A 57671-nucleotide genomic window follows, 5' to 3' on the forward strand; every position below is an offset into this window, starting at 1 on the left:
ATCAACTATTTTCCCTAATCACAAAAGTTGTGTCCGAAAAAAGGGTGTGCCTTTTTGGATAGCCTCCTTATAAACCTTATGACTTTGTAAACGATGTGGACTTTTTTAGCGATGTGGATTTGCTTTTTAATTCCTTTTCATTATTTTTGGGATTCGAAACACACAAACACTAATTTATCGCCAGATTATGAGAAAAGTCACTTTGTTATTGATGACCTTGGTTGCTATAACCAGTATGGCAACAGGTCAGGTTGACGTGAGTGCGGTCAATAAACCGATCGAGTTGTTGAACGAGGCAAATACGGATATAGAAAATGGAGATTATAAAGATGCTGTTCAAAAATTGATCGCGGCTAATCGGTTGAATCCGAAATTACGAGAGGTTTACTCGTCTTTGAATACAGCTTGTACTCACACGAACCAGATTTCTTTGCTGAAGGAGTTTCTAGTGAAAGGAAAGGGGATATTTGAGGAAGATGACGAACTTTGTTATTATTTGGGGAATATTTATCAGAATCAACAGAATTATGCGGCAGCCATTAAGGAGTATTCTCTGGCAATCCAATACGCTAAGAAAAATGGGGAAGAATACGAGTTGGTGTACGCTTATTATTTGAACCGGGGGAATTGTTATTTGAAGCAGCGTGAATTTGCGAAGGCGATACCGGACTATACTTATTCTCTCAAGCTGAACAAGGATAACGGTGCTATTTATGCGAACCGGGGAATTGCTTATTTCAGTACCGGAAAACGCAAGGAGGCGTGTGCCGATTGGCGGAAAGCTAAATCACTGGGAGTGACGAGTGTGAATGCTTACATTAATCGCTATTGCCGATAGCGATTGTTACAAGTTGCAGGTTTATGGGTTACAGGTTACTTGATTTAACTTGTAACTTGCAGGGCATAGTTCAACTTGTAACTTGTAACAAATAAAGAGGCTTTGGGCCTCTTTATTTGAAAATATCAATCAGTGATGTGAGGTTGCTGGTAAAGAGTTTAACCGAAATGGCGAGGAGAATGATACCTAAGAATTTACGTAATATATAAACCCCGCCTTTCCCGAATACCTTTTCGACCAGCGATACATTTTTTAGTACGAAATAGACGACAATAATGTTTAGGGTTAAGGCGATAATAATATTGATGGTATGATATTCCGCCCGCAAAGCCAATAAAGTCGTTAATGTTCCGGCTCCCACGATCAAGGGAAATACTAGCGGTACAATGGATGCCGTTCCTGATGGACCGTCATTTTTGAAAATAGGGATTCCGAAGATCATTTCTACTGCCAGTACGAAGATCACGAGAGAACCGGCCACGGCAAACGAGGAAATGTCCACGCTGAACAAGTTGAGTAGACCATCCCCAACGAAAAGGAATGCCACGAGAAGAATATAGGATGCCAAAGCGGCTTTTATGGCACTAATTTTGTGTCCTTTATTTTGAATATCATTAATGATAGGCACGGCTCCCGTGATGTCAATTACGGCAAACAGGACCATGAAAGCACTTGCAAGTTCTTGTATACTAATGTCTGAAAAACTCATATCAAAAAGATTGGTTTATTCTTGATTAAAGGTTATTTTTGCCTACAAAGATACAGAAACAAGAGGTGTTATCAAAATGAATCAAAATAGAAAAGTTATGGCGTATACGAAACTAATTGTCGAGAAACAGGATAATATTTGCACGGTTAAAATTAATAACCCGGAGGCGTTGAATGCTTTGAATTCGACGATTTTGAAAGAATTGGATGCAGCCTTTACGGCTATCGGAGAGGATGATAGTGTTGATGTTGTCATTCTGACGGGTGAAGGACGCTCGTTCGTGGCGGGAGCGGATATATCCCAGATGAGTACGTTGAATGCGGTGGAGGGGAAAGCATTTGGAGAGCTGGGTGCGGCAGTTTTCCGCAAAATCGAATTGTTGAACAAGGTGGTTATTGCCGGTGTAAATGGTTTCGCGCTAGGGGGGGGATGTGAGTTAGCCATGGCTTGTGACATCCGTATCGCTTCGGTGAAAGCTAAATTCGGACAACCGGAAGTAGGGTTGGGGATCACCCCGGGATTCTCCGGTACACAACGGTTACCGCGTATCGTGGGATTGGGTAAGGCAAAAGAGCTGATCTACACGGCAGACGTGATTGTCGCCGAGGAGGCCTATCGTATCGGGTTGGTGAACAAGGTGGTGGAACCGGAAGCGCTGATGGATGAATGTATGGCCATGGCGAAGAAGATCGCAGCAAAAGCTCCACTGGCAGTACGTTATGCTAAAGAGGCGATTAACCGGGGAGTGGAGACAGATATTGACACGGGCATTTCCATCGAAAGTGATTTGTTCGGACTTTGTTTTTCAACTGAGGATCAGAAAGAAGGAATGCAGGCATTTCTAGGCAAAAGAGGAGCGGAATTCAAGAAAAGATAAAAGCTGAAAAGCTAGCGTTTGTACGATAATAGAGAATTTGATATTATATATTTGAAGGTTTTAAATTAAGAGGAAATGAAAATTTGCGTTGTAGGTACAGGTACGATGGGTAATGGTATTGCCCAAACCTTTGCTCAAGCCGGGCATGACGTGTTGTTAAAAGGTCGTTCAGAGGCATCTTTAGGTAAAGCTCACAAGGCTATCGAGAAGAGCCTTTCCAAGTTGGTAGAAAAAGGCAAGATGGAAGCTGCCGAGAAGGATGCTATCAATGCCCGCATCAAGGACACGATGGCATACGAGGATTGTAAAGATGCTGATTTGGTGATCGAGGTGGTTGCCGAGGATATGGCAACCAAGAACGAGATATTCAAAACGTTGGATGCGATCTGCAAGCCGGAAGCTATCTTGGCCACGAATACTTCTTCTCTTTCTATCACGGAAATTGCTGCTGCAACGAGTCGTCCGGAGAAAGTGATCGGTATGCATTTCTTTAACCCGGTGCCGATGATGAAATTGGTTGAGGTGATTAAAGGGCAGTTGACTTCTCAGGAGGTTCACGACAAGGTGATGGCAATCGCTGCAGAAGTGGGTAAGACCCCGGTAAGCGTGAACGAGGCTCCCGGTTTCGTGGTAAATAGAATCCTGATCCCGATGGTAAACGAGGGTATTGGAATTTACGCTGACGGTGTTGCTACCAAGGAAGAGATTGACGAGGCCATGAAATTAGGGGCTAACCACCCGATGGGACCTTTGGCATTGGGAGACTTGATCGGTTTGGACGTGTGTCTGGCTATCATGGAAGTGCTGTATAATGAATTCGGTGATTCCAAGTATCGCCCTCACCCGTTATTACGGAAAATGGTTCGTGCCAACTTGTTGGGACGTAAGACCGGAATCGGTTTCTATGATTACCGGAAATAAAAAGTTTATAAAGTTCATAAGAGAGGTGTGTTTTGACATGCCTCTCATTGAAAATCCCTCCTTTTAATGAATTAAATTCCCGTTTATTGATAGACAGACACCTTAGAACACCGCTAGTGATTTTTAGAAGTTATTGTCTGTCTTGTATTATCCCACAGAGAAGAAGTACGTAAATACGCAATAATTTTCAATAGGTATTGGAAAGCCGGAATTATTTGTTTTTCTTTGTTGAGAGAAAATGCGTAAATACGCAATAATTTTATATTAGTTATGGAGATAAAACGAGATATTTACCTTAAGCAGCTTATTGATAGTAAGCATAACGATATGATTAAAATCATAACAGGTATGCGTCGTTGTGGTAAATCATACCTGTTGTTTACTCTTTTCTACAACTATCTGATAGAGGAAGGAGTGGATGAGAATCACATAATACAAGTAGATTTGGAGGATCGACGTAATAAAGCCTTGCGTAATCCGGATGCTCTTTTGGAATATATCGATGGTAAAATGACTGATAGCCAAATGTACTATATTCTTCTTGATGAAGTGCAGCACGTAAACGAGTTTGAGGATGTCCTTAATAGCTATCTAAAAGTAAAAAATGCGGATGTGTATGTAACGGGAAGTAACTCCAAATTTCTGTCTAAAGACGTTATAACCGAGTTTCGTGGAAGAGGAGAAGAAATAAAAGTGTTTCCACTTTGTTTTCGGGAATTTATGTCGGTTTATAATGGTAGCCGGGAGCAGGCTTTAGAGGAATACATGACTTATGGAGGATTACCTCAAATAGTAACCCTATTCGATGAAACAAAAAAAATGGAATATCTGAATAGCCTGTTTGAGAAAGTATATCTCACGGATATTAAGGAACGCTACAAAATTAGGAATGACAGTGATTTGGAAGAGTTGATCGATGTCGTGGCTTCATCGGTAGGAGGATTGATTAATCCAATAAAAATTGAGAATACATTTGCGACGGTCAAGCATAGTAAGATATCATATAACACGATCAAAAATTATCTTGATATTTTACAAGATGTATTTCTTCTGGAAAAGTCGGTTCGTTATGATATTAAGGGGCGTAAGTATATTGATACTCCGGCAAAATACTATTTCTCTGATATTGGTTTACGAAATGCCCGCATTAATTTTCGTCAGCAAGAAGTGACACATTTAATGGAAAATATGGTTTATAACGAGCTTCGTGTTCGTGGTTTGGCTGTAGATGTGGGTGTCGTAGTTCTTAATACTAAAAATGAGCAAGGGATTAGCCAACGCAAACAATTAGAGGTTGATTTCGTATGCAATCAAGGAAGTAAACGGTTCTACATCCAGTCTGCTTTACGGCTGCCTACAAAGGAAAAACGTGAACAGGAACTTCGTTCTTTGAAGAATATAGATGATAGTTTCTTGAAGTTCGTTATAACGGAAGAGCCTATAAAGAAATACCATGATGATAGTGGCATTATCTTTATGAATATCTACGAGTTCTTGATGGATAAGGAGAGTTTGAAAGGATAAAAGTTCTCAAGAAAGAAGGAGAACTTTTGTGTCGACCTGTTTGTATGGTTTGCTTGTTGTAACCAGATCATATTGAAATGAGAGTTATTTACAAAATATTTTGATTCTTATTGTCCTAGTTGTATTATTTGGCGTTTTTGCGGGTGAGAATCGTCTGCTGATGAACGGGATTTGAAGTTGTTAAAATTGAATGTTAGCCCGATCCAGTAAGCATGGGTGGCTTCTTTGCTGTAATTTGCCAGACGATAGGTGTCCGTGTTTGAACGGGCTTGCCATTCGGACGTGTCGAAGACGTCGGAAACGGAGAAACTGACTTGAAGGCGATTATCAAAGAAACCTTGTTTGATTGCCAGATCGAGATGGTAATTCTCTTCAATTTTGAATTGTGGAACCTTTGTTGGTGATTGATAAGAGAAGAGGGCTTGAAATTCGGTATGTTTTTTAGAATTTAAGTTTAATTCCAAGTTGCCCGACCAGGAGAAATCGTCAACATGAAGGTTTATTCCTTGATATTTCCCGTTGGCATGAGCGTGGACGAGGGATATGGAAGGTGTGATTGTCATCCATGAGGTGGGAGATCCGGATAGATTGATGTCCAAGCCGACCTTGTTTTCCATGTTACCATTCGTGTAAGACAGGGTTAACGTGTTGTCTTCCGAAAATAACGTGACAGGGGTGATAAACCTTTTGGTGGAATTGAAATAAAGATTCCCGTTCAGTTGGATCTTTTCCCCGTGTAGAAGATAATTGATTTCAGCCCGGTTCGTGATTTCGGGGCGTAATAGCGGGTTACCTTGCTCGAATGTTTGGTGATCGATCGGGTTTGTAAATGGATTTAGCTGGGTGTAATCCGGGTGTGCGGCCTTTCTCGTAAAATGAAAGGCCAGTTCTTGCTGGTCGGAAGGCGTGTATTGGAGTGTTAGGTGCGGGTAAAAGTAGAATCGATCAAAATTATGTTTGTCTGTGTTTTCCATGAGCTTGGTGCGGGTGATATCGTAATCGGCGAGTATCCCTATTTTATAGAGCCAAAATTCTCCTTGTTGTCGGGAGTAGGAGAGATGTGCCGTGTAGATATATTCACGGTGGTTGAGACCATCATTGGGGGGCAAATTTGATAACCAATTGTCGAGGGTTTCTTCCGTGTCATGAAGATTGTATCGGGTTTTATTCCATCTGGAAAAAAATTGAATTCCGGTTTCGAGTTGCCCTTGGTTTTCGAATGTATAGAGATAATCTATTTGCAGGCGGACGAATTCCGGTTTCTCGTTTCCGGTGGTGGTATAGGTGAGGAGATCATCGATTTGATACGTGCTTGGGCGGGCATCTTTCGTGTGGGAGAAGATCCCGTTTAGCGATAGTTCGTGTTTGTTTGTTTCGTAGATGTGTTTGTAGAATAAGGAACCTTCAATTGTTTTCCGGCTGAATGCTATTCGATGGTGTAGGTCATATTCTTTTGTTTGCGTGCGATTATTTATATCCCGGTTTGTCGTGATCTTGGGGAATTGTAGTTTGAGATTCCATAGGAAAAGGTTACGAGAAGAAGGGCGCATATCTAATTGGATAGCTACGGAATGGCTTAAATGGTGTTGTTCTGTCTCTAATAGTTGAGATGTTTCTGCCGAAAAAGAGCGAAATAACTCACTGCTGATTTCGATGCGATCCGAATGTCCGGAATAATCTAGGAATAGATCCCAATTCTTTTGTGTATATCCTAGGTTTACGTTTCCCGTGAAATTGTTCGTGAAATCATAGTTGAGGGAAACTGAACCGCTCCATGGGTTCTTGGTCTTTTTCTCGTTTTCTTGGGCGTAAATGTCGGCATTCGTGCAAAAGGTAAGAAGGCTGAAGAGTATTTGTGTGATGCGCTTTTTCATATATCTACATGGTTGTTTTATATGTTTGACAAGGGATATATGTGAAAACTTGCGCTTGCTGGGGCGTTTTAAGATTTTTTGTAATTTGTGGTTTCTGGAGAGAAACTCACGAGAAGTAATGGAGATGCTAGGGTGATAATCCCACTTTTTCGATGATGTCTCGAAGCTTAGTCGAAGCTTATTCATTTGGCAATGTATGAGCTACGTGTAAGTTTCGAATGAACTCTGAATGAGGGAGATTATTTGGGTTAGATTACTTCTTTATTTGGGTTGGTTTAGGGTAGGAATAGGGGTGATATGTTGGTAAATATAATTTGAATTTGTTTTTATAGGAATGGTGGTAGTGGAGCTTGATTTAAGGGTGATTTATATATCTTAAAATGATCGTTTAATGCGTTGCAAATATACTAAATTTTCATATAGCGCAAATGGAAGTGAAATATTTTTTTCGATTTAACAATCAGTTGGTTAATGTGTCTGTTGAAAATTGTAAAAATCAATTAGGTGTTAATATCATTAAACGATCGTTTTTTTATAGGAAATGATGTTTATGCGGACAGCTTCTATGCGTTATTGCTGTTTAAGTATAGCGTACAGAACACATGGCAATAAATCAGGACTCGTGGTAGGGTTAGTGCGCGAAGCGCATCCAGTCGGGTCGTAATCTTCGAAATTGCCGGTATAAACACGAGCTTTTGTTAAAAAAACAATCAATGATAACGACTGATAAATTAAACTGGTATGCCGCCTATACCCGTGTAAATCAAGAATTGGTCATTAAAAAGAAATTAGACGAATTAGGAGTAGAAAATTACCTGCCGCAGGAAGAGCGGGTACGCGAAACTCCACTTGGTCGAAAAAAGATCCGGGTTATCCTGATTCACGGGATGATATTTATCCGGACAGATAAAGCGACTAGTTTTTCATTACTAAACGATCATCTGTTGAATATTGTTTACTTGAAAGATCGTGAAGAACGTCGTTCATTGATTATCCCGGATAAACAAATGGAAGATTTCATGTTCTTGTTGGACTTTTCTACTGATGGCGTGGAAGTGCTTAATAAGGACTTGAAAAGAGGTGATCGTGTACGAGTGATCAAAGGGCCTTTGTCGGGTTTGGAAGGAGAATTGGTGCGCTTGAAAGGGCACAAGCGGGTTGTCATTCGATTGGATGGTGTGGCGTCTATTGCCACGTCTTATATACCGAGTTCGTTTTTACAGAAAATAGAGTAATAGGGAATAATGGAAAAGAATTTATTTCGAGGAGTGTACAAGCAGGTGTGTGGATTGGCGTTGAAAGATTGTCCTCCCTCGTCTCTGTCGGGACTCTTGCACGGTTACTTGTCGGTTTATTCGATGGTACGGGTGTACCCATGGTTGGAAGACGAGTATGGTAGTCTTTGGGATATTCACGATCGAATACGAGAGATAGCTCGGGTTATTCAAGAATTGTTGAAGGATAAAGATCTTCCGGTAGATACTCGTGCGGGGTATGTGGTGGATTTGATGGATGCTTACTTATTGTATTCGGATATAAAATTCTTGGATGTGGCGTTGGATGCTGCTTATGAAATTCTTATTCCCAAGGGGAGTGATAAGATTGTATTGCCTTGTCGTACACCGAATATTTGTAGGTTGCTTTGTAGTTGTTATTATTTTACGGGGGAGGAAGAATGTGGATTGTTAGCGGGAAGTCTTGTGACGGAGACTTTGGGATTAAGTCGTATAACAAGTCTAGAGGAATTGGTTGCTTGGTGGAATGCAATTGGTTTTTATGAGAGTGTTGTAGGGAAAATGGAAGCTCCTGTTGAAGAGCAAAGACGTATGACGGAAGAGTGTGTACGTTGGGCAGTTCGTGTACAACAGTGGGAAAATGAAATAACAAAATGTAATTTGGGTGCATTAGAATCATTGATAAACCTATTTTATGTTTTAGCAAAACAAAGGTTTACAGAATACAATTCGTTGTACGGAAAAATGAATATAGAGATTTAATATTCAAGTTTAGCTTGAGAAATAATTATTTTACGTCTTAGTTTGAGTTTCAAGGTTGTTTATAGTATATGCGAATAGTCAAAGGGTACCTTTATGGTATCCTAAATTGATATGAAGCTTTGGGAGGAAATACTACTATTTGAAGAGTAATTCGCTTGTATATAAAATATTACTTGCCTCAATAAATAATTGTAACATGTTTAAAAATAAAGTATTGATGATTACCGGAGGAACTGGTTCTTTTGGTAATGCTGTTTTGAAACATTTTTTAAATTCTGATTTGAGAGAGATTCGTATTTTTTCTCGGGATGAGAAAAAACAAGAGGATATGCGGATTGAATTGAAGAATGATAAATTGAACTTTATAATAGGTAATGTCCGGGATTTTGATAGTATAAATAATGCAATGAGAGGGGTGGATTATGTGTTTCACGCAGCAGCATTAAAGCAAGTACCGTCTTGTGAATTTTATCCGATGCAGGCTATTTGTACAAATTTGTATGGTGCGGAAAACGTTTTGGAGGCAGCGGCGAGAAATAACGTGAAAAAGGTTGTCGTGTTAAGTACGGATAAAGCTGCCTATCCAATTAACGCCATGGGGATGACAAAGGCGTTAATGGAAAAGTTGGCTATTTCTAAAGCACGTGATCAGCGAGTTCAAGATAACGGAGGTGTTATTTGTGCCACGCGTTATGGTAATGTGATGTGTTCCCGAGGTTCGATAATTCCATTGTTTATCAAACAAATTAAAGAAAGAGTTCCAATGACGGTGACTGTACCGGAAATGACTCGTTTTATGATGTCTTTAGATGATGCGGTGAATTTAGTTTTGTATGCTTTTGCACATGCAGAACCGGGAGATCTTTTTGTTCAAAAAGCTCCGGCTGCTACAATTGGTGATCTAGCAATTGCGGTTAGGGAATTATTTCAAGCGGATAACGAGATAAAAATTATAGGGGCACGTCATAGTGAGAAAATGTACGAGACATTATGTACGAAAGAGGAAATGTCCAAAGCTATAGACTTGGATGGTTTTTACCGTGTCCCGGCAGATTTTCGGGATTTAAATTACACAAAATACGTCCAAAAGGATGGTCCGAAACTAATTCATGATGAGTATAATTCGGAAAATACTCATCGGTTGTCTATCGAGGAGTTAAAACGACTATTATTAACTCTTGATTATGTGCAGGAAGAATTAAAAACTTATAGAAAATAAGCATGATACCATTAGTTAAACCGTTTATCCCGGCTAGAGAAGTGTTGATGCCAGAATTGGAAAAGATCCTTTATAGTGGTTATATAGCCGAAGGGGAAGCCGTGTATCAATTTGAAGATAAATTCCGAGGATATTTAAAAAATCCGTTGAGCTTAGCTTTACATTCAGGAACAGATGCTCTTCATTTAGCTTTAATCTTGGCGGGAGTGAAATCCGGAGATGAGGTGATCAGTACTCCAATGACAGCCGAACCGACAAATACTTCGATTGCGATGGTTGGGGGAAAGGTCGTTTGGGGAGATGTTGATCCTCGCAATGGGTTGTTAGATCCGTATGACGTGGAAAAGATGATATCTGAAAGAACAAAAGCGATCGTGCTAGTTCATTACGCCGGAATGGTGTGTGATATGAACGAGTTTTATCGTATTTCTCAAAAGTATGATCTTCCTATTATTGAAGATGCGGCCCATGCATTAGGTAGTAAATATAGAGGACGAATGACTGGATGTAATTCTCCTTATACCATTTTTTCATTGCAAGCAATCAAGCATATGACAACGGTTGATGGTGGTTTTTTATGCTTGCAGAATGTAGAAGAATTTGATAGGGCAAGAAGATTGCGATGGTTTGGGTTAGATAAAAAACGTTCTCGTTTGGAGAATGATATCACGGAAGTGGGGTTCAAATACGCCATGAATAACGTGAATGCGACAATCGGTAATGTACAAATGCGTTATTTGGAAGATGTTATTAATCGTTATATTGTAAACGGGAAATATTATGATCGGGTACTAGCGGGAGTGGATGGAGTGCAATTGGTACAATATTCTCCCGACACGGAAGCTTCTTATTGGTTGTACACGATGAAAGTAAAAGATAGAGAGAATTTTATAAGAATGATGGAAGCTAATGGAGTGATGGCTTCTCCTTTGCATCATCGTAGTGACACGCATAGTATATTTCGAACATCGAAAAGAAATTTACCGAACATGGATAAATGGTACAAGGAGTTCGTTCATATTCCTTGCGGTTGGTGGGTTGGTGACGAAGAAAGAGAAAGAATAGTGGAAACAATAAAGAAAGGTTGGTAATGATACCACTTTATAAGCCTTATATGTCAAAAAACTTGCCGGAGCTGGAATCTATTCTGCATTCTGGTGCGTTGTCCTATGGGAGGTGGGGAAAATCATTCGAGAATAAGTTACGGGATTTTATAGGAATAGAGAACCTGTTAACCACGAATAGTTATGCTTCTGCAATTCAAGTGGCTCTAACGGTATTGGGATTGCATCCGGAAGATGAAGTGATAACTTCACCAATGAGTTGCTTAGCTTCGAATCAACCTTTACAAACATTTGGGTTGAAAATCGTGTGGGCAGATATAGATCCGTTAACGGGAACTTTGGATCCGGAAAGTGTGCGTCAGAAAATAACGGATAAAACTCGTTTGATTTTCCATAATCATTTTTGTGGTTACGTGGGGTATGTTGATGAAGTTAACATGATTGGTATGGAACATGGAATTCCTGTGATAGATGATTGTGTAGAGGCTTTTGGTGGTAAATATAAAGGGAATTATACTGGAAATTTGGGAACGGACGTGACTATTTTTTCTTTTCAAACAGTTCGTTTACCCAATACAATAGACGGAGGGGCGATTGTGTTTAAAGACACAGACCTTTATAAGAAAGCGTTATTGACTCGTGATTTTGGAATTCGAAGGGATATTTTTCGAGATGAAAATAATGAAATCTCTGCTAAATGTGATATTTCCCTTTCTGGTTATGGGGCGACAATGAGCGATATAAATAGTTATATCGGTTGCTGTCAAATGGACGAAATTATGATGTTATTAGAGTGTCAGCAGAGAAATGCAAAAAAATGGGATATTATTATAGAGCAAACGTATCCAAGGTTTTATAGGTTGAATCAAAGGGACCAGATACAACCTAATTATTGGGTATACGGTTTTTTGTGTGATCGTAAAATTGAGGTAATGCTTGACTTTCGAAAACAAGGTTATTACGCTTCTGGGGTACACTTAAATAACAATTGTTATTCTGTATTTGGAAATACGGAAAAATTATGTGGAGTGAATGATTTTATGAAAAAATTTGTGGCCATTCCTTGTGGATGGTGGTTTGAAAATAAATGAAACAAGAATGAAAGTAATATTTTTAGCTTATAGAGATTGGGCGTTGGCTGTATATCCGACGGTAAAGAAGCATCCCAAGGTGTCTGAATGTATCTTGGTTAAGACAACGGCAATGCTGAAACAATTAGATCTGAATGCGTATGATTTAATTGTTTCTTGTGGATGGAGTGAAGAGTTAGGAGAGGATGTCACAAGTAAAATAGAAGCTATAGGAGTCCATTGTGCAGAATTGGATCGATATTCTTATGGAACACCTATTCAATTACAGATAATAGACGGAATTACTCGCTCTAAACATCGAATCTTTAGTTTTACATATGATCGGAATTCATCTCGTGCACATACTCATAATCGCTTGTATTCTCATGAAGTTGATTTAGATTATTCCGGAAATATGGAAGATATATTAGAACAATTGACGGTAACGAGTAAGGTCTTGTTTAATCGTTATTTGGATGATTATCCCGATATAATTTGGAAGCAATGGCCAGCGGAAGATATCGTTCGTCCGAAACGTAAACCTGAAGATAGTGTTTTGTCTAAAGAGGATTTTATACAAATGGATACTGAACAGTTATATAATTTTTTTCGTTGTCTAGAAGATCCTTACCCTAATGGATGTATAGAAGATGAAAAAGGAGTTTTATATATTCAAAAGGTGATGTATAAAAAGAAATAGAATGAAAGATTTGATAATTCTGGGCGCTGGGGGATCTGGTGTTGATATTGTTGGTATTATTGATGCGATTAATCATGTTCAACCAACTTGGAATATTGTTGGTTTTTTGGATGATAATGTGAATTTGCATGGTAAAGTAATTAGTGGGTATCAAGTTTTGGGAGAAATCAATTTGGCAAAAGATTATCCGAATACTCAATATATATCATCTATTGCTAATCCGACAGATCGAGTGATAAGAAGAAAAATTTGGGATAAAATAAAAAAACTTGGATTGCATTTCGCAACACTTGTTCATCCTTCAGTTATCGTATATAAAGATGTTATAATAAAAGAAGGATGTGTGGTAAATGCTTCATGTGTACTTGGATCAAATGTTATATTAGAAGAAAATGTTCATTTGGCATATGCTTGTAATATTGCCCATGAAACAAAAATTTGTGCACACTCGACTTTAGGTACAGGGGTTAACTTATCAAGTGGTATCTTGATTGGAGAAGATTGTTATATTGGAGCGGGTGTATCTGCGACACACGATGTCGTAATTGAAGATGATACTTTAGTTGCTGTGGGATCGGCGGTCGTAGATAATTTGCGTACCAATGGACAACACATGTGGATAGGAGTACCTGCAATAACGATAAAAGAGTATATGAGAAATAAGTTAAAAAAATAATTGTATGGAAGAAAAAGTTTTAGCTATTATTAATTTGATTCGTGAACATAAAGGAATGGAATCCTTAAATGAGATCTCTATAAATTGTTTGTTACGTGATGATTTAGGATTTACTTCTTTTGATTTGGCAGAATTAACTGTTCGTATTGAAGATGAATTTGATATTGATATTTTTGAGGATGGTATTGTATCTACTGTCGGGGATATTTTAAATAAATTGAAGTAATGCTTGAGATGTAGTGTTGATCTAATATTTAAGATTAAAATGCGCATGGGTAATGAAAGGGTATAAAATTCATGAAAGAGGAATCATATAAAAATATTTTTAAAACAACTTTTCTTTTTGGATTCGTACAGGTTTTTAATATCCTTATAAAAGTTATCACGAATAAAATTGTTGCTGTATTGCTTGGCGCAGAGGGTATGGGAATAGTGGGTATATATAATAATACTTTAGAATTTATAAAATCTGGCACTAGTTTAGGAATTTCTCAAAGTGCAGTGAGGGATATATCAGAAGCAAATGCAAAAGATGATAATAAACGTTTTTCATCGACAATTTCTGTAACGAATCGAATTATAATAGTTACAAGTATGCTGGGAGGAATTGTAACACTTCTGCTATCCCCTTGGTTAAGTGAATGGACATTGGGAAATCGAGATTATACGTTTGCTTTTATGCTTCTTTCTATTGTCGTTGTGGCGAGAATTTTGACAGATGGACAGCTTGCTGTTTTGAAAGGAATGAGACAGTTAAGATCTTTGGCAAAAGCAAGTATGCTAGGGGCTGTGGCTGGTCTTGTCGTAGGGGGACCGATGTACTATTTGTATGGATTGCAAGGTGTTGTTCCGTCATTAATCGTTTGTGCTTTAGTGGCATTGTTTTTCTCTAATTATTATGTAAGAAAGATTCGTTATGAGCATGTTGTTTTGACAATAAATGAAGTTATAACAAATGCTTCATCCATGATAAAAATGGGGATAGCATTGGTTTTTGCTTCTTTTCTTGCGAATATAGTCGCTCTTGCTATATCAGCCTACATGAGGGCATATGGAGGTTTACAGGATGTCGGATTTTATAATGCAGGACTTATGATTTTAAATGGTTATTTTGGAATTATAATTACTGCTCTTACTACGGATTATTATCCTCGGATTGCTGCTATTAATAATGATAATATTTTGTTACAAAAAGAATTAAATAAACAGGCTTCAGTCAGTCTTGTACTTTGTTGTCCTTTAGTTGTCCTTTTTCTTTTTTTGTTACCATTCTTTGTCCAAATTTTATATTCAAAAGAGTTTTCTCCCACGGTAGAGTTTATTAGAGTGGCTATTTGGGGTACATTGGTAACTATTTGTTCTAATCAAGTAGATATGATTCTTGTTGCAAAATTTAAAATGAAATTGTTTACAATTATAGCTATTTTATATCGTGTATTACAGTTAGGAATCAGTCTTGTTTTTTATCAATTTTATGGTTTGTTAGGAATGGGTATATCAATGACAGTATTGGGTATTATTCATATGTTAATTATGACAACTGTCGTTTATCAACTATATAAAATTCATTTTGATCGTCTGTTTGTAAAGATTGTTATTGTCGTGTTGGGATTAGCTGTCAGTGCAACTGTTGTTTGTACGTTAGATAATCTTGTGTTGGAATATCTGATAGGAGGTTTGTTAGTATTTTTTTCTTGTATATTTTCTTTATATGTTTCTCGTAAGTATTTTGGGATAGATTTATTCCGGTATTTGAGAAGTAAAATTTGAATAAGAAATGTTATTGTTAAAATTTAGTAAGTATAATTGAATTTATATAATAGGGAATGATAGGGATTATTCTTAGCAATAATCTAAATACTTGTCCATATGTGGATAAATATTTGGATACATTCAATAAAATAGGAATAAATTATGAACTTGTTTTGTGGGATAGAGATGGCTCTCAAAATAAATTTCCAGCTAATTATAGAGTTTTTGATGTACAAAATAATGTTGATGTTCCTAAATGGGAAAAAATATTTGGTTTTTGTAGGTTTGCTTGGTTTGTTTACAATACAATAAGAATCCGAAAATATGAAAAACTTATTTTTCTGACCACTCAAATCGCTGTAATGTGTTATCCCTTGACACATAAAAAATTCAAACGGAAATATATATTTGATTTTAGAGATTTGAGTTTTGAACAAAATAGTTTGTATCGGAAACTTGTAAAAAAGATAATTGATAATTCATATTTCACTTGCATGTCATCTCCTGAATTTGCTAAAGTGTATGGTATAGATAGTTATTTTATGGCCCATAACTTTAGGTATAAGGATCTTGCAATTTCTGCATCAGCAAATTCTTTTACTAGGCGGGGAAACGGTAAAATTACTCTACTTCATATTGGAATAAGTCGTGGTGAGCAGTATAATAATAGGCTTGCCGAGATATTTGGAAATGATGAAAGATTTGAAATATACATTGTGGGAAGAGGAAATGATACGGAATCTTTTGTCCAAATAGTAAGTGGTTATTCAAATATTACAGTAAAAGGAACTTACAACAATGAAGAAAAGGAGTGTTTTATAAATAAAGCTGATATGTTACTTTATTATTATCCGTGCGATTTTAACTGTAATCGAGCACTAGCTAATAAGTATTACGACTGTTTGATATACAAAAAACCTCTTGTGGGAAATATTAATACTTATTCAGGGCACCGTCTTCAAGAGAAAGGATTAGGCATATCTATAAACTTTGATTCAAATACTTGTGCTGATGATATATATAATTATTATGAGAATTTGGATTATAATAAATTCATTAATAATGTTACAAGAGAGTTAGATACTGTATTGGAAGAAGATAAAATTTATTTGAATAAAATTCAAGAATTTGCTAATCAATGAATTCGAATCGCTCGGAAAAAGAGGCTAGCAGACAGTCTAGAATCTTTACCGTATCGGTGTTGTTAATGCCTGCAATCATTATGTATGCAACTCCTATTCCTACGGTATCTGTTGGAGAGTTATGGATTATATTGTTGATAGGCGTTATGATTCCTGATATGATATCAAAGCATAGGAGATTAAGATGTAATTGTTTCTGTTGGTATCTATTATATGCATTCTTTTCAACTCTAGTAATTAGTATAGTATTTTTATGTACGGCATTCTATGATCCTCTTGATATGGGAGAAAGAGTTCTTCGAGATGCATTTTATTTTTCTGTTGTTTTTATTTTTGGGGCAGAATATTTTAACTATACATATGCTTTAAAGATTATAAAGAGAATAGCCATAATCCTTAGTATCTATATGGTGGTTCAATATATCACCTATTCCCTATTAGGAGTTCAATTACCTAATGTAATTCCATTTCTTAAAACTAATATTTCAGGTGGTTATCTAGGCGAAGAGTTATTGGAAAGAATTGGTAGAAGTGCGAGTTATGATGGATATTTGCGTGTAAGTGGTTTTTTTTCAGAACCAGCGGTCTGTGCTCATTTTCTTTCTGTTGCTTTATTATTAGAGTTATTTCCTGCTGTAGGTAAAATAAAGGATTTTACAACCTCTTTTTTGTATACCATTGCCTTAGTTTTAACCTTTTCAGTGAATGCATATGTTGCAATTGTTGTTTGCTGGGGTATCTGGGTGTTATTTAATGGTAAGAATCGTAAGAAAAGCGGTTTGATCACAACTATTCTTGTGTTTTCGATAATGACAGCAGGAATAGTTATGATTGCCTCAAATGATATCACTAAGCGAGTATTTGAAAGGCTATTTTTATTAGGAGATACATCTATTACCGAAGGCTCATCTGTTGTGCGTGTTTTGAGAGGAATGAGTTTTTATTTTGAAATGCCTACATTTTTTCAGATTTTTGGTAGTGGTTTTGGTAATTTCATTCAGTTTAAAGATATTTATGGTATTACCACTATATATGAAACTGCGGATGAATATATGAATACCAATGCGTATATCTTGGTATCTTCGGGTATAATTGGTTTTATTTTATTTGTTGGTTCGTTGTATACTATTGCAAAAAAACGAATTACTGTATCAAAAATGATATTGCTAATTGTGATTATGTTTGGTTTTTCAAGCAGTATATACAGTTCGGCACAATTTGTAATTATGTTATCATTTATATTATATGCACCCAAAAAGGAGGAAATGTTAAATGAAATTAAAAATTGTCACATTACATAGCATATATAATCCTGGGTCAGTATTTCAGGCCTATGCTTTGCAACATTATTTATTGAAAGAGGGGTATGATGTTGAAATAATTGATTATCGTCCCCCTTATGGTACAATTGGTAAAAATAAAATCAAGGGATATTTACGTAAAATATTGTTCTTTAAAAATGAAATAAAAGTTAAAAGGAAATATGAGAAATTTATCAACGATACAATGTTTTTGACGGCCTCAAGCTATCATTCGTTTAACGATCTTGTAAAATTTGATTTTAATGCGGATGTATATATTACTGGGAGCGATCAACTCTGGAATATGGATTATGATTGTGGTAGAGATCTTTCATATTATTTGGAGTTTGTTGATGGAAAAAAGAAGATTTCATATGCAACTAGTATCGGTAAGAAAATAATTCCCAATGATGAACTTAATTTAATTGCGTCTAGAATACAAAATTTTTCAATGATTTCTGTGAGAGAAGAAAGTAATAGTTATGTATTATCTGATAAACTTCAACGAAAGGTTTCATGGGTGTGTGATCCTGTATTTTTGCTTTCTGCTGATGATTACAAAGGAATGACATCAAGACAGATAAAGGGGAAGTATGTTGTGGTTTATTTGTCAGAGAAAAGTGATCTTTTAAATTGTATTGTAAATGATGTAAAAAACAAAACTGAATTTGAAGTAGTTCTGATAGGTGGTAATCGGACTCGATGTGTATGCGATATGCATATAAAAGATTTGGGACCTTATGATTTCCTTTCTCTTATTTTACATGCTGAAATTGTTATTTCAAGTTCTTTTCATGCGACGGCGTTTTCTTTGATATTTAATAAAAAATTTGGGGTAATTTTACCTAAGAAGAATGGAGAGCGTATCGAAAGTATGCTGAATTTATGTCGATTAACCAATCATATAATTTCTAATGAAAGCGATATAGTTGTTATATATGAGAAGATCAATTACTCAGAAATTAACAAAGAGCTCGAAAAATTCATTTCAATATCTAAAAATATATTGCTTCAAGGAATACAAAATTGATAAAGAATAAAAGGCACGATGCTTGAAAATAGTATTATAAATATCGTTAAGTCTTTGGATTGTACTGGATGTGGAGTATGTATAAATGTGTGTCCGAAGCAAGCATTAGAGTATAGTTATGATAAATATAGGTTTGTTGTTCCAGCAATAGATGAGTCTCGATGTATTGATTGTGGAAGATGTAAAAATGTGTGTCCAACTCTTCATATCGAAAAGAAATCACATAAAGCGGTTTATGCTGCGATGGCTGTAGATGAAAGTTTGAGAATGTCAAGTTCGTCTGGTGGTATTTTTGGTGTAATTGCGGCTTACTTAATCAATAATGGTTGGATTGTATACGGATGTACGATGGATTTTGAATTTGTTGTAAAACATATACGTATAGATAAGCTAGAAGAATTACCTCAAATATTGAGGTCAAAGTATGTTCAAAGTAATTTAGGGAATATTTATCACCAGATACTGCATGATTTGAAAGAGGGTAGAAAAGTACTATTTGCAGGAACTCCGTGTCAAGTGTCTGCTGTAAATAATTGTACGCCTAAAATTTATAAAGAAAATATTCTGACTGTTGATATTGTTTGTCATGGAGTTCCTTCTCAAGCCTTTTATAATAGTTACTTGAATTATTTGTCTTTACGAAATGGGAAGATCGAAAAATACACATTTAGGGCTAAACGACAAGTAAATAATGGTATGTCTTGTTTCTTTTCTTATAAAACGAATAGGAGTAACAAGACTTATTTTAGGAATTGGCCAGAGGATACATACAATTATCTCTATATGATGTCCTATATATACCGTGAGAGTTGTTATAATTGTAATTATGCTTCTTCTGATCGACCGGGTGATATTACTTTATGTGATTATTGGGGTTGGGAGAAGTATCATAACGAGTTTCCTATAGGTAGTACCGTTTCTGGTGTGATTTTGAATAGTAATAAAGCAGAAAATGTATTTGATAAAATTAAGGGATCTTTAAAAATGATTTCTACAGATATTTCTAAGATCATGGTTAATAATGGTTGTTTGGTTAGACCCTCTGTAAAACCTTCTCAAAGAGATACTATTCTTGATGTATGGTTAGAAAGCGGTTTTGGTGTTATTGATAAAGCGTATAAAGAAAAAAGTATAAAATGTCGGCTTAAATGTTTATTGATGAGAGCAATCCCTCAAAATATAATGAATCAATTATTTTCTTTTAAAGTGAGAAAAAGCTAGCTAAAAGTATGAAGGATGCTATTTTAACAATCGATGTAGAAGGTCCTCGTGGACATGATCCTGTTTTATACCAAATTTGGGGAAAAACCGTTAATGGGGAATATTATGGAATATCTAAAATAATGGATATATGTGACTCTTTCCAGGTAAAAGGACTGTTTTTTGTAGATATTCCAGAAATTTGGGATTATGGGTATGAAAAAATTAAAGAAGTAATACTGTCGATTCGTAAAAGAGATCACGATGTGGGAGTACATATTCATCCGCATCATATGCCGAATGAAACACGTCACTTTTTATTTGATTATACGAAAGAGGAGCAATATTCTATTATCAAAAAATGTACAGACAAATATTATGAAATAACTGGGGAAGTGCCCAAATCTTTCCGTGCAGGGAAATATGGTGCTAATGTAGATACTCTTGATATAATTAACGAATTAGGATACAAATATGATTTCTCTGAATTTTATTCTCAAAAATGGTGTGGAATAAAACCAGAAGTTGCTTATGTTCTTCCTCAGAAATATAAAAATCTTATCGAATTTCCTGTTACCATTTTTAGAAGTTTTAAATTTAGTTCCATTTATCAACGTTTTGATAAAATTGAAGCAGTCGATTGTCCAAAGGAAATGTGTCATATATTGGATCTGTATGCAAAATCACCGAACAAAGAGGTTATTATACTGTTTTTACATAGTTTTTCTTTTATAAATTTTCTTGAAAATCCGGATAATCCAACGATAAATAAACGAGCGATAGAACATTTTAAAACAATTCTGAAATATGTAGATGAGTCAAAACATTTAAGATTTATAGCAGAGAAGGATCTTGAGTATGTAGATGTTCCACAGAGAGACACTAAAGAAAATATCGTAACGACAAAAGGATTTATACGTCAATTTAAGTACTTTTTAATAAGAGCATGGAGTATTCGTAAAAGTAATAATAAAGTTAAACTTGCCATATCAATATTGTATGGGGTAATTACATTGTTTGTTATATTCCTTATTGTAGCTCTAGTTTGTTGATTTTTTATTTGATTATTATGCAGATTAGTAATAGCTATATTGATCTTCCAGAAAAAATTAAATTAAGCTTGCAAAATGCTAATATTTTTTTTTCGGAATCATATGAGAGAAATTCTATAGAGCGTGGTCAGCATTTGTTGTACTTGTGGTCTGAATATCATGTGTTAGTGGCAAGGATAAAACAAAAGTTTTTTCTTAAAGCTGCTGTTTTGGAGAGTGAACCGTTTGTCCTTAAAGAAGGAGAAGATGAAAAAGATTTTCTGAATGTTGCAATGATGGGATTAAAGAATCAGGGAATACAATGGGCTGTTGTTGCAAATACAGCACGGTTCCAAACATACCCATCAAGTTGTTATGTGGTTCCGTGTGGTAATCATATCGTAGATCTAACTCTTTCGGAAGAAGAGTTGTGGGCAAAAGTGAATAGTAAACATCGAAATAGTATTCGAAGAGGTGAAAAAGTGGGGATTGAGATAATAAGTGGAGGTATAGAATTGGTTAAAGATTTCGCTCCACTTGCGAATATGACTTATTCTAGGAGTGGTAAATCAGATGCAGGAGAAAGCTATTATCAAAGCTTGATGAAAAATTTGGAAAATAATGCAATAATTATGCTTGCCTGTAAGGATAAAGAACTTCAATCTGCGGGAATGTTTTATTATAATAATGAGATGGCATATTATCTACATGGGGCATCTATCGCTCGGCCAGAACCGGGAGCGACCAATTTCCTATTGTGGAAGGCAATGCTTCATTTTAAAAATCTAGGAGTAAAAAGCTATAGTTTTGTGGGATATCATTATAATCCTGAACCGGGGAGTAAATTGGATGGGATACAAAGATTTAAAGAGCGATTTGGAGGAGAACTGGAAAAGAGTTACAACTTTAGATGTGAATTTAATAAATTGGCTTACAAGGTATTTTGTTTCGTGATGCAATTGAAAGCTAGAAAGTTGTTTGAGAAATATCAAGATCCAATAGATAAGCAAATACATAATTATGCTGATTTGAATAAAGGATAAATAATATGAAGATTGCAGGTGTATCAATGACTTATAATGATGACTATAAGTTAAAAAAATGGAAAGAACACTATTTAACATATAAAGAACAATTAGAACTGTTTATTATAGTTGATAATTGTTCGGATGATAGATATTTTCAAGAACTAAAAGTGACGTTTCCTGATGCAGTTATATTGAGAAGAAAAGATAATGGAGGATGTACGGCTGCTTATAACGATGGTATCAAATACGCTTTAGAGCATACAGATGTAGAAGCTATTGCCATATTGGGCAATGATATAAAGGTGACCGGGAAGTGTTTACCTGCTATGTATGATTATTTGTTTAGTGATGAAAATCTAGGTATTGTATCTACTGCAATTTTAGATAAAGATTCAAATATTATATCTAACTATGGCCATATTGTACGGGGATTTAATGTTACGTATTGTAATAAAGGTGAAAATATTAATAAAATTGCGATAAAGCAAAAATATACAGATTTAGTGTCTGGGGGGTTCACAATGGCAAAACGTGAATTTTACGTTAAAACTGGCCTGCAGGATGACAACCTTTTTATGTATTGCGATGAGTTAGATACAATGTATAAGGCAAGGAGGTTTGGCTTTAAAATGGGAGTTATCGCTAATGAGTATGCTTGGCATTGGCATATTAATAATCCTGTAATTGCTAGGCGTTCTTCATTAAGTAGATATTTGATTTGTCGTAATCGTATTTATTTAGCTAAAAAATATGAAAGTATTGGTGTCGTTTTAAAATGCGCTACAAGAGGATTATTTCTTGTACCATTGATATATGCCTTTAGATTTACTAAATATTGGAAATATGCAGAACTTTGTGATGCGTGGTATAGTTTTTTGGGTACAATGCATGGGATATTTGGTATAATGAACAAATTACGTCTGGATATATGAAAAGAAATTTTTTTTATTATGAAGTACCTGAGGATGTTCGTGATGTGGGGTGGTCGGAAATACAATCATGTTTTACGCAGCGGCTTTATTACGCTTCAATGGGGCGCTTTGGCATATATCATATTTTGAAAAGTATAGATGACGGTAAATTGTTAAATAAACAAGTAATGTTACCTGTATATGCATGTAATTCGATTACTTGGGCTGTTTTGAAGGCTGGATTCATTCCTGTTTACTGCGATATTGATGTTGAGGATTTAAATCCAGATGTAAATTCAATAAAAGAAGTTTATTACCGTACAAGCTCTAAAGTTTTATTATGTCCTAGTCTTTATGGAAATCCTGCTAATTTGATAGATTTGGAAGAGTTTTGTAAAGAAAATGAAATAATTCTAATTGACGATGCTGCACAGGCGTTTGGCGCTCGTTTAGAAAATAGGGTGGTTGGTGGTTTTGGTGATGCTGGTTTGTTTTCCTTTTCTGCAGGAAAACCAACATTTGGTCATATGGGATGTTATTTTTGGACGAAGGCAATTATCTCGCAAAATTTAAATAAAACAAGGCATAGAGTTTATCATTGGTTGAGTTTTGTAAATTTCTTTTTTAATAGATATGCTGATTATAATTTTAAAAAGCTATATAGAATAGCAGTCCTAAATTATATTCAAATATTTTTATTTAAAATACTAGATTTGTCGTGTGATGGAATTTCTCAATATGAACGTAAAATTTTACATCGTATAGCTATTTCTAATTTTAAGGGAATTTCAGAACGTAGTGAGGTTATGAGTGCTGTTGATAAATTATTATTAACCTCTAGTCAATTTCGGTTAATAAAATCCATAAGAGGGATCGGAAATAACAACAAAATAGTTTTAATTGCAGATTCTGTTGAATCACGAGATAGATTTATTGCATTTTTTCACTCGCAAAATTTATGGTGTACAAGAGGGTATAAATTATTAGACGAAATTGGCTACTATCCAACTGCAAAAGCTCTATATAATCGTGTTATAGAAATTCCAATAGTAATGGATAAAGAACGGAATCAGCGTACGGTAGCGTGTCTTAATACATTTCTAAATTCAAATAATTAGGTTTTAATATGAAATCAGTAATGTTAGTTTTTGGGACGCGTCCTGAAGCAATCAAAATGTGTCCGTTGGTTAAGGAGTTTCAGAGATATCCAAATGAGTTTAGAGCGATAGTTTGTGTAACAGGACAACATCGTGAGATGTTGGATCAAGTACTGACTTTATTTGAAATAACACCTGATTATGATCTTAACATAATGAAACAAGGGCAAGATTTATATGATGTTACTGCGAGGGTACTTATTGGTATGAGGGATATATTGAAAGAGGCTCTGCCAGATATTGTTCTTGTTCATGGAGATACAACAACAAGTATGGCTTCAGCTCTAGCAGCATTTTATCAACAAATTCCTGTTGGTCATATTGAAGCAGGCTTACGTACACATGACATATACAGTCCTTGGCCGGAAGAGATGAATCGACAAATTACAGGTCGAGTGGCTAAGTACAATTTTGCTCCTACATTTTTGAGTGAGAGAAATCTTTTGGTGGAAAATATTAAAAAAGAGAGTATTGTAATTACAGGTAATACTGTTATTGATGCCCTTTATATGGTAATAGACAAAATCAAGAATAATTTGGATTTAGAAAATAAATTGAAATTGATTCTTAAAAATTCTGGTTATGATGTCAATCGTTTGCGTGATGGTAAAAAACTCGTGTTAATTACTGGTCACCGACGTGAAAATTTTGGAGATGGTTTTATAAGCATGTGTAATGCAATTAAGGATTTGACCCAAAAATATCCAAATGTAGATTTTGTTTATCCAATGCATTTAAATCCTAATGTTCGTAAACCGATTCATGAAGTGTTTGGAGAAGATTTATTGAATTTGAGTAATATGTTTTTCATTGAACCATTAGAATATTTTTCTTTTGTTTATTTGATGGAAAAATCAACGATAGTTTTAACCGATAGTGGCGGAATTCAGGAGGAAGCCCCAAGCTTAGGTAAGCCCGTATTGGTTATGCGTGATACAACAGAACGTCCAGAAGCGTTGGAGGCTGGGACTGTGAAACTTGTCGGCACTAATTATGATAATATTGTATGTGAGATTTCTGGTTTGTTGGATAATAAATTTTATTATAATAAGATGAGTCGGGCTATAAATCCTTATGGAGATGGAAAAGCTTGTGAAAGAATAGTATCACGTCTTAAATTAGAATAAATGATTCTCATATAGAGCATCTTAATATTGTAATAATATGGATTTTGTGTTGTATAAGGGAACTTGGAAGAAATCAGTTCCTCCTCATAAAAGTTTGTATGAAAGCTTGTTTTTGTGTAAACAAATGTTAAAAATTGGGGGGGTATTATTGATAAATACTTTTGATTTTGATACAAATGTAGAATTACCTTATTATTATGTGATAAAAGATTCTTTTGGTGGAATTGAAGAATTATCGACAAAAGTAAGAAACCAAATTCGTAAATCTTTTAAAACATATGATATAAAACGCATCTCTTCGGACGAAATGTTAAGAGTGGGATATCCTGTTTTTTTAGCGGCACTTAAAAGTTATAAAGTTAAGGCAAAAATAATTTCAGAGTTAGATTTTGTAGATAGCATTAAAAAAGGAAGTTTAAAAGGAAATATTGATTATTGGGCTGTTTATGATAAAAAAACAGGACAAGTTGTTGCTGTTGCTATAAATACATTGCATGGAGATTGTTGTGAATATAATACGATGAAAGCAGATCCTCAATATTTGAATTCAACTTATCCGTATTATGGATTGATTTTTGAGATGAATCGTTACTATTTAGATGAATTGAAGTTGTTATATGTGAATGATGGTGCAAAATCAATAACGAATCATTCTAATATTCAAACTTTCTTAATTGATAAATTTAATTTTCGTAAAGCTTATTGTCGAGTGCAAATAGTATATCAATGGTGGTTTAAGCTTATGGTTGTTTTACTTTATCCTTTTCGATCATTAATTCCAGTATTGAAGATAAGGGCAATATTGAATATAGAAGAAATACGTAGGAAGATGGACTATCTATGAAGATGAAAGTTATATTGTATGTGAATGTAATAAAAATATTTGGATGAAATTATTGTTAGTATCTAGCCATAAGTTTTAAAATAATTTATTATAGAAGAATTAGAAATAATTTGGCTACAACCAAAAAGATCCTTTTTTATTTATTAAAAGAAAATTGGAGAATTTTGATAGGTATTGCTAAGAATGGTGCTGTCATCCATTTGAATATAATTTGTGGTTGTTTTTGACGAGGCCTTTGGCTTTGCTTAAGGCAATGTATTACTCTTTTTTGAATAAGTATTAATTTATAATTGTCATGAATATAGCTATTGTGGGTACAGGTTACGTGGGACTTGTATCAGGAACGTGTTTTGCTGAGATGGGGGTAAATGTTACTTGCGTGGATGTTAATCAAGAAAAGATTAATTCTTTATTGCGAGGCCAAATTCCAATATATGAACCGGGTTTAGAATTTTTAGTAGAGCGGAATGTAAAGGCTAATAGATTGTATTTTACGACGGATTTAACTTCAATTTTGCATGAGGTTGAAATTGTATTTTGTGCAGTAGGCACTCCTCCTGATGAAGATGGAAGAGCTGATTTACGTTACGTGTTGGAAGTTGCTAAAACGATAGGGCAAAATATCAACAGATATTTGGTTGTAGTGACGAAAAGTACGGTGCCTGTAGGAACTGCGAAAAAGGTGAAGAAAATAATTCAAGAGGAGCTAGATAAGCGTGGAGTTGACATTGAATTTGATGTTGCTTCTAATCCTGAGTTTCTGAAGGAAGGTAATGCGATAGATGATTTTATGAAACCGGATAGAGTTGTTATAGGTGTTGATACAGAACGATCTAAAGAGGTGATGACTCGTTTGTATAAACCGATGATGTTGAATAATTTTCGGGTGATTTTCATGGATATACCTTCTGCTGAAATGACGAAATATGCGGCAAATTCAATGCTTGCTACTCGAATTAGTTTTATGAATGATATTGCTAATTTGTGTGAATTGGTCGGAGCTGATGTGAATATGGTTCGTCAGGGAATAGGAACGGATAGTCGTATTGGGAGTAAGTTCTTGTATCCGGGGTGTGGTTATGGTGGTTCCTGTTTTCCGAAAGATGTGAAAGCATTAATACAAACAGCAACAGAAAATGGATATAATATGCGGGTTTTGAATGCAGTAGAAGCAGTAAATGAATCCCAAAAGAATGTTCTTTTCGAGAAATTCAAAAAATATTTTAATGGTGAGGTTGAAGGTAAAAAAGTCGCAATTTGGGGATTATCGTTTAAACCGGAAACGGATGATATGAGAGAGGCTCCTGCGTTAGTGTTGATTGATAGCTTGTTGTGTGCTGGGTGTACGATTACCGTCTATGATCCTGTGGCCATGGGTGAATGTAGAAGACGGGTTGGAGAAAAAGTATTATACGCTAAAAATATGTATGACACGGTAGTGGATGCTGATGCAATTTTTCATGTAACGGAATGGAAAGAGTTTAGAATGCCGAGTTGGCAGGTGATTAAACGTTCAATGAGAGAGAGACCTGTACTGATAGATGGGCGTAACGTGTTTGATGAAAAAGAACTGGGTGGTATTGCTTATTTAAGAATAGGTTAAGGTAATATTCGAGAAGAATGGGAGAGTTAGTTTCAATCATAACTCCTGTATATAATTGTGCTAAATTTATTGCAGAGACAATAAATTCCGTGATTGCCCAAACCTATATTAATTGGGAATTAATTATTGTTGATGATTGTTCAACGGACGATACGGAAAATATAGTGAGGTCGTTTCAAGATCAACGTATTCATTATTATCAAAATGTGGTAAATAGTGGTGCGGCAGTATCAAGAAATCGGGCTTTGCGTGAGGCTAAAGGGAGATGGATCGCTTTTCTAGATAGTGATGATTTATGGTTGCCGAATAAACTTGATAGACAGATTAAGTTTATGATGGATAATCATATTAGTTTTTCTTACACGAATTTAGGGGTGATTGATGAAGCATCAAACTCTTTGAATCGAGTTGTAACAGGACCAAAACATATCACGAAATTTGGTATGTTTAATTATTGTTGGATAGGATGTTTAACTGTTATGTATGACATGTCTGTTGTGGGGCTTATTCAAATCGCAGATATAAAAAAAAATAATGATTATGCCATGTGGCTTAAAGTGATACAGAAGGCAGATTGTTATTTATTAAATGAAAATTTGGCGAGTTATAGAGTTCGTACTGGTTCTATTAGCCGTTTAAAGAAAACCAGTTTAATCCAATGGCACTATAAATTATTCCGGGAGGTAGAGAAGGAACCAGTAACAGTGGCAGTTTTTAACACTATTCGTAATTTAATATTCGGAGTGATGAAAAAATGGTATTACGAGAAAAATGTATGAAATATTAAATGATTTATGGAAAAATTATTATCAATAATCAATACCGTGCTTGAAAATCGCGGTAAAAACACAGTAAAATTTATTTCTGAGGAATCTTCTTTGAAGAGTGATATCGGGTTTGATTCTCTTGATCTGGCAGAACTTACTGTTAGAATTGAGGCTGAATATGATATTGATATTTTTGGAGAGGGTGTTGTCTCGACTATTGGAGAAATAATGGAAAAATTAAAGTAATGGATGATGTTTTCTATATAGATGTAAAAGACGGTGTAAATATTTCTTATCATCAGTTGATAGAGGATGTTAGGAATACATCTGTTTACAATCCTTATTGTAAAGAGGAAAGTTATTATGAGGTGTTTAAGAATATAGTAACTTCACTTGTTATAGGAGAGGAAATAATCTTGTTGGATGCAGATTTCACGGATGTAGAGGTGAGAAAATTAGTGGGAGATGTTGATATAAAGGCTGCGACTCGTCCGGTTGTAATTGGAAATGAAATCCATGAAGGTAATTTTGAAGAAGTTATTTTATCAAATAGGGAGAAATGGCGAATGACTCTTTTTACTTCGGGGACAACAGGCTTGCCTAAGAGTGTATCACATTCGTTTGCTTCTATTACAAGGCAAGTAAAGAAAAGTGAAAGGCATATTAATGATATTTGGGGATTTGCGTTTAATCCAACTCATATGGCGGGGCTTCAAGTATTTTTTCAAGCCTTGTTAAATAGAAATAGTATTATTCGACTGTTTGGCCTTGATACTAGGGAAATTATTCATGAAATTAAAAGATATAATATCACAAATATTTCGGCAACTCCAACTTTTTATCGTTTGCTTTTACCTCCTAAAGATACGTGTGAATCAGTTACCCGTTTAACTTCTGGGGGAGAAAAGTTTGATGAACATACTCTTCATCAGTTAATCGGTCTTTTTCCTAATGCTAAGTTGACGAATGTATATGCTTCTACAGAAGCGGGAACGCTATTTGCTTCTGCGGGAAATGAATTTGTAATTAAAGAAGAAATGAAAAATTTGGTCCGTGTGGAGAATGGAGAGCTTTTAATTCATAGTTCTCTCTTGGGGAAGTCTTCTCTTGTGGATGTTGATGGTGACTGGTATCACACGGGTGATATTATTGAAATTGTTCATGACATACCTCTTACCTTCCATTTTCTTTCAAGAAAGAATGAGATGATCAATGTTGGGGGATATAAGGTAAATCCCCATGAACTAGAGGAATGTATTCGAGAATGTCAAGGAGTGATAGATGTTTATGTTTATGCGAAAGATAGTAAAATTTTAGGAAAGATCGTTTGTTGTGATGTTGTAAGGGAGAATGAGAATATTACAGAAAAAATGATTAGAGAACAACTTCGGCAGAAACTCCAAGAATTTAAAATTCCGCGAATTTTTAAATTCGTGGAACAACTCAATGTTACAAGGACAGGTAAAATATCACGAAAGTTATGAGTAATAAAAATTTTTTAGTGACGGGTGTTTCAAGAGGCTTGGGAGTCCAAATTGTAAGAAGTCTTTTGGGTGAAAAAAATGTGGTCGTTTATGGTATTAGTAGAAATAAATCAGAAGAATTATCTCAACTTATGGAGCAGTTCCCTGATAGGTTAAAATGGTTAGGGTATGATTTAAGTAATACTGAAGATGTGAGATCTATTTTTAAAAATTTTATTGGTTTTGACGTCCCTTTACACGGATTTGTTAATAATGCTGCTATCGCTTATGATGATATAATTACAAACTTGAACTATAATAAGCTAGAGCAAATGTATAAAGTTAACGTGTTTACACCCATGCTAATGACAAAATATGTCATAAGACATTTTTTACTTCATCAAGTTCAAGGAAGTATTGTGCATATGTCATCGATAAGCGTACACACTGGTTACAAAGGGTTAGCCATGTATGCTTCAACAAAGGGTGCTTTAGAAGCATTTTCTAAAGATACAGCGCGTGAATGGGGAGAAAAGGGAGTTAGATCTAATGCTCTTGTTGCAGGTTTTATGGAGACAAATATGAGTTCAACACTTACAGTAGAACAAAAAGATCGAATTTATAAGAGGACATCCTTGAAAAAGGCTACCACGATCACGTCTGTAGCTGATACAATAAAATTTTTGCTCTCGGATTCAGCAGAATCTATAACTGGTCAAAATATTCATGTTGATTCTGGTACTATATAAATTATGGTAATTAAAGTTTGCAAGACGACAGAATGGAGTGATCGAGATTGGGAAACTTATGTCATTGGTTATAATGAAGTATTCGGAACGGATGAAACGATAGCTGATTTTAAGAATAAATATTTTTCTGTTTGTAAAGGATATAGTTTGCATTCGTTATTAGTTTCTGATGAAGGGGATGTGGTTGGTGGTATTACAATAATTCCCTGCAATTATCGTTGTCATCAGGGATTTTTTCTTAACGGATTGGCTGTTGATGTTTTTATCCGGGAGTCTTTCAGAATAGATCCTTTGATGTTGAGAAAGTTATATAAACAACTTGTAGGGACACTTAAAGAGGAAGGTATTGAGGTGGTAACAGCGGTTCCTAATGCAACAGCATATCCTTATTGGAAGAATATTGTGAAATGGAAAGATATAGGTGAAATAAGTTATTGGGTAATACCTATCAAAATTAATAAAATTTTAAATTTAAAATTTTGTGGATGGTTGTTTGAGGGATTAACTCGGATTTATTTGTTTTGTGTTCTTTGTTTGTCTTATTGGGTGTCTTTAGGGAAGAGTAAAGCGAAAGATTATGCTTACGAGATAGATAAAGATGATAGGTATATTCAGAATAAATTTCATGGGACTAAGTATGCTAATTTTTCAGTGCAAGATATATTTTATTCTTATAGAATAGTGAATGAAGAGGGGATAAAGACTGCTTATATCATAGAAGCTACTCAAGAAGGGAAACGTTCGATAAAAGCTTTTTTGAAGGTAATAAAAGTAATACTACAACAAAATGTTGATTTAATAATTTATGTGGGAAAGATGGGATTGTTTCAACTTCTTTTTATTAAAGTACCTAAAAGATTGGAGCCTAAAAAATTGCCTCTCATGTGTGATGTGTTGATTCCTAATGACAAATTCTCTGATATATATGATATAAATAATTGGGATTTTGGATTACTAAATTATGATGTTCGATAGTTTAAGAGGTATGAAGAAAGTATTAGTAATTTCAGCTCATCCTGATGATGAAGTCTTAGGGATGGGGGGGACTATTGCTAAATTAACTTCAACAGGGTGTGAAGTACAACTTCTCATTGTTACAGATGGTAGTTCTTCTCAGTATCGCAATTCAGATGATTTAATGGCTATTATTAGTCATAAGAAAGAAGAAACCAGGAAATCGTCTGATATTTTGGGTATAAAATCTATTAGGTATGGAGGTTTACCAGATATGAGGCTTGATTGTACTCCACACGTTGAGATTAATAAGATTATAGAGAGTTCTGTTGATGAGTTTCAACCGGATACTATTTTTACTCATTTTTGGGGAGATGTAAATATTGATCATCAAAATGTATATAAATCAACTCTTGTTGCTGTTCGTCCTGTTTTAGGACAAGTCGTTAAGGAACTTTATTGTTATAGTGTTCCATCTTCAACGGAATGGACTCCAAACAAAAGTGAAACAATGTTCATGCCTAATGTTTTTGTAGATATAGAAATGTGCATGAAAAGAAAGTATGAAGCATTTAGTATGTATACGACAGAACTTAGGGAGTATCCTCATCCACGTTCTGTCCAGTATTTGAAAGAAGTGGATAGGGCTGCTGGTTTACGTGTAGGTTTATTTGCTGCCGAAGAATTTGTGCTACTTAGAATGATAAATTAATTATGTTCCTTTATCGTGTTGTAAAGAGAGTATTTGATGTATTATTTGCAGTCTTATTTTTGCTTGTTTTTTCTCCAATTTTTGTAATAACAATAATTGTAATTAAGATTGTTAGCCCGGGGCCAGTTTTTTATAAAGCTAGGAGAGTTGGTCTGCATGGTAATGTATTCACTTGTTATAAATTTCGCTCGATGTGTGTTGATAGTGGTGAGGTGAAACTGACGACCTTACAAAATGATAATAGAATATTTCCTTTTGGTTATTTTATCAGGAAAGCTAAGATAGATGAAATGCCTCAGGTATTTAATATTTTATTAGGACAGATGACGATTGTTGGCCCTCGACCAGAGGATGTCGCAAATGTTAGAAATTTATATCATGGTGAGTATAAGCGAATTTTGGATATTAAACCAGGACTTACTAGTCCTGCTAGTCTTTATGATTATACTCATGGAGAGCAATATGAAGATGAAAAATTGTATGAAACTGAATTTCTTCCACAAAAGTTGGCATTGGAATTATATTATGTGAAAAATCGAGGTTTGTTATATGATATGCTGCTAATACTGAAAACTGCATTCGTTATTGTTATGACGCTTTTTGGAAAACAATACTTCAAAAAACCTAAAGAGTTGGATATGATTGAAATGAGTATAAAATAATAAATTAAGATGAAATCGAGAATATGGCTTTCTTTAGCTCATATGAGCGGGCGAGAGCAGGAATTTATACAAGAGGCGTTTGATACGAACTGGGTGGTTCCCTTGGGGCCAAATGTAAATGCTTTTGAAAAATCTCTTAGAGATTTTTTAATTGGAGATGGAGGGTTGCAAATTGAAAATGAGGGAATGCGAATCGTGGCGTTGAGTGCGGGGACTGCGGCATTACATTTGGGGTTGATATTACTAGGGGTACAACCGGGAGATGAGGTAATTTGCCAGTCGTTCACGTTTGCGGCATCAGCGAACCCGATTGCTTACTTGGAAGCGACTCCGGTTTTTGTGGATAGTGAGAAGGAGACATGGAATATGGACCCGGTGTTGTTGGAGGAGGCGATCAAAGATCGGTTGGAAAAGACGGGAAAGTTACCGAAGGCGATTATTCCGGTACATTTGTACGGGATGCCAGGGAAAATGGACGAGGTGATGGAGGTGGCGAATTGTTACGGAATCCCCGTGTTAGAGGATTCGGCAGAAGCCTTGGGTTCTGAGTACAAGGGGAGGAAATGTGGAACGTTCGGAGAATACGGGGTACTGTCATTTAATGGTAACAAGATGATCACTACGTCGGGAGGTGGGGCATTGATATGTCCCAATGAGGAGAAAGCGAAACGGGCATTATTTTACGCAACCCAAGCAAGGGAACAAGCCCCGCATTACCAGCACGAGAAGATCGGTTATAATTACCGGATGAGTAATATCTGTGCGGGAATCGGGAGGGGACAGATGTTCGTGCTGGATGAGCACGTTACTCGGAGACGGGCGATTCATGACTTGTACGTGAAGTTACTAGCCGGAGTGAAGGGTGTGAAGGTGATGTGCCAGCCGGAAGGGGAGGGTTTTAACTCGAATTACTGGCTGACGTGTATCACTGTGGAACCGGAAGAGGCGGGTTTCACGAGAGAAGATGTCAGGTTAGCATTGGATGAGGAGAATATAGAGAGTCGGCCGTTGTGGAAGCCGATGCACTTGCAACCCGTGTTCAAAGATGCCCCGTATTACGGAAATGGGACAAGTGAACGTTTGTTCGAGATCGGGTTGTGCTTGCCGTCGGGTCCGACGTTGACAGATGAGGACGTGGAGAGAGTTACGAAAGTTGTGAAACAGCTTTCTGATTTTAGATTTTAAATATTAGATTGAAAGATTGAGAGCTTGATGATTTTTGGGTGAATGGTTGAGAGATTTGAGGAGGTATGATGATGTGATTTCCTGATTCCGATTTTTAAATTAAGAATATGTCCCGGGTAATAACGCCCGGGATTTTTTATTATTTTAAATTTAAAAACTATGACAGAATTGTTAAAGACGAGGTTCTTTGCATTATTGGCAGGAGAATCACAGGAGGAAATTACGAAAGAAAGTTTAGAGGAAGAATTAGGAAAATTTGTTGAAGAGGTTGCGGGGCTATGCGACACGGGAGAGGATTATTTGTCGACGTGCCGTGCGTTGAATTACACGAAGACTCGATTGCAGGCATTATTAGAGATGTACAAGGACTGTGATGGGGTGGGGGAAAAAAGGGGCGTGTCGGTTATGCTTTATCGGGCGAGGATTGCAAGTGGTTGAGGACGAATGGCTGCTTTTTCACGAGAAGATGGATAATCCGGAGAGGTTCCTGAAAAATAAGGAGAAGAAGGCGTTGGTGTACTGGAAGACGGAAAATGTGCTGACAAAAGTGATGGAACTATTGATTGGTTTCGAGGCTCTTGAAGAATTTTATTCTCCGACTGGAAAGTTACTGGAGTTTTGCGAGTTGGTGGCCATTGCAGAGCAGGTTTTGGGGATCCAGATCAAAAATTATCGGCAGTTGAAAAGCAGGGTATTGAAACGGTATAAGGAGGAGACGGTTTTGGATCAATTGGAGAGGTTGATTGAGAAATTGAGGGCACAGGCTTACAAGTAGATTAAAATTTAGAGTTTAGAATCTAGAGTGAAAAGTTGGTAAGATTTTAGGGTAGTAGGAGTTTAAAACACTTTTGCTACCCTTTTTTGTTGTCTTGAAAGTGGGGAATGAGTACTTTTTTGAATGCTGGTAATCATGGGGTTGGGATTATTTTGTTTGACGGAACCGTGGCGTATAACAAGCGGGGAGTTGAAGAGTTGTAATATTGCATTCGGAAATCAGCGAGAGTTGATGAGATAAAAATAGTATTCATTTAAAAAAAGAGTTATGGCTTTAGTTCGTAATGAATTTGGAATAAGGGGGCGAGTCGGAAATGTCGTTTTCTGCAAGCTGAACGGGAAGTCTTATATGAGGAGTTTGCCCGATAGAATTGATCCTAATACACCGAAACAGCAGGAAGTGAGATCCCGTTTCCGGGTGGCCGTGCGTTTCTACAAGAAGATAAAGGAGACTCCCTTGAAGGGTATTCTGGATCTTTCGGCTGACAAGATCTGTAGTAGTGGGTATGCGCTTTTTATGAAAAAGAATTTGAAGGCGTTTCGGGCAAACGGGAAGATCGGTGATTTTTCGCAATTGCATTTTTCTGCCGGGAAACGACAACAGGCGTATAATCTGCAGGGGAGAATGGATGATCAAGGAATCGTCACGCTGGATTGGGAGAATGACGAGGAGGCGTACAATTTTGAGGCGACAGATCGTTTGAATGTTATCGTGCTTCCGTCGAATCGTTCATTTAGCCCGAAGTTGTTGGAGGGATTGGAGGTATTGCGGGTGGCAGAAAAGGCGACTTTCCCGTTAGAGCGTGGTAAGGGGATGAAGATACATTTGTATTGTTTTTTCGAGTCCCCGGATGGGAAACGATTCTCGAATTCGCAGTACATTAAATTGTGAACGGGGAATGAAACCGATAAGTGGAATCGTTAATTCGATCAGCGAGTTGATTGGTCAATTAACACTCCCGGCGAGGGAGAAAAAAGAGCTGGAAACCGGGTTGTTGAAATTGATGCAGGAACTGGAACGGGAATTAGCACAGGCGAGAGCGGTCACGGTACAGGAGGAAGTGAGGGGGAATTGGTTGCAACGATCGTGGCGGCCGCTGGTGATGTTGACATTTGCCAGTGTTATTTTGATCGGGACTTTTACCAGTTTACCGATTCTGGATGAAACTTCCCGGTTCTGGGATTTATTGGAGATCGGGTTGGGCGGGTACGTGGTGGGGAGAAGTGGGGAAAAAATCATGCAGGCATTCGCACGAAAGCCACGCTAATTTTAGATTTGATGATTGTAGATCCTATCGATTAAGTGATTTAATGATTTTCGATTAAGTGATTTTAATCACCCAATCATCGAATCGGCAATCACGGAATCTTTTTCATTCTAAACTCTAAATTTTAAACTTTAAATTTTTTGTTATGGAGGTATTTTCAAGTTCTAATTCACCATTTTCAATTGTAAACCATCGTTTGGTGGGTGGTGGAGTAATTCATGTCGTGTGTGAGAAGAATAGGCGAGGATTGGGAGAGCCGGATATGATTATTTTACATTACACGGGAAGTACTAGTGCCATGTCTTCGGCAAAATTCTTGGTAAGGCCGGACGTGAAAGCGTCAGCGCACGTGGTGATCGGGCGGGATGGGCAGGTGATACAACTGGTGCCGTTTAATATCGAGGCTTGGCACGCGGGGAAGAGTAGTTACGGGGGAAGGTGCGAGCTGAATCATTATTCCATTGGGATCGAGCTGGATAATTTAGGGCAGTTGCGACTGGAAGGGGGAAAGTTCGTGGCGGAGTGTGGTCGGGAAGTTCCCGTGAAGGACGTGTACACGGAAGATTCGGGTGAAATGCCGACATATTGGCATGATTACACGGACGTGCAGATGCAGGTGTTGAACGAGGTGTGTGGTTTGCTGGTGGATGCTTATCCTATCGGGGACATCGTGGGACATTCTGATGTGACATCGAGAAAGGTGGATCCGGGACCGGCATTGAGGGTGGCGGACTGGATTCGGTATTATTGATTTTAGATTTTAAATTTTAGATTGGAACTCCCTCCCCCCTTCGGGGTACTCCCTCTATAAACAGAGGGAGAGTTGGATTACTCGTTGTTTTGGGGAAGCTTTTCATTCTAAATGTTATATTTTAAATTCCATTCTTCGTGTAGGGCCCATGCGGGGAGTGCGGGATTATTTTAAATTTTCTGATTTATTCATTTTTAAATTTTAATGTTATGGCAAAATTTAATTCTTATTTATTAGGCAAGGTAAAGAAGTCCGTTGGTAACGTGACGATGTGTTACACGAACAAGCAGAATATCGCGAAGGCGAAGATCTTTTCAAGGAAGGATAACCCAACACCGGAGATGCTTGATCAACGGGCGAAGATGAAGGTGTTGGTTCAGTTGTCTCGGAGATTGATTCCGGTGATTCGGAAAGGTTTCGTGGGCATGGGAAATGGTACGACTTCGAATGCTTTCGTGAAAGCGAATCAGGCAGCAGTGGAAGTGGACGAGAAACACGTGGCAACCATCGTGTTTGATCGGTTAAAAATGGCTACCGGGTTGTTGTACACGCCTAAGGTAACTGTAACGTACGCCTCGGAGAGTAAGATGTATTCTTTCGAACAGGAGATGCAAGAAGAAGAGGAGGGGTATGCGTTGGCGGATGACAAGGTGTATGGCGTGTTGTTGGAAACCGTGTTGAATCGTGCCAAGATTGTTCCGTTGAGAGATCGGGGAGAGAATGGTAACACGAGTTACGCGCTTCCCGAGGATTGGGATGAGGCTAACGTGAAGGTGTATTGTTTCGCAACCTTGAAGAACGGGAGTGCGGCATCGGACAGTCGTTATTTGACGGTATGATAAGCGTGTACTTTTTTACCGGAATATTTTTCACGCTGGGATTTAATGCTTTCCTCTCACAGGTAGCTGATGATTTCGTGACAGGGGTGTTGAGTATCGTGGGAGGAGTGATTAGCTCGGTCGTGGTGGCTTGGTGTAAGAATCGATGGGAGCGGAAACGTTCCGGACGATAAGGGAAAGGGGTGGCTTCGGCTGCCCCTTTAGTTTGTAAAGTGAGGGAGGAGAGTTTTCATCATGATGAAAACTTTGATCTAATTTGCTTGAAGTTTTCATTATAATGAAAACTTTTTCGTATTTTTGGAAGAGTTTTAATTATAATGAAAATGGAGAATATAAAATATAGAGAACATTATTTGAGGAAAATAGAGCCCTTTATGGGAACGTCTTTGATCAAAGTTATAACCGGACAACGTCGAGTTGGGAAAAGTTATATTTTATTTCAACTAATAGAATTGATCCGGAAAAAGGAATCCGAGGCAAATATTATTTATATAAATCTGGAAGATATCGCTTTTGATTTTATAAAATCTGCAAAGGAGCTATATGCTTACGTGATGAGTAAATGCTTAAAAGAGAGTAAGAATTATATATTTATTGATGAGGTGCAGGAGGTTCGTGAATTCGAGAAAGCTCTACGTTCACTGGTTTTGGATGAAAATAACGATATATACGTGACGGGGAGTAATGCAAAAATGTTGTCCGGAGAATTAGCTACTTATTTGGGGGGACGGTATATTGAGTTCACGATATATAGTTTGTCATATCCTGAGTTTTTACAATTTCATGGACTTGAAAATTCGGATGAAAGTTTTAGATTATATACTAGGTATGGAGGATTGCCCTATTTGATGCATTTGAAATTAGAAGATGGAATTGTTTTTGAATATTTAAAGAGTATATATTCCACGATTATTTATCGGGATGTGGTTAGCCGATATGCTTTACGGAATACTGATTTCTTAGAGAGGTTACTTCTGTTTCTTGCAGATAATGTGGGAAGTATATTTTCAGCCAAAGGGATAAGTGATTATTTGAAATCGCAACGAGTCACGCTGGGGGTGAATCAGATCCTGACTTATATCGAGCATTTTACAAATGCTTTTATTATTTCTTGTGTTGATCGGTATGATATTGTGGGGAAGCGTATTTTTGAGGTAGGAAATAAGTATTATTTTGAAAATCTGGGAATTCGAAATGTTATAGCAGGTTTTAAACTCCAAGATCAAGGGAAAGTATTAGAAAATATTGTTTATAATCATTTGCTTTATCAAGGGTATAAGGTTTCCGTGGGAGTATTGGAGAAACAAGAAGTTGATTTTATTGGTGAGCGGGAGGGAGAAAAGGTGTATGTACAGGTTGCGTTACAATTAAATGATGAAGCAACTATCCAACGGGAATTTGGCAATCTTTTAAAAATAGAAGATAATTATCCCAAGTTTGTCGTCTCACAAGATTTATTTCATGGAAATACTTATGAGGGAATACAATATTTGGGGATTTGTGATTTTTTAATGAATGTTAGGTAAAAAAAGAGACTGAATAATCAGTCTCTTTTTTCGTATTATCTTTTCAACTTTTCAGTTAAAAGCGGAACGATCTTGCGAACATCGCCGACGATACCCAAATCTGCCACGTTGAAGATCGGGGCAAATTTGTCTTTGTTGATTGCGATGATGTATTCGGATTCTTCCATACCGGCCAAGTGCTGGATTGCTCCGGAGATACCCATGGCGAAGTACAAGTCGGGACGTACGGTTTTACCGGTTTGCCCTACCTGACGTTCGTGTCCCAATACTCCGGCATCAACCATGGCACGGGAGGCGGATACTTCAGCTCCGATGGTGTTTGCCATTGCACGCAACATATCGAATCCTTCTGCATTACCCACTCCACGACCTCCGGAGATCAATACATGAGCTTCGGTGATGTCAACCAAGTTCTTGGTTTGTTTGACTGTTTCAAGAACACGTACACGGAATTTAGATTTATCGAAGTTGATTTTTACATCTTCGATCGTTCCTTGCCGATTCTCGTCACGTTGTCCCATGCGCATTACGCCCGGACGAACGGTTGACATTTGGGGACGGTGTTCCTTGCAGATGATGGTTGCCATCAAGTTTCCACCGAATGCCGGACGGGTCATTAACAAATCCCGTTCTTCGGAAATTTCCAATCCGGTACAGTCTGCAGTCAATCCGGTTTCTACACGGGCAGACAAGCGCGGGCCGAGGTCACGACCGATGGTAGTTGCCCCGATCAGCACGATGCTTGGTTTGTTGTCACGGATGATCTGGTAAATAGCCTGTGCGTAAGGTTCGGTAACGTAGGTTGCCAATTCCGGAGCATCTACACGTAACACGGTGTCAGCCCCGTAAGCAATACATTCCTGAGCTTGCGTCGTCAGGTCATGTCCCAATAACATGGCATATACTTTCTCATTTAAAGCATCAGCTAATTCTCTGGCTTTACCTAACAATTCCAGACCCACGTTTTGGATAACGCCTTCTCTTTGTTCAACGAAGACGTAAACGTTTTTATATTGTGCCTTATCCATTTCTAATTTTAGATTTAATGATTTTAGATTTAAGATTAAAATAATCCTAATCTATCCTCTTCATTAGATAATAAATTTTTCTTTCAATTTGCTGATAATAATGTCTACAGCTTCTGCAGGGTCTACTTCGTAGATTTGTCCGGCAGCTTTTACACCCTTGGTGAATGATTTGAATACACGGGTCGGTGATCCGTTCAATCCGATCTTCTGATCATCCACGGTGATGTCGTTGTAGGTCCATGTTTCGATGGGGTGGTTGTAAGCCTCAACGATTCCTCTTACAGACATGTAACGGGGTTTTACTCCGGATGCCAATGCGGTGAACACGCAAGGAGTGTCTACTTGTACCATCTGGTAACCGTCTTCCATGGATTTCTTCACCGTGAAAGTCTTGTTCCCGTCGAAAGTCAAGCTTTCCACGTAAGTTACTTGCGGTAAATCCAGGTGTTCAGCGATCTGCGGGCCAACCTGTGCGGTATCCCCGTCGATAGCCTGACGTCCGGTGATCACTAAGTCGAATTCCAGAGATCTCAAGGCTGCGGCAATAGTATTAGAAGTGGCCAATGTATCGGCTCCACCGAATTTGCGGTCGCTTAACAGGATGGCACGATCCACTCCCATGGCGTATGCCTCTCTTAGGATAGCTTCTGCCTGAGGCGGTCCCATGGTGATCACGGTCACGTGTGCTCCATATTGATCTTTTAATTGAAGGGCAAATTCAAGTCCTCCCTTGTCATCGGGATTCATAATACTGGGTACACCGTCTCTGATAAGGGTTCCTGTAACGGGGTCCAGTTTGATTTCCGTGGTATCCGGAACTTGTTTAATACAAACAACGATCTTCATGTCAACTGTCTTTTACTTTAATAAATTTGCTGCAATCACCATTCTCTGAACTTCTGACGTACCCTCGTAGATTTCAGTAATCTTGGCATCTCTCATCATTCTTTCAACGGGATATTCACGGGTATATCCATATCCTCCGTGGAACTGTACGGCTTTGGTCGTTACTTCCATGGCCGTCTCTGCCGCGAATAGTTTAGCCATAGCTGCATCTGCGGAATAAGGCACTTTCTGGTCTTTTTTGTAGGCAGCTTGTCTTACTAATAAGCGGGATGCTTCCACTTTGGTCTGCAGGTCAGCCAATTGGAATTGAGTGTTCTGGAATTGACCGAGGGATTTTCCGAATTGTTTACGCTCTTTCACGTATTTCACGGTTTCGTCCATGGCTCCTTGGGCGATACCCAATGCTTGAGAAGCGATTCCGATACGTCCGCCGTCAAGTGTTTTCATGGCAATACCAAAACCTTTACCTTCTTGTCCGAGTAAGTTCTCGGCAGGAACGATACAGTTTTCCATGATCAGCTCGCAAGTAGCCGAACCGCGGATACCCATTTTCTTCTCTTTTTTACCGATAGAGAATCCCGGGAAATCTTTTTCCACGATAAAGGCGGAAATTCCTTTGGTCCCTTTGGATTTATCGGTCATCGCCATGATGATATACACGTGTGCATAGCCGGCATTGGTGATGAAGATTTTAGATCCGTTAAGCACGTAATGATCTCCCTCTTTCACCGCGAAAGTCTGTTGTGCGGATGCGTCTGTTCCGGCGTTCGGTTCTGTCAGACCGAATGCTCCGATCCATTCACCGGAAGTCAACTTGGGAAGATACTTGGCTTTTTGTTCGGGCGTACCGTGTTCCATGATCGGCGCGCAACACAAAGAGGTGTGTGCGGATACGATTACTCCGGTCGTGGCACATACACGGGATAACTCCTCTACCGCCATCGTGTAAAGGATGTTGTTACCACCGGCACCGCCGTATTCAACCGGGAATGGGATACCCATAATACCAAGTTTTGCCATTTTTTGAACGGTTTCCATCGGGAATCTTTCTGATTCGTCCACTTCCGCCGCCAGAGGTTTTACCTCTTTCTCTGCAAACTCTCTTATCATTTGTAAGAAGAGTTGGTCTTGTTTTGATAGACTGAAATCCATTATTATAAATGTTTTTAATTGATCGAAGCTAGTTTTTAATTCTAAATCAACATTTCTTCAGAATTAAGGCCGTCCCCATGCCCCCTCCGATACAGAGGGATGCAAGACCTAATTTTGCTTCATTGTTTATCATTTCATGTACTAATGATACAACGATGCGGTTTCCTGATGCCCCGATGGGATGTCCCAGTGCAATTGCACCACCGTTGATGTTCGTACGTTCATTTATCCATTCTCTCGTAACGCCGTGTTGTGCCATGAGTTCGTGAATGACTCCCAGTGATTGTGCCGCGAAAGCCTCGTTTAACTCGATCACGTCGATGTCGGATAGTTTGATTCCGGCGTTCTTGAGCGCATTGGCAATGGCTGGCACGGGGCCCATACCCATGATGGCCGGGTCCACACCGCCTTGTCCGACACCAATGATCTCGCATAGAGGGGTTAAGTTGTATTGTTTTACAGCTTCTTTCGATGCGATCAGTACGAATGATGCCCCGTCGTTGATTCCCGAAGCATTACCGGCCGTGACGGAACCCTCTTTTTTGAAAGCGGGACGTAAGGTCGATAATTTCTCTAGGGAGGTCGTCCGGTTCGGGAATTCATCCGTGTCGAACACGTGAGTCTCTTTCTTCACCTTGTACTCTATAGGCACGATTTCTGACTTGAATTTACCATTATCGATAGCCGCAATAGCACGTTGTTGCGATTCGATTGCAAATTCATCCTGTTCTTCCCGGCTGATCGCGTATTTTTCCGCGATGTTTTCAGCCGTTATGCCCATGTGGTATCCTTCGAAGGCGTCCGTCAGACCATCATACACCATGTGGTCCACTACTGTCACGTCGCCCATCTTGTGCCCGTCACGTACACGTGCCGGGAGGATATAGCCCGCATTGGACATGGATTCGGTTCCTCCTGCAATGATCAGGTTCGCCAGCCCCGATTTGATAGCGGTTACACCATTGAGCACGGCTTTCATACCGCTCCCGCATATCATGTTGATTCCGTAAGCCGGAACTTCTTGTGGGATCCCCCCTTTGATGGATGCCTGACGGGCTACACCTTGACCCTGTCCGGCGGATAGTACGTTGCCGACGATCACTTCATCAATATTGGCGGGATTGACTCCGGTTTCCGCGATAATGTTTTTTATTACGGCGGCACCCAAGTCTGCTGCTGTCATTGAAAGAGTTGTTCCTAAAAATTTGCCGATCGCTGTTCTTTTTGCTGCTACGATATAGGTTTTTGTCATTGAGGCATTGCTTTTAAGTTTTTGGAAATTATTAATTCACAGCCTGTAGCTGCTTTGATGTCATCTAAAGTAAATTCAGGGTTTAATTCTACCAGTTCGATTCCGGCAGGGGTAATGTTCATAACACCCATTTCGGTGATAATCATGTCAACTTCCCCGGCAGCGGTTAACGGCAGTGTGCATTCTTTCAAAATCTTGTGATTCCCTTTTGCCGTGTGTTCCATGGCAAGGATCACTTTTTTAGCACCTACCAAAAGGTCCATGGCTCCACCCATACCCGGGGCTTTTTTACCGGGGATGATCCAGTTTGCCAAGTTTCCTTTCTCGTCTACCTGTAAAGCACCAAGAATGGTGACATCCACGTGTCCACCGCGGATAAGTCCGAAAGAGGTTGCGCTGTCAAAGCTGCAGGCGCCTTCGATTGCCGTGATGTAGCCACCACCGGCATCCGTCAATTCCGGATTTTCTTTACCTTCTTCCGGTTTCGGACCCATACCTAATAATCCGTTTTCGGATTGTAGGATCACGTGTACGTTTTTGGGCAAGTAGTTCGGTACCATCGTTGGCAGTCCGATTCCCAAGTTTACCACGTCGCCGTCTTTTAATTCGAGAGCTACCCGTTTTGCGATAACTTCTCTTACTTGATCTTTATCCATACCGTTTTCAATTTAAAATGCTATTTATTTTTTCTTCTAACAAATTCTTGTGCAACAAATGACGCCACGTCATCCGCATAGGTGTTCATGCCGAAACCTGCATCGTAACCCAGCTCTTTTGCCAATTCGTGGGAGATACGAGGACCACCGCAAGCTAAGATTACTTTATCTCGCAAGCCTTCTGCCTCCAGCATTTCCACGAGTTCGATCAAGTTCTTGATGTGAACATCTTTTTGGGTAACGGTCTGGGATACCAGAAGAGCATCGGCTTTCAGCTCGATAGCTTTGGCAATAAACTCTTCATTGGGAACTTGGCTTCCCAAGTTGTGAGCCTCGATCATGTCGTAACGTTCCAGTCCGTAGTGTCCGGCAAATCCTTTCATGTTCATGATGGCGTCGATTCCCACGGTGTGAGCGTCGGTTCCGGTACTTGCTCCCACAACAACTAAAGGACGTCCGATATTTTCACGGATGAACTCGTCCGTTTCGTGCATATCCCATTTCGTTCCTTCTACTTTCGGCACATGAATACTCGTGAAGTCCACGGTGTGCGTGCAGCTACCGTAACAGTTGAAGAAGGTGTAGCCCTCGGTCAACTCTTTGTGGAACACTACTTGCGGGTTCTCGAAACCCATTTTTTTCAACAATTGTTTTGCGGCTTCGATAGCCTCATCCCCGGCAGGTACGGGCAACGTGAAACTCAACTGAGTTTTCCCGTCGTTCATCGTGTCCCCGTAAGGTTTTATTTTTTTCAGATCCAGCGTCTGGTCGAAATCATTTTTTTCGGTAGAATATAATCCTCCACTCATAATGAATTGAAAATTGAAAATGCAAAATTGAAAATTATCAATCGCATTGGTTTAAATTTTATTTTTATTCACTCTCTTGAAACTTGGAACTAAAAATGACAAGTCGTCATTTTCAATTCTCAATTTTCAATTTTCAATTGCCTTTCAGCATTAACTCGATAAACGGGTTATAGTAGTTGGCGCCTTTGGCTGCAACTCCGTCAAGTCCTTTACCACCATTCTTCGGACGTTTCACGTCACCGAAGATTCCTTTTTCCAAAGCGGTGAAAAGACCTTCACGTTCAATGTTTTCAAGTAATGCGATAGCGTTATTCAATACTTCCTTGGCACGATTCTGGATGATACCGTCCTTTTTGAACTCTACCTCGTCACCGATATTCTTCATGTTACTGAAGATATACTTGGCGTTCTCGATAGAAAGGTAACGGTCGGACATGAACGGTGTGTGGATAGCTTCTGTCGGCATACCCAATAATTGGATTCCTTGTGAAGTCCAGATTCCGATCATGTTGAAAAGTGCATCCTGAATGTGTCCGCGGAAAATATTTCCCGTCATGAATTTGGTTGGAGGCATATATTTTAAAGTGGCTTTCGGGAAAATCTCACGGGTCATTTGAGCCTGAGACAATTCCAGTAAGAATCCGTTTTCAAGAGACGGGTCCATTTCGAAAGCGTGTCCTAATCCCATTTGTTCTTCTTTCAATCCGGCGATCAAGGCTAATTGCTCGTTAATCAAGTCGGATGCCAGTACGGTGTGTGCCTGTTCCACGGCATCAGCGGTGGTTAGGTAGTTGTCCTCTCCGGTATTGATGATCACCCCGGCGAATCCGTTGATTACCCTTGACATGAACTGGTCAACCAGTGTACGCTGCATATTGATATCCCGGAATAGGATCCCGTAAAGAGCGTCGTTCAACATCACATCCAAGCCTTCCAGCGCTCCCATAGCCGCAATTTCCGGCATACATAAACCTGAACAATAGTTACATAAGCGGATGTAACGGCCTACTTCTTCGCTTACTTCATCCAAAGCCTTACGCATGATGCGGAAGTTTTCTTGTGTAGCGAAGGTTCCCCCGAATCCTTCCGTGGTAGCTCCATAAGGCACGTAATCCAACAAACTCTGCCCTGTTGTACGGATTACGGCAATGATGTCAGCCCCCTGACGTGCGGCAGCCTGTGCCTGTACCACGTCTTCGTAGATGTTTCCGGTAGCCACGATCACGTAGAGATAAGGTTTCGGACCTTCTCCGATCGTGTTCAAGTAGTTTTCTTTCTTGGCACGGCGATCACTGATCCGTTTGATACTTGCGTCAACGTGTGGTTTAAGTGCGGCTTTAATCTTGTCTGTCGGGTGAACGGGTAGCGTGGTGATGTCCAGAGTCCCCTCTGCAACTTTCTCTGCTATTTGTTGCGGGTTCATACCGGTTTCCACGATTGCGTTTCCGAGGAAGAATAGAATTCCTTCACCTAACACGCCTTTGTCTTTGATCTCGTCTACCAGCACGTTGGGTAGGGGCACGGTGTTAGCGTCAACCCCGTCAATACCGAGCAAACGGCATAACGTACGCTCAACGGCAACGGTAGAGTATTGTTCCACGAATTTTTGTACATCGTCGGCTATCTTCCGGGCCACGTCCTTTGCGTGTGCCACTTTGGTGAAATCAAGCCCTAGTTTACTGTTCTGCATATCTTTGTTCTGTTATTAATTTCTGTTCTTCTCTTCGTCATCCAAAAACTCCTCTGCTTTGTCCAACAATTCTTCGTCAACGCCCAGAATACGGGCGATGCGCATGGCTTCTTGCGGAACGGAGTCGTGAGTATCTTCGATTAGCGAGTAATCGATGAACTCGTTTATATTGTTGATGGTCAATAGACCTTTCACGTGTTCTTTTACAAATCCTTTTACCCGCATTTTTTTACAACGGGCTTTGATCCCGCTGTAATGGCTAGTAATCAAGGAACGGGCCCCTTTATCCGTTAGGAAGTCGAGCATGGCATTCACGATCGCCTTTCCTTCCGTGGGGTTGGTGGTTCTTGCCAGTTCATCAATTAAGATCAAGGCGTTTTTACCTGCTTTCACGTCTTGAACGATGGCATTTACCCGTAGCATTTCCGAGGCATACGAGGACAGTCCGTTTAATTCGGATTGCTCGTCCCCGATGCAAAGGAGAACTTCGTCAACCAAGGCAATCTCGGCTTGTTCTGCCGGAACGTAAAAACCGAATTGGAATAGTGTTTGTGCCAGTGCCACGGTTTTCAGGATAACGCTTTTCCCAGCCATATTGGCTCCGGTAATCAAACAGGCGCCTTGCTCGATGTCAATGTCAATGGCTTGGAATTTCTTGCCTTCTTGCCAAAGTACCTCTTTTACTTGTGGATTGAATATTTTTATATAACGAGTTGTGCCGGTGGAAATTTCCGGTTTGCACAACTGCATATCAATGGTCTGTTGGGCTTTTGCCAACAGGATATCTAAAGTTGCCGTGTTTGCCAAGGCTTCGTTAATTTCTTTTTTATAGGGATGAATCTGTTCGGATAGCTTTTCCCGGATTTGGTCTTCTAATTCCGTATGCTCGAATTGAAGTTGATCCAGTACTCGTTCTTCTGTTTTTTCATCCATTTTGAGCGTCTTCATTTTTGCCCGCAGGGCTGCCAGTTCCGGGGAATAGGCATCATACACGTAAAAATGAGGAATACGCATCTTTTCGGGATCTAGAATGTTTACTACCGGTTCCAAGTCCGGGAGTGAAACAACCGTGATATTTGCTGATAGGAGCAATTCCCGCATCTCCACGACCAGCAAAGAAAAAGCTTTTAATTCAAATAGTTCAATGTCATCCAGTATCTGTGATTCCGTCACCCGGTTCGCTGTTCCCCGGATGTCCTTCACTTGCATCAGTTTGACTTTGATCTTGGTAATGGTGTCTGTTAGTTCGGAGATTTGTAGAATGTTGCGCATGACCTCGGTTTTGTCCAATTCTTGGGCAATTGCTTCCGGGGTACGCAAATAAGGTAATGTGTTCAAGATCCGTTTCGCCAGACCGGATTGAATTTCCAGTTTGTCGATCATGAATCTGAACCCGTTAATTTCTTCTATGGCACTTCTTAAAAACACCGCTACTAATTTTAGATTTAATGATTTATGATTTTAGATTCCAGCCGCACGGGCCATCGCTTCTAAATTCATTTTCAATTTTCAACTTTCAATTTTCAATTCTTTTGACGTCATAAACAGGAATTCCCAAGCTCTCTTGCATGGCTACTCTCAGTTCGTCGGAATCCAGACAATATCCTTCCGGAGATTGGGGATTGATGCAAACGGCCAGTAGTTTACTTTTTTGCAATACCTTCATGGTGCCGCCTTTTTTAAGGAAGGCGTAGTATGTTTCCATGGAGGCGAACATTTTGGTGAAATCACGGATGATCAGTGTGATCTCCTTGATTTGCTTCTGCTGCCGTAGGAATTGCAATAATTTGTCACTGATGGCGCCCGCCACGTATAACGTGTTCCCGTACTTGAAAACTTCGTCTTTGTTATTTTCAAGCATAAATACGGAAGGTATGTTCAGATCGTGAACTTTCCCGTTTTCGTCAATGGACCACATTCCTTGCTCGATGTCGATCAATTGCCGGATAATTTCCGGCTCTGCTTTCTCCAAGCAAATGAGGTCATACACGTATTTTGTTTTTCTAACCAGTTGAGGAATATTACAGGATACCGCGGCTCCCGTGGCTAACACCATGGCTTCCGTCACAGCCGGAGAGCTGAGACTGAGTCGGGAGAGAGCCCCGTCGACGATGGTGGTATCCACGTCAAAACGTTTCATCCCTTGGATGAGGGTTTTCAATGATCCCGTGTCGGCAGGCCCTGATAACAAGGCTTTCCCCGAACTGACAGCTCTGGCGGTTACCAGACGTCCTAACGAGGTTTGTTGTGTGCTGACATCCATGATCTCTGCCACCAGACGTTTCGACCGGTAATGCATCTCTGACGTGATGAATATCATGTCTTCAAAGATTTCAATTTCCGGTTTGGGCGTTTGGCAAACCTGATCCCTGTTTTCCCCGTCGATGCCTATTGAGGTAAGGGCGAAACGCTTTCCCGTATTCTTCACTTTCCGAAGAATATAGTTCAGACATTCCGTTTTTCCGGCATTTTTTGCCAGACCCACGATTGCTATACTATTGTATTTTAGAATCTCCTCGATAAACATTGGTTATTGATGATTTATTGATTAAGTGATTCTGTGATTTCCAGAGAAGAGACTAAATCACTTAATCGGAAATCACGGAATCACTTAATTATTTTATTCGTGATGATTTCTCTCGTTACGAGCCAAATGTTTCGGTTCGATGGAGAGCATATCGCCATTTAACAGAGCGGCAACACCTTCTTTGCGAGCTTGCTCACATTCTGGGCAGTGACACTCTTCCTTGTAATCTGTCGGTTCCGTGTAGGTTGTGATAACACCTTCGTAGTTTCTCAATACAACCCGGTTCGGAGATTGAGAGATCACGTAGTTCGGCATTACCGGAGTCTTACCACCACCACCGGGTGCGTCAACCACGAACGTGGGAACTGCGTATCCGGAAGTGTGGCCGCGTAAGTTCTCGATGATCTCGATACCTTTGGAAACCGGAGTACGGAAGTGTTCGATACCCATGGAAAGGTCACATTGATAGATGTAGTACGGACGAACACGCATTTTTACCAATCCGTGCATCAATTTCTTCATCACGTAGGTACAATCGTTGATACCTCTCAGTAACACGGTCTGGTTTCCTAACGGAATACCTGCATCAGCTAAGCGAGCGCAAGCGGCAGCTGATTCTTCCGTGATTTCGCTCGGGTGGTTGAAGTGGGTATTTAACCAGATCGGGTGATATTTTTTCAGCATATTCACTAACTCCGGGGTAATTCTTTGCGGGCATACTACCGGGGTACGGCTACCGATACGGATGATTTCCACGTGAGGAATAGCTCTCAAACGGCTGATAATGTATTCCAAACGATCGTCGCTTACCAACAATGCGTCACCACCGGACAACAGCACGTCTCTTACTTGCGGAGTCTTGGCGATGTACTCGATACATCTGTCAATACGTTCGGTCGGGGAGGCACTGTCTTTTTGTCCTGCAAAACGTCTGCGGGTACAGTGACGGCAGTACATGGAACATTGGTCCGTGATCAAGAACAACACTCGGTCCGGATAACGGTGAGTCAATCCCGGTACGGGAGAATCGCTGTCTTCGTGTAACGGGTCTTCCAAGTCTGCGCTGGCTTTGTGTAACTCCAATGCAGAAGGAACGGCTTGTTTACGTATCGGACAATGCGGGTCGTTCTTGTCGATTAAACTTAAATAATATGGGGTGATCGCCATTCTCAGCATTTGTAATGCTTTACGAATACCCTCTTCTTCGCTGGGATCCAGATCAAGATATTTTTTTAATTGATCCACAGTCTCAATTCTGTTTTTCACTTGCCATTTCCAGTCGTTCCATTGTTCATCTGTTACTTCCGGAAAAAATTCTTTTCGTCTGCTTTCAGCCATCTCAGTTTATTTATTTTAGATTTTATGATTTTAAATTTTAAATTGCCAAAGCGCTTTTTAAATTTTAGATTTTAGATTCCAGCTGTGCGGGGCTACGCTTTAATACCCCCTCTAACTCCCCCTTACACAGGGGGAGATACGCTGCATTGCTACATTGTGGCGTCTTCTTGCGTTCGTTTCTCCCCCTGTGTAAGGGGGAGCCAGAGGGGGTAGTTCTTTCATCCTAAATTCTAAACTTTAAACTCTAAATTTCATTAAAACTTTTATCTTTTAATTTTTATCTTTTATCTATAAAATCGCAATGCGATTTTATTTCACATACAATCTATTAAATAGTTCCCGAATCTCCTCAGACTCCCGAATGATACTCAGTGTAAGTTCGGCGTGTCCTTTGGCGTATCCGTTCCCCACGATTAAATTTATATCTTTTCCTACTCCTTCAGCTCCCAATGCCGCTTTCGTGAAGCTGGTTGCCATGGAGAAGAAATAAACGCATCCTTGTCCTTTTGTGACGAGAATCGAGGTCATTTCTGTCGATGGAACGTTTACATTGTTAATCGTTACCTCACAACCTCTTTCCCCTGCAATGGCAGTCACTTTTTTATACACGTCCATCACTTTTGTTGCGTCGGCAACAATAACGTGAGTGGCGAGATTCATATCTTTAATTCTTCGGGCGTTCTCTTCCGAGTATTCCACCACGATGACCTTTCCGTAAGGTCCAACGTTTTTCATGGCCTGGTAGCAACAAAGTACTCCAGACTTTCCTCCCCCTCCGATGATACATACCGTATCTCCTTCTTTTACCAGACGGGCCACTTGAGCCGGGGCCCCAGCCACGTCCAACACGGCTAATGCCAATTTTTCCGGAATATCATTCGGTAGCACGGCATATAAGCCGCTTTCAAACAGGATCGCTTGCGCGTCCACGTCGACCTGATCTGATGCCGGGTCAAGATGCTTGATCTTGTTTATTTTTAATGGGGTCAGGGATAAGGAAACCAGTGTGGCAATTTTATCTCCGACCTTCAGTGATTTGTCCGGGAAATTAGGCCCGATCTCTTTCACCGTTCCGATGAGCATACCACCCGATCCGGTAACAGGATTTTGCATTTTACCTCTCTCTGCCACGATAGAAAGAATCATCTCTTTCATTTTGTCCGCCTCCCCGTTACAAGCGCTTTTAATCTGCGTGTAACTGGCCGAATCAATGTTTAATGTTTGTACATCAATCAGCAATTCGTTGTCATAAATGCTCATCGTGTTATCCAGCTTTAATGCCGGTTGCGGAAGTGTTCCTTCCGGAGTAATTACCCTGTGTGTTCCGTATCTACAACCCTTGTCCATCAAATGATTTTAAATTTTAGATTTTAAATTTAATGATTTATGAAGATGTTTCAAAAACTCCCTCCCGTCTCCGCCGTACTCCCTCAATAAACAGAGGGAGAGCTGGTAAATCTTCTTGAAACCGGGTAGTCATTTAACTCCTCCTCTGTTTATAGAGGAGGTGGCAGCTTTGTTGACGGAGGAGTTTCTGAGACATCTTCATAAATACTTATTAAGCGTAAAGTTCAGTAAAGATCTTTCTCAAAGCTTCGCTTTCTCTCAGTTCTTGAAGAGTGATCTCTGCGTGTCCTTTCGTGTAACCGTTGCCAACGATCATGGTCACGTCGCTACCAACACCTTCTGCTCCAAGAGCTGCTTTCGTGAAGCTAGTTGCCATAGAGAAGAAGTAAACAACTCCCGTGTTTTTCGTACAAAGGATAGAAGTCATTTCCGTATCGGTGATGTTCACGTTGTTGATCGTAACGTCGCACATTTCGCCATTGGTCAACTCCTCGATTTTCTCCATTACCGGAACTGGCTGAGTTGCATCAGCAGAGAATACATAGTCGCAGAAACCAAGTTTCTGTAAACGTTCGGTACTCTTCTGGCTGTGGCACAAACCGATTACTTTACCAGTAACGCCTGCACGTTTTTTAGCCTCGTAGCAGCACAACATACCTGATTTTCCACCAGCACCAATGATTAACACGGTATCGCCCGGTTTAACCAATTTTGCGGTTTGAGCGGGAGCTCCGGCTACGTCCAATGCAGACAAGGCCAAGTTTTCAGGAAGATCAGCCGGGATCTTAGCGTAGATACCACTCTCGAAAAGGATAGCCTTACCGTCGATGTCTACTTGGTCGATGTCCGGGCGAATATCTTTGATTTTGTCAATGCGAAGTGGGGTTAAAGAAAGAGAAACCAAAGTTGCGATCTTATCACCTTCTTTCAAATCGATTTTGCCTTTCAATGCATCACCGATTTTCTCCACCGTACCTAACAACATACCGCCTGATCCGGTTACCGGGTTACGATGTTTTCCTTGTTTTGCAACAATGTCCATCATGATTTCAGCGATCTTTGCTTTATCACCACCAGCTTGTTGCTCGATCTGGGTGAAACTAGCTGAGTCGATATTTAAAGTCTGAACGTCGATCAAGATTTCGTTGTCGTAGATCTCGTCCATGTTGTTGTCAATCTTGTTGGCGGGTTGTGGTAATACTCCCTTTGGTTCGATTACACGGTGGGTTCCGTATTTATTTCCTTTCTTTTGCATAGTATAATTAAATTTGAAAATTTATAAATCGATTATTTTAAAGGTTTTAATCCCAAAATTTCTCTTGCTTCTGCGGAGGTGGCGATAGGACGACCTAATTCTTTGGCGATACGAACCACTTTGGCAACTAATTCACCATTGGATTTAGCCAACACGCCTCTTTCCAAATAAAGATTGTCTTCAAAACCTACTCTCACATTACCCCCCATTGCGATAGCGGGAGCTGCAAGCGTGAAAGCATGACGACCGATTCCGGTTGCAGTCCACGTAGAACCTGCGGGAATTGCGTTTACAAGCCAGCAAAGGTTCGGTACCGTGGCAGGAGTACATCCGGGAACACCGAGAACGAAATTGAATTGCATCGGGGCTCCGGGAACTTGACCTTTTTTAGCCATGGTTAATACGGTGTCAAGATGTCCCATTTCGAAACATTCGTATTCCGGTTTGATGTTGTTTTCCAACATTCTCTTTCCGAAGTCTCTCATCATCGGCATGGTATTCTCGAAAACCTCGTCTCCGAAGTTACAGGTACCACAATCCAAGGTGGCCATCTCGGGGAACAGTTCTGTCGGCTGAAGACGTTCTTCAGCGGTCATTCCCACGGCTCCTCCGGTGGAGGGAATCAAGATAACGTCCGGGCATACCTTATAAATAGCGTCGATACACTCTTTGAAGCGTGCTTTGCTTTGGGTTGGGGTTCCGTCATCTTCACGAACGTGAAGGTGAACAATAGCTGCGCCTGCGTCTACAGCGGATTTCGCTTCTCTCACGATCTCTTCTACTGTATAAGGAACGGCGGGATTTTGTTCTTTGGTAACTTCGGCCCCGCAAATGGCTGCTGTGATAATTAATTTCTCCATAATAATAATTTAGATTATTTCTTTCTCTGGTCTTCTTTTTTCACCACGCAGGTTCCGCTTGCACGGCAAACAACGATCGGTTCTTCCAGTACGTCTGCTGCTGAAGCCGAAATGTCAGGTCTGGATGCGATTACTTTCTTTGCCTCGAAAACCATTTTCCGAGAAGAATTTCCTACTTTCACGATCTCTCCGGTAGCCTCGATATAATCTCCAGCATAAACAGGTGCCAAAAACTCCACGTTGTCGTATGCCACGAACAACCCTTCGTCACCGTCATGCATGATTAATAATTCCGTGGCCACGTCTCCGAATAAATGTACCATGTGAGCCCCGTCAACCAAATTACCACCGTAATGAGCGTCTTTTGCACTCATTCTTAATCTTATCATTGATTTTTCCATTTCCTTTAATTTTAGATTTTAAATTGAGAACCCATTTTCAATTTTCAATTATGAAGTCCACCATGATTGACGGAGTCTTCACGTTCTCTGCGGCGATTTCACCGACTTCAACCAGTTCGTTAATTTCGGCAATTACCAAATCAGCGGCAGAAGCCATTAACGGGTTGAAGTTTTGAGATGTTCCCCGGTAAACCAGATTTCCTGCTTTATCTCCAAGGCTGGCGCCAACCAACGCAATATCGGCTCTCAACGGTTTTTCCAACAAGTAGTCTTTGCCATCCACGTTGACGATCTGTTTTCCTTCGGCCACGATGGTACCCATTCCGGTTTGAGTCAGGATTCCTCCCAGCCCGCAACCGCCGGCACGTACACGCTCTGCCAATGAACCTTGCGGGCAGAATTCGATTTCAAGTTCTCCGCTATTCATTTGTTCGCTCGTGTGCGGGTTCGTCCCGATGTGTGACACGAAAAGTTTCTTTACTTGTTTGTTGGCAATCAATTGACCTACTCCTTTGTCCGGGTAAGCCGTGTCATTACAGATCAACGTCAGGTTCTTAACGCCTGATTTCGCTAACGCATCAACGATTTTGTTAGGGGTTCCGTTTGCGAGGAATCCGCCTACCATGATGGTCATACCATCTTTTACTTTTGATACAGCCTCTTCGATAGAAATAAATTTACTCATAGGAAGCATTTTTATATTGTTTCAGTTAAATATTTAACACATTCGCATTGATTTGTCAAATTTATATCATTTGGGGCAATAAATGAAATATTTTCAACATAAAAACGGAAATAATTCTTTATTGAGAATCATTTTACGTAGTCGAAAATAAATATCTGTCACCGCCTCTGAATTTGCGGTATTAAATTATAAAATTTTAAGATAAAAACCAACGGCTTGGTCGAAAAAATATGATTATTTCTCTGAGAATCAATTTTAAAGAGAGCGTGAAGGGACTAATTGGGTTTATTGTTCCCTTGCTGTCTGTATTCGCTTGGAGAGCAACCTACGAATCTTTTAAACAGGCAGAAAAATGTTTGGGTATTGGGAAAGCCTAAGGCGAGAGCAATTTCTGAAATTGTTTTATTCGAGCTTGTTACGAGGTATTTTGCCATGTCTATTTTTTTCAGACGCACGTATTCCCGGAGTGTTTTTCCGGTTTCTACCCGTACGAGATCGTTGAGATAGGCAAGAGATTGGGGAATGCGGTCATGGACGTACTCGATCGAGCGTAATTCGGTTTTTGTCGCGTATTCTGCCTGTAGATATTGTTCCAAAAGTTGATTGAAATACGCCAAAATATCATTATTTATATTGCAACGGGTGATGAATTGGCGTTCGTAAAATCGCAGGCAGTAATCTAGGAGTAATTCAAGATGCACGGCTAACAACCGGAGGCTGAACCGGTCGATGTCTCGTTGCAATTCTTTTTGAAAATTGCTCATGCATACTAATACGATCTGTTTTTCTCGTTCGGATAAATGAAGGGATTCGTTTTCTTGGTAGGAAAAGAACGAGTATTCGGATTTCTTACAGACGAGTGAAGTTTCGTTGAAAACTTTGGGGTGGAATGCGATGCCTAAAATGCTGGTCTGTTCCGGAGCGTCATGTTGGGTGATGTCAATAGTTTGTCCGGGTGCTTTGAATACTAACGTGCAGGATTGGAAATCATGACACCTGCGCCCGTATCTGAAATCTCCACATTGTACTTGTTTGAAGTATAGAGCGTAGAAATCGCCGGAAATAGAGAGTTGACCGAGGCGTGTGGCTTCGGCTAGGTCAATAACGCTTAGGAGCGGGTGTAATGTCTTTTGCCCGATTAGCGTGTTTAGCTGACAGATGGTCTCTATTTTTTGCGTGTGGTTAGCCATGATGATATGATTCGTAAAGTCGGTAAAATTCTGCTTGTCGCTAGATAAACTCCTCCGGCCTTCGGCCACCTCCTCTATAAACAGAGGAGGAGCTGGTAACTCTTCCCGAAGACGGTGAGTATTCCAACTCTCCCTCTGTTTATAGAGGGAGTACCCCGAAGGGGGGAGGGAGTTTAAAATGATTCTTTATTTTATCACATCAATCTCTTTCAACCATTTTTCTACTTGCGGGCGGGCTGAACTTGCCGATCCGCCACTGGTGATGAATCCTTTTTTATTCGTGGCCTTGCTCGTGTTTTTCACGAAATCTTTAAAGCAATTTTGTTCGCCACCTCCACCGTGCGTGCAGAACGGGATCACGATTTTACCTTCTAGCTTATAGCTCTCTAGGAATGTCAAGATTGGCATGGGCATCGTTCCCCACCAGTTCGGGAAACCGATAAAGATAATATCATACTCTTCCATGTTCTTCACTTTCTCTTTTAATTCGGGGCGGGCGTTGTCATTTTTTTCTTTTTTGGCGACTTCCGTGCAAGCGTGATAATCTGCCGGGTACGGTTTTGCTGTCTGAATTTCGAATAAATCTCCGCCTGTCAGCTCTTTGATATGATTCGCTATCGCTTTGGTGTTTCCGCTACGTGAAAAATAAGCGACCAGTACTTTCTTTCCGTTAGAAGTCTTTTGTGCTTCTACCTTCATGCTAAATGTTGCCATAACTGTTGCAATTATTAAAAAATACATTGTTTTCATCCTGATATATTATAAAGTTGTTCATTTTTTTATGTGATACAAATATATACGGTACGGTGAGGAATGCGTGTAGACAAATTACAGATATGTGTACCATTTTTACTGATTTTGAATATCCGGTGAAAAAACTTAAACGAGAATTGTTATTTTTGTTTCAAACAAAAGCCTTGAAAATTATGGGTGAAATATTGAAAATGAATACGATTCATGATTATCATGAATTTTTAGGAGTAAAGACTTTGCATCCTTTGGTGAGCGTGATTGACCTGTCGGAAGTACCTCCTATTCGGATGGCTCGTAAAAATTTGGGTTTTTACACGGTCTTTCTGAAAGATGTCAAGTGCGGGGATCTTCGTTATGGTCGCAAAATGTACGATTATCAAGAAGGTACTTTAGTTTTTATCGGTCCCGGACAAATCGTGGGGGATGACGATAACGGGACGAGAGTACAGGCGAAAGGATGGGCGTTACTTTTTCATCCCGATTTGTTACTGGGGACATCACTGGGGCGCAAGATGAAGGACTATTCCTTTTTCTCTTACGAGGCAAACGAGGCCCTTCACATGTCAGATCGGGAACGGGAGATCGTGATTCAATGTTTTCAAGGAATACGGGAAGAATTGGAACATGCTATTGATAA

Annotated in this window: 60 protein-coding genes (1 of these 60 running past the window's edge); 41 read left to right on the forward strand and 19 right to left on the reverse strand. The window is 39.1% G+C overall.

Annotated elements, in window-relative coordinates; genetic code table 11:
* The first annotated feature begins 187 nt into the window (after positions 1-187).
* Positions 188-838 carry a tetratricopeptide repeat protein gene (locus tag QVC79_RS06480; RefSeq protein ID WP_087420682.1) on the forward strand — a complete coding sequence of 217 codons (651 nt, stop codon included), beginning with the start codon at positions 188-190 and terminating at the stop codon, positions 836-838.
* Positions 839-950: 112 nt separating this feature from the next.
* On the opposite strand, the gene QVC79_RS06485 is transcribed toward QVC79_RS06480, so the two are convergent.
* Complete coding sequence (locus tag QVC79_RS06485) at positions 951-1547, reverse strand: MarC family protein (RefSeq protein ID WP_087420684.1); 597 nt, start codon at positions 1545-1547, stop codon at positions 951-953.
* 97 nt (positions 1548-1644) lie between these two features.
* Here QVC79_RS06485 and QVC79_RS06490 point away from each other — a divergent pair, with 97 nt between their 5' ends.
* The 3 genes from QVC79_RS06490 (at position 1645) to QVC79_RS06500 (ending at position 4869) form a co-directional block, all read left to right on the forward strand.
* Entirely contained in the window at positions 1645-2424 is a 780-nt protein-coding gene (locus QVC79_RS06490; RefSeq protein ID WP_270592001.1) for a short-chain-enoyl-CoA hydratase, read from the forward strand.
* A 75-nt stretch (positions 2425-2499) separates the two neighbouring features.
* Complete coding sequence (locus QVC79_RS06495; protein WP_027201871.1) at positions 2500-3345, forward strand: 3-hydroxybutyryl-CoA dehydrogenase; 846 nt, start codon at positions 2500-2502, stop codon at positions 3343-3345.
* 270 nt (positions 3346-3615) lie between these two features.
* Positions 3616-4869 carry an ATP-binding protein gene (locus tag QVC79_RS06500; protein WP_270592003.1) on the forward strand — a complete coding sequence of 418 codons (1254 nt, stop codon included), beginning with the start codon at positions 3616-3618 and terminating at the stop codon, positions 4867-4869.
* Between the two features lie 107 nt (positions 4870-4976).
* Here the strand turns inward: QVC79_RS06500 and QVC79_RS06505 are convergent, their stop codons facing one another.
* Complete coding sequence (locus QVC79_RS06505; RefSeq protein ID WP_270592006.1) at positions 4977-6743, reverse strand: outer membrane beta-barrel family protein; 1767 nt, start codon at positions 6741-6743, stop codon at positions 4977-4979.
* Positions 6744-7456: 713 nt separating this feature from the next.
* Between QVC79_RS06505 and QVC79_RS06510 the strand changes: the two genes are divergently transcribed.
* From QVC79_RS06510 to QVC79_RS06685, 36 genes are all read left to right on the forward strand, one after another.
* The gene (locus QVC79_RS06510) at positions 7457-7978 is read left to right on the forward strand and encodes a UpxY family transcription antiterminator (RefSeq protein WP_270592011.1); all 522 of its coding nucleotides are present in this window, start codon (positions 7457-7459) and stop codon (positions 7976-7978) included.
* A 9-nt stretch (positions 7979-7987) separates the two neighbouring features.
* Positions 7988-8740, forward strand: coding sequence for a hypothetical protein (locus QVC79_RS06515; RefSeq protein WP_270592014.1), 753 nt, complete (start codon positions 7988-7990; stop codon positions 8738-8740).
* 196 nt (positions 8741-8936) lie between these two features.
* Positions 8937-9959 carry a polysaccharide biosynthesis protein gene (locus QVC79_RS06520; protein WP_270592015.1) on the forward strand — a complete coding sequence of 341 codons (1023 nt, stop codon included), beginning with the start codon at positions 8937-8939 and terminating at the stop codon, positions 9957-9959.
* 2 nt (positions 9960-9961) lie between these two features.
* Complete coding sequence (locus QVC79_RS06525) at positions 9962-11050, forward strand: DegT/DnrJ/EryC1/StrS family aminotransferase (RefSeq protein WP_270592017.1); 1089 nt, start codon at positions 9962-9964, stop codon at positions 11048-11050.
* Between the two features lie 23 nt (positions 11051-11073).
* Positions 11074-12114 carry an aminotransferase class V-fold PLP-dependent enzyme gene (locus QVC79_RS06530; RefSeq protein ID WP_353844569.1) on the forward strand — a complete coding sequence of 347 codons (1041 nt, stop codon included), beginning with the start codon at positions 11074-11076 and terminating at the stop codon, positions 12112-12114.
* A 7-nt stretch (positions 12115-12121) separates the two neighbouring features.
* A complete protein-coding gene (locus tag QVC79_RS06535; protein WP_270592020.1) occupies positions 12122-12793 on the forward strand; it encodes a hypothetical protein in 672 nt (223 codons plus the stop codon).
* A 1-nt stretch (position 12794) separates the two neighbouring features.
* A complete protein-coding gene (locus QVC79_RS06540; RefSeq protein WP_270592022.1) occupies positions 12795-13469 on the forward strand; it encodes a PglD-related sugar-binding protein in 675 nt (224 codons plus the stop codon).
* 4 nt (positions 13470-13473) lie between these two features.
* Complete coding sequence (locus QVC79_RS06545; protein ID WP_270592025.1) at positions 13474-13695, forward strand: phosphopantetheine-binding protein; 222 nt, start codon at positions 13474-13476, stop codon at positions 13693-13695.
* A 71-nt stretch (positions 13696-13766) separates the two neighbouring features.
* Complete coding sequence (locus tag QVC79_RS06550) at positions 13767-15239, forward strand: oligosaccharide flippase family protein (RefSeq protein ID WP_270592026.1); 1473 nt, start codon at positions 13767-13769, stop codon at positions 15237-15239.
* A 56-nt stretch (positions 15240-15295) separates the two neighbouring features.
* Positions 15296-16363 carry a glycosyltransferase family protein gene (locus tag QVC79_RS06555; RefSeq protein ID WP_287642458.1) on the forward strand — a complete coding sequence of 356 codons (1068 nt, stop codon included), beginning with the start codon at positions 15296-15298 and terminating at the stop codon, positions 16361-16363.
* 281 nt (positions 16364-16644) lie between these two features.
* Positions 16645-17664, forward strand: coding sequence for an O-antigen ligase family protein (locus tag QVC79_RS06560; RefSeq protein WP_287642459.1), 1020 nt, complete (start codon positions 16645-16647; stop codon positions 17662-17664).
* A complete protein-coding gene (locus tag QVC79_RS06565; RefSeq protein ID WP_270592029.1) occupies positions 17636-18694 on the forward strand; it encodes a polysaccharide pyruvyl transferase family protein in 1059 nt (352 codons plus the stop codon). Before QVC79_RS06560 ends, QVC79_RS06565 begins: the two co-directional genes overlap by 29 nt.
* Before the next feature lie 18 nt (positions 18695-18712).
* Positions 18713-19915 (forward strand): Coenzyme F420 hydrogenase/dehydrogenase, beta subunit C-terminal domain, encoded by a 1203-nt coding sequence (locus QVC79_RS06570; RefSeq protein WP_270592030.1) that lies wholly within the window; start codon positions 18713-18715, stop codon positions 19913-19915.
* An 8-nt stretch (positions 19916-19923) separates the two neighbouring features.
* Positions 19924-20946, forward strand: coding sequence for a polysaccharide deacetylase family protein (locus QVC79_RS06575; protein WP_270592031.1), 1023 nt, complete (start codon positions 19924-19926; stop codon positions 20944-20946).
* A gap of 17 nt (positions 20947-20963) precedes the next feature.
* Positions 20964-21968, forward strand: a complete 1005-nt coding sequence (locus QVC79_RS06580) for a lipid II:glycine glycyltransferase FemX (protein WP_270592033.1) — start codon at positions 20964-20966, stop codon at positions 21966-21968.
* A 5-nt stretch (positions 21969-21973) separates the two neighbouring features.
* Positions 21974-22885 (forward strand): glycosyltransferase family 2 protein, encoded by a 912-nt coding sequence (locus QVC79_RS06585; protein WP_270592034.1) that lies wholly within the window; start codon positions 21974-21976, stop codon positions 22883-22885.
* The gene (locus QVC79_RS06590) at positions 22882-23982 is read left to right on the forward strand and encodes a DegT/DnrJ/EryC1/StrS family aminotransferase (protein WP_270592036.1); all 1101 of its coding nucleotides are present in this window, start codon (positions 22882-22884) and stop codon (positions 23980-23982) included. The genes QVC79_RS06585 and QVC79_RS06590 overlap by 4 nt, the downstream gene beginning before the upstream one ends.
* A gap of 8 nt (positions 23983-23990) precedes the next feature.
* Positions 23991-25148 (forward strand): non-hydrolyzing UDP-N-acetylglucosamine 2-epimerase, encoded by a 1158-nt coding sequence (gene wecB, locus QVC79_RS06595; protein ID WP_270592039.1) that lies wholly within the window; start codon positions 23991-23993, stop codon positions 25146-25148.
* 37 nt (positions 25149-25185) lie between these two features.
* The gene (locus QVC79_RS06600; RefSeq protein ID WP_287642460.1) at positions 25186-25992 is read left to right on the forward strand and encodes a hypothetical protein; all 807 of its coding nucleotides are present in this window, start codon (positions 25186-25188) and stop codon (positions 25990-25992) included.
* Positions 25993-26287: 295 nt separating this feature from the next.
* Positions 26288-27595 (forward strand): UDP-glucose dehydrogenase family protein, encoded by a 1308-nt coding sequence (locus QVC79_RS06605; RefSeq protein ID WP_270592041.1) that lies wholly within the window; start codon positions 26288-26290, stop codon positions 27593-27595.
* Between the two features lie 17 nt (positions 27596-27612).
* Positions 27613-28374, forward strand: a complete 762-nt coding sequence (locus tag QVC79_RS06610; RefSeq protein ID WP_270592044.1) for a glycosyltransferase family 2 protein — start codon at positions 27613-27615, stop codon at positions 28372-28374.
* Between the two features lie 15 nt (positions 28375-28389).
* Positions 28390-28608, forward strand: a complete 219-nt coding sequence (locus tag QVC79_RS06615) for an acyl carrier protein (RefSeq protein ID WP_124317970.1) — start codon at positions 28390-28392, stop codon at positions 28606-28608.
* Positions 28608-29846 carry an ANL family adenylate-forming protein gene (locus QVC79_RS06620; RefSeq protein ID WP_124317971.1) on the forward strand — a complete coding sequence of 413 codons (1239 nt, stop codon included), beginning with the start codon at positions 28608-28610 and terminating at the stop codon, positions 29844-29846. The genes QVC79_RS06615 and QVC79_RS06620 overlap by 1 nt, the downstream gene beginning before the upstream one ends.
* Complete coding sequence (locus QVC79_RS06625) at positions 29843-30574, forward strand: SDR family NAD(P)-dependent oxidoreductase (RefSeq protein WP_124317972.1); 732 nt, start codon at positions 29843-29845, stop codon at positions 30572-30574. Before QVC79_RS06620 ends, QVC79_RS06625 begins: the two co-directional genes overlap by 4 nt.
* A 3-nt stretch (positions 30575-30577) precedes the next feature.
* Positions 30578-31549, forward strand: a complete 972-nt coding sequence (locus QVC79_RS06630; RefSeq protein WP_270592048.1) for a hypothetical protein — start codon at positions 30578-30580, stop codon at positions 31547-31549.
* A 10-nt stretch (positions 31550-31559) separates the two neighbouring features.
* Positions 31560-32240 carry a PIG-L deacetylase family protein gene (locus tag QVC79_RS06635; RefSeq protein WP_270592051.1) on the forward strand — a complete coding sequence of 227 codons (681 nt, stop codon included), beginning with the start codon at positions 31560-31562 and terminating at the stop codon, positions 32238-32240.
* A 2-nt stretch (positions 32241-32242) separates the two neighbouring features.
* Positions 32243-32902, forward strand: coding sequence for a sugar transferase (locus QVC79_RS06640; protein WP_270592053.1), 660 nt, complete (start codon positions 32243-32245; stop codon positions 32900-32902).
* A gap of 9 nt (positions 32903-32911) precedes the next feature.
* The gene (locus tag QVC79_RS06645; protein WP_270592054.1) at positions 32912-34087 is read left to right on the forward strand and encodes a DegT/DnrJ/EryC1/StrS family aminotransferase; all 1176 of its coding nucleotides are present in this window, start codon (positions 32912-32914) and stop codon (positions 34085-34087) included.
* A gap of 159 nt (positions 34088-34246) precedes the next feature.
* A complete protein-coding gene (locus tag QVC79_RS06650) occupies positions 34247-34525 on the forward strand; it encodes a hypothetical protein (protein WP_124317944.1) in 279 nt (92 codons plus the stop codon).
* Complete coding sequence (locus QVC79_RS06655; protein WP_270592060.1) at positions 34461-34862, forward strand: hypothetical protein; 402 nt, start codon at positions 34461-34463, stop codon at positions 34860-34862. Before QVC79_RS06650 ends, QVC79_RS06655 begins: the two co-directional genes overlap by 65 nt.
* Before the next feature lie 267 nt (positions 34863-35129).
* Complete coding sequence (locus QVC79_RS06660) at positions 35130-35753, forward strand: DUF6266 family protein (RefSeq protein ID WP_270592063.1); 624 nt, start codon at positions 35130-35132, stop codon at positions 35751-35753.
* A 7-nt stretch (positions 35754-35760) separates the two neighbouring features.
* Entirely contained in the window at positions 35761-36129 is a 369-nt protein-coding gene (locus QVC79_RS06665) for a 3TM-type holin (RefSeq protein WP_270592065.1), read from the forward strand.
* Positions 36130-36274: 145 nt separating this feature from the next.
* Complete coding sequence (locus tag QVC79_RS06670) at positions 36275-36880, forward strand: N-acetylmuramoyl-L-alanine amidase (RefSeq protein WP_270592067.1); 606 nt, start codon at positions 36275-36277, stop codon at positions 36878-36880.
* Positions 36881-37089: 209 nt separating this feature from the next.
* A complete protein-coding gene (locus QVC79_RS06675) occupies positions 37090-37719 on the forward strand; it encodes a hypothetical protein (RefSeq protein ID WP_270592071.1) in 630 nt (209 codons plus the stop codon).
* Positions 37716-37892 carry a hypothetical protein gene (locus QVC79_RS06680; RefSeq protein ID WP_164720113.1) on the forward strand — a complete coding sequence of 59 codons (177 nt, stop codon included), beginning with the start codon at positions 37716-37718 and terminating at the stop codon, positions 37890-37892. Before QVC79_RS06675 ends, QVC79_RS06680 begins: the two co-directional genes overlap by 4 nt.
* 150 nt (positions 37893-38042) lie before the next feature.
* Complete coding sequence (locus QVC79_RS06685) at positions 38043-39245, forward strand: ATP-binding protein (RefSeq protein ID WP_416336067.1); 1203 nt, start codon at positions 38043-38045, stop codon at positions 39243-39245.
* A 35-nt stretch (positions 39246-39280) separates the two neighbouring features.
* Here the strand turns inward: QVC79_RS06685 and QVC79_RS06690 are convergent, their stop codons facing one another.
* The 17 genes from QVC79_RS06690 to QVC79_RS06770 form a co-directional block, all read right to left on the reverse strand.
* On the reverse strand, positions 39281-40273 hold the full coding sequence (locus tag QVC79_RS06690) for an electron transfer flavoprotein subunit alpha/FixB family protein (protein ID WP_270592080.1): 993 nt from the start codon (positions 40271-40273) through the stop codon (positions 39281-39283).
* A 63-nt stretch (positions 40274-40336) separates the two neighbouring features.
* Positions 40337-41119: an electron transfer flavoprotein subunit beta/FixA family protein gene (locus QVC79_RS06695; protein ID WP_087420716.1), complete on the reverse strand. Its 783-nt coding sequence runs from the start codon at positions 41117-41119 to the stop codon at positions 40337-40339.
* A 12-nt stretch (positions 41120-41131) separates the two neighbouring features.
* Positions 41132-42271, reverse strand: coding sequence for an acyl-CoA dehydrogenase (locus QVC79_RS06700; protein ID WP_124316846.1), 1140 nt, complete (start codon positions 42269-42271; stop codon positions 41132-41134).
* A gap of 46 nt (positions 42272-42317) precedes the next feature.
* A complete protein-coding gene (locus QVC79_RS06705; RefSeq protein ID WP_270592081.1) occupies positions 42318-43523 on the reverse strand; it encodes an acetyl-CoA C-acetyltransferase in 1206 nt (401 codons plus the stop codon).
* On the reverse strand, positions 43520-44179 hold the full coding sequence (locus QVC79_RS06710; RefSeq protein ID WP_087420719.1) for a 3-oxoacid CoA-transferase subunit B: 660 nt from the start codon (positions 44177-44179) through the stop codon (positions 43520-43522). The genes QVC79_RS06705 and QVC79_RS06710 overlap by 4 nt, the downstream gene beginning before the upstream one ends.
* Before the next feature lie 20 nt (positions 44180-44199).
* Positions 44200-44988, reverse strand: a complete 789-nt coding sequence (gene kamE / locus QVC79_RS06715; protein ID WP_124316844.1) for a lysine 5,6-aminomutase subunit beta — start codon at positions 44986-44988, stop codon at positions 44200-44202.
* A 133-nt stretch (positions 44989-45121) separates the two neighbouring features.
* Entirely contained in the window at positions 45122-46678 is a 1557-nt protein-coding gene (gene kamD / locus QVC79_RS06720; RefSeq protein WP_270592085.1) for a lysine 5,6-aminomutase subunit alpha, read from the reverse strand.
* Positions 46679-46693: 15 nt separating this feature from the next.
* Positions 46694-48106 carry a lysine 5,6-aminomutase reactivase ATPase KamC gene (kamC, locus tag QVC79_RS06725; protein ID WP_270592087.1) on the reverse strand — a complete coding sequence of 471 codons (1413 nt, stop codon included), beginning with the start codon at positions 48104-48106 and terminating at the stop codon, positions 46694-46696.
* An 88-nt stretch (positions 48107-48194) separates the two neighbouring features.
* Positions 48195-49205: a lysine 5,6-aminomutase reactivase subunit KamB gene (gene kamB / locus QVC79_RS06730; protein ID WP_270592089.1), complete on the reverse strand. Its 1011-nt coding sequence runs from the start codon at positions 49203-49205 to the stop codon at positions 48195-48197.
* Positions 49206-49298: 93 nt separating this feature from the next.
* Positions 49299-50543, reverse strand: a complete 1245-nt coding sequence (gene kamA, locus QVC79_RS06735; RefSeq protein ID WP_124316841.1) for a lysine 2,3-aminomutase — start codon at positions 50541-50543, stop codon at positions 49299-49301.
* A 309-nt stretch (positions 50544-50852) separates the two neighbouring features.
* Positions 50853-51890: an L-erythro-3,5-diaminohexanoate dehydrogenase gene (kdd, locus tag QVC79_RS06740; protein WP_124316840.1), complete on the reverse strand. Its 1038-nt coding sequence runs from the start codon at positions 51888-51890 to the stop codon at positions 50853-50855.
* Between the two features lie 211 nt (positions 51891-52101).
* On the reverse strand, positions 52102-53145 hold the full coding sequence (kdd, locus tag QVC79_RS06745; RefSeq protein WP_027201907.1) for an L-erythro-3,5-diaminohexanoate dehydrogenase: 1044 nt from the start codon (positions 53143-53145) through the stop codon (positions 52102-52104).
* Between the two features lie 32 nt (positions 53146-53177).
* A complete protein-coding gene (kce, locus tag QVC79_RS06750) occupies positions 53178-54005 on the reverse strand; it encodes a 3-keto-5-aminohexanoate cleavage enzyme (RefSeq protein WP_118305606.1) in 828 nt (275 codons plus the stop codon).
* Positions 54006-54019: 14 nt separating this feature from the next.
* Positions 54020-54406 carry a 3-aminobutyryl-CoA ammonia lyase gene (gene kal / locus QVC79_RS06755; RefSeq protein WP_118305605.1) on the reverse strand — a complete coding sequence of 129 codons (387 nt, stop codon included), beginning with the start codon at positions 54404-54406 and terminating at the stop codon, positions 54020-54022.
* A gap of 37 nt (positions 54407-54443) precedes the next feature.
* The gene (locus QVC79_RS06760; RefSeq protein ID WP_087420727.1) at positions 54444-55091 is read right to left on the reverse strand and encodes a CoA transferase subunit A; all 648 of its coding nucleotides are present in this window, start codon (positions 55089-55091) and stop codon (positions 54444-54446) included.
* Positions 55092-55366: 275 nt separating this feature from the next.
* A complete protein-coding gene (locus QVC79_RS06765) occupies positions 55367-56281 on the reverse strand; it encodes a helix-turn-helix domain-containing protein (protein ID WP_270592099.1) in 915 nt (304 codons plus the stop codon).
* A 186-nt stretch (positions 56282-56467) separates the two neighbouring features.
* Entirely contained in the window at positions 56468-56995 is a 528-nt protein-coding gene (locus QVC79_RS06770) for a flavodoxin (protein WP_270592101.1), read from the reverse strand.
* A 212-nt stretch (positions 56996-57207) separates the two neighbouring features.
* Here QVC79_RS06770 and QVC79_RS06775 point away from each other — a divergent pair, with 212 nt between their 5' ends.
* A protein-coding gene (locus tag QVC79_RS06775) for a helix-turn-helix domain-containing protein (protein WP_270592102.1) crosses the window boundary here: on the forward strand, positions 57208-57671 show its 5' portion. The gene runs 436 nt beyond the window's last position; 464 of the gene's 900 nt are visible here — the first part of the coding sequence; the start codon lies at positions 57208-57210; its stop codon lies off the right edge, out of view.

The organism is Butyricimonas sp. (genome assembly GCF_019423355.1).
Taxonomy (GTDB): domain Bacteria; phylum Bacteroidota; class Bacteroidia; order Bacteroidales; family Marinifilaceae; genus Butyricimonas; species Butyricimonas faecihominis.

Bases quoted from the DNA above. Each gene is read 5' to 3' on its own strand.
- QVC79_RS06480 (WP_087420682.1), top strand. From the start codon at position 188: ATGAGAAAAGTCACTTTGTTATTGATGACCTTGGTTGCTATAACCAGT.
- QVC79_RS06485 (WP_087420684.1), bottom strand. From the start codon at position 1,547: ATGAGTTTTTCAGACATTAGTATACAAGAACTTGCAAGTGCTTTCATG.
- QVC79_RS06490 (WP_270592001.1), top strand. From the start codon at position 1,645: ATGGCGTATACGAAACTAATTGTCGAGAAACAGGATAATATTTGCACG.
- QVC79_RS06495 (WP_027201871.1), top strand. From the start codon at position 2,500: ATGAAAATTTGCGTTGTAGGTACAGGTACGATGGGTAATGGTATTGCC.
- QVC79_RS06500 (WP_270592003.1), top strand. From the start codon at position 3,616: ATGGAGATAAAACGAGATATTTACCTTAAGCAGCTTATTGATAGTAAG.
- QVC79_RS06505 (WP_270592006.1), bottom strand. From the start codon at position 6,743: ATGAAAAAGCGCATCACACAAATACTCTTCAGCCTTCTTACCTTTTGC.
- QVC79_RS06510 (WP_270592011.1), top strand. From the start codon at position 7,457: ATGATAACGACTGATAAATTAAACTGGTATGCCGCCTATACCCGTGTA.
- QVC79_RS06515 (WP_270592014.1), top strand. From the start codon at position 7,988: ATGGAAAAGAATTTATTTCGAGGAGTGTACAAGCAGGTGTGTGGATTG.
- QVC79_RS06520 (WP_270592015.1), top strand. From the start codon at position 8,937: ATGTTTAAAAATAAAGTATTGATGATTACCGGAGGAACTGGTTCTTTT.
- QVC79_RS06525 (WP_270592017.1), top strand. From the start codon at position 9,962: ATGATACCATTAGTTAAACCGTTTATCCCGGCTAGAGAAGTGTTGATG.
- QVC79_RS06530 (WP_353844569.1), top strand. From the start codon at position 11,074: ATGTCAAAAAACTTGCCGGAGCTGGAATCTATTCTGCATTCTGGTGCG.
- QVC79_RS06535 (WP_270592020.1), top strand. From the start codon at position 12,122: ATGAAAGTAATATTTTTAGCTTATAGAGATTGGGCGTTGGCTGTATAT.
- QVC79_RS06540 (WP_270592022.1), top strand. From the start codon at position 12,795: ATGAAAGATTTGATAATTCTGGGCGCTGGGGGATCTGGTGTTGATATT.
- QVC79_RS06545 (WP_270592025.1), top strand. From the start codon at position 13,474: ATGGAAGAAAAAGTTTTAGCTATTATTAATTTGATTCGTGAACATAAA.
- QVC79_RS06550 (WP_270592026.1), top strand. From the start codon at position 13,767: ATGAAAGAGGAATCATATAAAAATATTTTTAAAACAACTTTTCTTTTT.
- QVC79_RS06555 (WP_287642458.1), top strand. From the start codon at position 15,296: ATGATAGGGATTATTCTTAGCAATAATCTAAATACTTGTCCATATGTG.
- QVC79_RS06560 (WP_287642459.1), top strand. From the start codon at position 16,645: ATGGGAGAAAGAGTTCTTCGAGATGCATTTTATTTTTCTGTTGTTTTT.
- QVC79_RS06565 (WP_270592029.1), top strand. From the start codon at position 17,636: ATGAAATTAAAAATTGTCACATTACATAGCATATATAATCCTGGGTCA.
- QVC79_RS06570 (WP_270592030.1), top strand. From the start codon at position 18,713: ATGCTTGAAAATAGTATTATAAATATCGTTAAGTCTTTGGATTGTACT.
- QVC79_RS06575 (WP_270592031.1), top strand. From the start codon at position 19,924: ATGAAGGATGCTATTTTAACAATCGATGTAGAAGGTCCTCGTGGACAT.
- QVC79_RS06580 (WP_270592033.1), top strand. From the start codon at position 20,964: ATGCAGATTAGTAATAGCTATATTGATCTTCCAGAAAAAATTAAATTA.
- QVC79_RS06585 (WP_270592034.1), top strand. From the start codon at position 21,974: ATGAAGATTGCAGGTGTATCAATGACTTATAATGATGACTATAAGTTA.
- QVC79_RS06590 (WP_270592036.1), top strand. From the start codon at position 22,882: ATGAAAAGAAATTTTTTTTATTATGAAGTACCTGAGGATGTTCGTGAT.
- wecB (WP_270592039.1), top strand. From the start codon at position 23,991: ATGAAATCAGTAATGTTAGTTTTTGGGACGCGTCCTGAAGCAATCAAA.
- QVC79_RS06600 (WP_287642460.1), top strand. From the start codon at position 25,186: ATGGATTTTGTGTTGTATAAGGGAACTTGGAAGAAATCAGTTCCTCCT.
- QVC79_RS06605 (WP_270592041.1), top strand. From the start codon at position 26,288: ATGAATATAGCTATTGTGGGTACAGGTTACGTGGGACTTGTATCAGGA.
- QVC79_RS06610 (WP_270592044.1), top strand. From the start codon at position 27,613: ATGGGAGAGTTAGTTTCAATCATAACTCCTGTATATAATTGTGCTAAA.
- QVC79_RS06615 (WP_124317970.1), top strand. From the start codon at position 28,390: ATGGAAAAATTATTATCAATAATCAATACCGTGCTTGAAAATCGCGGT.
- QVC79_RS06620 (WP_124317971.1), top strand. From the start codon at position 28,608: ATGGATGATGTTTTCTATATAGATGTAAAAGACGGTGTAAATATTTCT.
- QVC79_RS06625 (WP_124317972.1), top strand. From the start codon at position 29,843: ATGAGTAATAAAAATTTTTTAGTGACGGGTGTTTCAAGAGGCTTGGGA.
- QVC79_RS06630 (WP_270592048.1), top strand. From the start codon at position 30,578: ATGGTAATTAAAGTTTGCAAGACGACAGAATGGAGTGATCGAGATTGG.
- QVC79_RS06635 (WP_270592051.1), top strand. From the start codon at position 31,560: ATGAAGAAAGTATTAGTAATTTCAGCTCATCCTGATGATGAAGTCTTA.
- QVC79_RS06640 (WP_270592053.1), top strand. From the start codon at position 32,243: ATGTTCCTTTATCGTGTTGTAAAGAGAGTATTTGATGTATTATTTGCA.
- QVC79_RS06645 (WP_270592054.1), top strand. From the start codon at position 32,912: ATGAAATCGAGAATATGGCTTTCTTTAGCTCATATGAGCGGGCGAGAG.
- QVC79_RS06650 (WP_124317944.1), top strand. From the start codon at position 34,247: ATGACAGAATTGTTAAAGACGAGGTTCTTTGCATTATTGGCAGGAGAA.
- QVC79_RS06655 (WP_270592060.1), top strand. From the start codon at position 34,461: ATGGGGTGGGGGAAAAAAGGGGCGTGTCGGTTATGCTTTATCGGGCGA.
- QVC79_RS06660 (WP_270592063.1), top strand. From the start codon at position 35,130: ATGGCTTTAGTTCGTAATGAATTTGGAATAAGGGGGCGAGTCGGAAAT.
- QVC79_RS06665 (WP_270592065.1), top strand. From the start codon at position 35,761: ATGAAACCGATAAGTGGAATCGTTAATTCGATCAGCGAGTTGATTGGT.
- QVC79_RS06670 (WP_270592067.1), top strand. From the start codon at position 36,275: ATGGAGGTATTTTCAAGTTCTAATTCACCATTTTCAATTGTAAACCAT.
- QVC79_RS06675 (WP_270592071.1), top strand. From the start codon at position 37,090: ATGGCAAAATTTAATTCTTATTTATTAGGCAAGGTAAAGAAGTCCGTT.
- QVC79_RS06680 (WP_164720113.1), top strand. From the start codon at position 37,716: ATGATAAGCGTGTACTTTTTTACCGGAATATTTTTCACGCTGGGATTT.
- QVC79_RS06685 (WP_416336067.1), top strand. From the start codon at position 38,043: ATGGAGAATATAAAATATAGAGAACATTATTTGAGGAAAATAGAGCCC.
- QVC79_RS06690 (WP_270592080.1), bottom strand. From the start codon at position 40,273: ATGGATAAGGCACAATATAAAAACGTTTACGTCTTCGTTGAACAAAGA.
- QVC79_RS06695 (WP_087420716.1), bottom strand. From the start codon at position 41,119: ATGAAGATCGTTGTTTGTATTAAACAAGTTCCGGATACCACGGAAATC.
- QVC79_RS06700 (WP_124316846.1), bottom strand. From the start codon at position 42,271: ATGGATTTCAGTCTATCAAAACAAGACCAACTCTTCTTACAAATGATA.
- QVC79_RS06705 (WP_270592081.1), bottom strand. From the start codon at position 43,523: ATGACAAAAACCTATATCGTAGCAGCAAAAAGAACAGCGATCGGCAAA.
- QVC79_RS06710 (WP_087420719.1), bottom strand. From the start codon at position 44,179: ATGGATAAAGATCAAGTAAGAGAAGTTATCGCAAAACGGGTAGCTCTC.
- kamE (WP_124316844.1), bottom strand. From the start codon at position 44,988: ATGAGTGGAGGATTATATTCTACCGAAAAAAATGATTTCGACCAGACG.
- kamD (WP_270592085.1), bottom strand. From the start codon at position 46,678: ATGCAGAACAGTAAACTAGGGCTTGATTTCACCAAAGTGGCACACGCA.
- kamB (WP_270592089.1), bottom strand. From the start codon at position 49,205: ATGTTTATCGAGGAGATTCTAAAATACAATAGTATAGCAATCGTGGGT.
- kamA (WP_124316841.1), bottom strand. From the start codon at position 50,543: ATGGCTGAAAGCAGACGAAAAGAATTTTTTCCGGAAGTAACAGATGAA.
- kdd (WP_124316840.1), bottom strand. From the start codon at position 51,890: ATGGACAAGGGTTGTAGATACGGAACACACAGGGTAATTACTCCGGAA.
- kdd (WP_027201907.1), bottom strand. From the start codon at position 53,145: ATGCAAAAGAAAGGAAATAAATACGGAACCCACCGTGTAATCGAACCA.
- kce (WP_118305606.1), bottom strand. From the start codon at position 54,005: ATGGAGAAATTAATTATCACAGCAGCCATTTGCGGGGCCGAAGTTACC.
- kal (WP_118305605.1), bottom strand. From the start codon at position 54,406: ATGGAAAAATCAATGATAAGATTAAGAATGAGTGCAAAAGACGCTCAT.
- QVC79_RS06760 (WP_087420727.1), bottom strand. From the start codon at position 55,091: ATGAGTAAATTTATTTCTATCGAAGAGGCTGTATCAAAAGTAAAAGAT.
- QVC79_RS06765 (WP_270592099.1), bottom strand. From the start codon at position 56,281: ATGGCTAACCACACGCAAAAAATAGAGACCATCTGTCAGCTAAACACG.
- QVC79_RS06770 (WP_270592101.1), bottom strand. From the start codon at position 56,995: ATGGCAACATTTAGCATGAAGGTAGAAGCACAAAAGACTTCTAACGGA.